This window comes from Mycobacterium sp. 852013-51886_SCH5428379, from assembly GCF_001665575.1.
Lineage (GTDB): Bacteria > Actinomycetota > Actinomycetes > Mycobacteriales > Mycobacteriaceae > Mycobacterium.
On record NZ_LZSU01000019.1, the window covers coordinates 230206 to 287755 of the forward strand.

The following is a 57550-nucleotide window of genomic DNA, read 5'->3' on the forward strand; positions in this document are numbered from 1 at the left end:
CCGCCTTCACGAAGTGATCGAGGAAGCGCTTCCTGATCTCGTGTGTCTGCACGTGTGCACGGTCCTTGTCATCTCGGGTAATAGACCGATCTACAGTACCGACTCACTCACCCAGGAAGCTCAACCGCACCTTGCGCTTCGGATTGTCCCGGTTGAGGTCGACCAACACCACGCTCTGCCAGGTGCCCAACAGCGGTTCGCCGTCGGCCACCGGCACCGTCACCGACGGCGAGATGATCGCGGGCAGCACGTGGTCCGCGCCGTGGCCCGGCGAACCGTGGCTGTGCCGGTACCGGTCGTCTCTGGGCAGGAGCCGTTCGAGCGTGCCGAGCAGATCGTCGTCGGAGCCCGCCCCCGTCTCGATGATCGCGACGCCCGCGGTGGCGTGCGGGACGAAGACGTTGCACAGACCGCTCCGGCGCGACCCGCAGAAGGACCGCACCGCATCGGTCAGGTCGACGATGCGCCGCTTCGAGGTGTCGACGTCGAGCAGATCGGTGTCCATGCAGCCAGCGTACGAAGCCGTTTGCCGGCAGCGGCCACAGGGTATTTCACCGTCCACCATCTCCAGGAGGAACCATGACCGTCACCGGCCTCATCACCGCAATCCTGATCGGCATCGTCGTCGGCGCGCTCGGCCGACTGGTGTTGCCCGGCAAGCAGCCGATCGGCATGCTCGTCACCATTCTCGTCGGCATCGTGTCGGCGCTCATCGGCACCGCCATCGCGCGGGCGATCGGTCTCCCGACGGCCACCGCCGGCATCGACTGGATGGAACTGCTCGTCCAGGTCGTCGTCGCCGCGCTCGGCGTCGCGTTGGTCTCGTCGCTCATGGGCGGACGTCGTCGCGGCACCGTGGTCGGCGGCCGCCGCCGCAGCGGTCTGATGCGCTGACCTGAACGGATCGACGACCCCGGCGGGCCCCGCGCCCGCCGGGGTCGTCGCCGTTGGCGGGCCCAGCAAGTAAGGCTAGCCTCCCTTTACCGGTCGGGGTACTGTGCTCGCGATGAACTCCCTGGCAGCAGCGCTCACCGAGGCGATGACGACGTCGCCGCGGGATCTCGTCCTACTCGATCGGGCCGGCGACTGGCGGCGCCATCCGTGGCCCGAGGTGCACGCCCGCGCACAGAACGTCGCCGAGCGGATAGCGGATATGAACGCCTCGGCCGTGGGCGTCGTCGGGGAACCGACCATCGAGATGATCTCGAGCATCATGGGCGCCTTCCTCGCCGGTCGCGGGGTCGCGGTGCTGCCCGGCCCGATCCGCGGCGCCGCAGCCGAGCAGTGGGCACACACCACCCTGTCCCGCTTCGCCGGCGCCGGCGCGGATCTGGTGCTCAGCACCGGTGCGCAGTTGGAGCTGTTGCGCACCGCGAACGACGGCACCCGAATCGTCGACTACACCGAATGCTCGCACCCCGACCGGTCAGGGCCGTTCACCCCGCCGGACCCGGGCGCGGACGTGGCGATCCTGCAGGGCACCGCCGGCTCGACCGGCACCCCGCGCACGGTGCTGATGTCGCCGGACGCGGTGCTGGCCAACCTGCGTGGGCTCAACGCGCGCACCGGCGTCGACCCGACGCGCGACGTGGGGTGCTCCTGGCTGCCGCTCTACCACGACATGGGTCTGAGCTTCCTGCTGTCGGGGGCCGTCGCGGGGGGCGAGACGTGGCAGGCGCCGACGTCGGCGTTCCAGGCGTCACCGTTCCGCTGGCTCCACTGGCTGTCGGAGAGCCGCGCGACGTTCACCGCGGCGCCGAACATGGCCTACGGGATGATCGGCAAGTACGCCCGCCGGGTCACCGACGTCGACCTGTCCCCGGTGCGCTTCGCGCTCAACGGCGGCGAGCCGGTCGACTGTGATCTCACGGGCCGGTTCGCCACCGAGATGGCCCGGTTCGGGTTCTCCGCAGGCGCGCTGTCCCCGTCCTACGGGCTGGCCGAATCCACCTGTGCCGTCACGGTTCCGGTCCCGGGCACCGGCTTGCTCGTCGACGAGACCGAGGTGGTGTCCGAGGCCGGGCGGGCAGTCCGCCGCCATGCCGTGCTGGGCCGTCCGATCGACGGGATGGAGCTGCGGATCGCACCCGGCGAGGAAACCGACATCACCGGCCGGGAGGTCGGCGAGATCGAGATTCGCGGCACGTCGATGATGTCGGGCTACCGCGGAGGGCCCGCTGTCGCGCCCGGCGAATGGTTCCCCACCGGGGACATCGGTTATCTCGTCGACGACGGACTGGTGGTCTGCGGCCGGGCCAAGGACATCATCACGGTCGCGGGCCGCAACGTGTTTCCCGCTGAGGTCGAACAGGTCGCCGCCCAGATCGCCGGCGTGCGCGAGGGCGCCGTGGTGGCAGTCGGCACCGGGGAGGGTTCCGTGCGGCCGGGCCTGGTGATCGCCGCGGAGTTCCGCGGTCGCGACGAGGACGGCGCCCGCAGCCAACTGCTGCAGCGGGTCGCGTCGCAGTGCGGGGTGGTGCCCGCCGACGTGGTCTTCGTCAAACCCGGATCGCTGCCCCGCACCTCCTCCGGCAAGTTGCGCCGTTTCGAGGTGAAGGCCGGTCTCGAGGCCGGTCAGCTCGTCTAGTGCCCGAGCGCTTCAGTGCCCAAGAGCGTTGACCACCCGGCTGAACACGCCGGGTAGCGCGGTCGCGGCGGGCGTGATCCGCGCGCGCACCGGCGCGTAGCCGCTGGCGTGCAGCAGCCCCGCGGTCAGCAGCCGGTAGCGCCGGGTCAGTTGCCGCCACCGCCGGTCGTAGTCGGCGGTGCGCCCGGTGACCACGCACTCGACGAGCAGTTCGGCCGCCCCGAACGCCAGACCGAGCCCTTCACCGGTCAACGCGTCGACATAGCCTGCCGCGTCGCCGACCAGCAGCACCCGGCCGGCCGTCCGGTGGCGCACCTTCTGGCGCAGCGGGCCCGCGGCCCGGTCGGCGCCGTGTGCGTGTCCGCCGACCCGCGCCGCCAGCTCGGGGAAGTGCGCCAGGCTGTCGGCGAACCCGCCGCGGCTGGACTTGAGGATCGCCACCCCTACGCAGTCGTCCGCCACCGGCGTCACGTACGCCTCCGCGGCGGTCGACCAGTACACCTCGACGCAGTCCGACCACGGGGCGACCGAGATGTGCCTGCGGATCCCCCAACGCCGCTGTCCGCCGGGCTGCGCGAGACCGAGCGACTTGCGGATCGGCGAGTGCAACCCGTCGGCGGCGGCCAGATAGCGGGCACGGATCCCATGCGCGGTGACCGACTGGTCGTCCTGTACCACCTCGCCGACCTCGCCGACCTCGACGCGCACCCCGGCGGCGTGTGCGGCCTCGGACAGCGCGTCGTGCAAAACGGTGCGGCGCACCCCGCGTCCGGCTCCGGAGTGGAACCGGGCCTCCACCCGGTGCGTCCCGTCCAGGTAGGCGATGCCGTGGAGATCACGGCCCGTCACCACCGCACCCAGCCGCCCGAGAGCCTGGATGGAATGCGGCATGAGTCCCTCGCCGCACGCCTTGTCGATGGTGCCGCGGCGCCGTTCGACGACCACCACCTCGAGACCGGCCCTGGCGGCGTGCACCGCCGTGGCCAGACCCGCGGGCCCGCCCCCGACGACGAGCAGATCGATCACTCCAGGCTTTCCAGTGCGGTGTTCTCCACCGAGATCCGGGTGCGCAGCAGCGCGGCGTTGAGGAGTGTGAAGAGCGCGGCGGTGATCCACGCGCCGCCTGCCAGCGGCAGCGCCACACCCTCTGCGACGACCGCGACGTAGTTGGGGTGCGGGATCAGCCGGTAGGGCCCGCGCGCCACCCGGGCCGCCCCGGGGATCACCACCACCCGGGTGTTCCACTGCCGTCCGAGTGTGGTGATGCACCACCACCGCAGCACCTGCGCGAGGACGACGGCGACCAGCGCGGGGCCGGTGACGCGGCGCGACGGCGCGCGGGGCAGCCGGGCGGCCTCGGCCAGACAGCCGGCGAGCAGACCCGTGTGCAGGGCCACCATGACCGGATAGTGCCCGGCCCCGAACTCCTTACCGCCCTGGGCTCGGCTCCACGCCAGATTTCGTTGCGAGACAACGAGTTCGGCTACCCGCTCCGCGGCGACCGCGCCGATGAGCAGGGGGTAGCGCGAGCGGCGGGTCATTGCCACCGCAGCAGAACCAGTTCGGAGCAGAAGCCCGGCCCCATGGCCATGAGCAGCCCCGGGCTGCCCGCGGGCGGCTTCTTGCGGATCGTGTCCCGCAGCACGTGCAGAACCGAGGACGACGACAGATTGCCGACCTCGGCCAGCGAGCGCCACGTCAGCTCGAGGGCGTCGTCGGGCAGCCCCAGCGTCGAGGTGATCGCCTCGATCACCTTGGGACCGCCGGGATGGCTGACCCAGGCGCCGATGTCTGCCACCGTCAGCCCGTGCGCCGTCAGGAATTTCACGACGTCGTCGCCGAGGTAGCGCTCGACGAACGCCGGCACTTCGGGGCTGAGCACGATCTCGAATCCGTGGGAGCCGATGTCCCAGCCCATGGTGCGCAACGAATCCGGGTACAGGTGGCTGACCGAGTCCAGCACGATCGGACCGGTGGCGCCGATCTGCTCGGCCCGGCGCTCGCCGACGGCCACGACCGCCGCGGCGCCGTCACCGAACAGCGAGCCGGCGACCAGCGTGGCCGGCGACGGATGGTGTTTACGGGTCAGCGAGCACAGCTCGACCGAGACCAGGACCGCCACCGCGTCGGGGGCGCCCCGCAGATGATCGTGCAGGCGGGCGATGCCGGCGGCGCCTGCGACACAACCCAAACCGAACACCGGCACGCGGCGGACGTCGGGACGCAGACCCACCCGGCCGGCGATGCGGGCGTCGAGGGACGGTACGGCCGCACCGGTGACCGTCGTGGTCATGATGAGGTCGACGTCGGCCGGGGTCAGCCCCGCCTCGTCGAGCGCTCCCATGAGCGCCTCGGCACCCAGATCGGTGGCGTGCTCGATGAACAGCCGGTTGGACTCACCGAAATCGTCGAGCCCGGCGTACTGCTCGATCGGCAGCGCGAGATAGCGGGTGTCGACCTTGGCGCTGGCGTGCAGCTTGCGCAGGAACGGCTCGGCCTCTTCGTATCCGGGCAGCTCCAGCAGCGCCCGGGACACCTCATCCTGGGTATAGCAGTGAGCCGGGAGCACACCGGTGACACCGGCGATCACACTGGTAGTTGCCATGCCGGACATCCTATTTCGCGTAAGGGCACCGCGGGGGGCTTCGTTGATCAAGATCGGCTCTCCTGTGACACGGGCACGGGCGCAACGGGTTCGGGCGGCCCACCCTCCCGCAGGCCGAGACGGTCGTGCAGCTTCACCAGCGGTCGCGGCGACCACCAGTTGTAGATTCCGGCCACCCGCATGAAGGCCGGTACGAGCACCATCCGCACCAGCGTCGCGTCGGTCAGCACGGCCAGGGTCAGGCCGAGGCCGAACATCCGCATGAAGGAGACATTTGCCGCGATCAGCGCGGCGAACGAGATCGACATGATCAGCGCGGCCGCGGTGACGACCCGGCCGGTGTGGGCCAATCCGAGGGCGACGCTCTCGGCCACGTCGGCCGGCCGGCGTTCCGAGGCGAGCCAGAATTCGCGGATCCGCGACATCAGGAACACCTCGTAGTCCATCGACAGACCGAACGCGATGCAGAACAGCAGCACCGGAACGTTGGCCACGAGCGTGCCCGTCGGAGTGGTGCCGAGGGCGCTGAAGTGGCCCTCCTGGAAGATCCACACCATCGCCCCGAATGCCGCCGTCAGTGAAAGACAGTTCAGCACAAGGGCTTTCAGCGGGAGCACGACGCTGCCGGTGAGCAGGAACAGCAGGCAGAAGGTGCTGACGGCGATCAGCCCGAGTACCAGCGGCAATTTCGAGGTGATCGCGTCGACGCTGTCCCGGTTGCTCTGCGCGATGCCCGCCAGCTCGACGGTCTTGCCGTCGGGCGGGGTGATCTGGTGCAACCGGACGAGTTGGTCCTCGGAGGCGTCGGAGAACAGCGGCGCCGACGTCGAGACCGTGAGGAAGGCGCTGCCGTCGCGTTCGCCGGTGGGCGCGGTCGGCGGACCGGCCTGCCGGCCCTCGACGAAGGTGCCGACCGGTGCGGAAACCGAGATGACGTCCGGCACCCGGGACAGCTCTCCGGCGTAGCGCGCCATCTCGTCGGCGCTGACCCCGGTGGAGTCCGGGAGGACGACCGTGACGGCGGTGGCGCTGTTGTCGACGAACTCGGTGCGCAGCTGGTCACCCACCTGGTGGGCGGAGGCGGTGGTCGGCAGTACGCGCTCGTCGGGCAGCCCCCAGCGGACACCGAGGAACGGTGCGCCGGCGAACAGCAGCAGGGCGATCACCGCCAACCCGATCGGCACGGCCCGGCGCATGACGAACTTGGTGGAGCGGTACCAGAACTGCTGTTCGACCGGTTTGGCCACGGGGTCGGGGCGGCGCAGCAACCGCCGGCCGAAGCGGCGGACGTCGAGCGCGTCGATGCGGTCGCCGAGCAGGACGATCGCGGCGGGCGTCACGATCAGGGCCGCCAGGGCAGCGAACACCACGGTGGCGACACCGGCGTATGCGAACGACTTCAGGAAGTACATCGGGAACAGCACCATGGTGATCATGGGCAGCGCGACCGTCGTCGCGGAGAACACCACGGTGCGTCCGGCGGTGACCATCATCCGGGTCAGCGCGGTGTGGCGGTCGGCCCCGTCGGCGAGTTCGTCGCGGTAGCGGCTGACCATCAGCAGGGTGTAGTCGATGGCCAGTGCCAACCCCATCGCCATGCACAGGTTGAGTGCGAAGACCGAGACGTCGGTGAAGAACGTGATGACGTGCAGCACCGCCAGGGAGCAGACGATCCCGATCAGCCCGACGGCGACGGGTACCGCGGCGGTCAGCAGGCCGCCGAACACCCACACCAGCACCAGGAAGCTGAACGGGATCGCGATCGACTCCATCACCAGGAGGTCCTGCTGGGTCTGCTTGGTGATCTGGTTGTTGACCATCGCGACACCGCCGGCGCGCACGGTGACCCCGTCGCGTTCGCTGACCTCGCCACCGATGGCGTCGGTCAGGTTCTTGGCGTTGGTGTCGGCGAGCTTCTCCCCGCCGGTGACGCCGGCGACGATGAGACCGGTCTGACCGTTCTCGCTGATCAGACCCGCTGCGGTCGGGTCCTCGACCGTCCAGGCCGAGGACACCGTGGCGACGTCCGGGGAGTTGCGCAACTCGTCGACGATCTCGGTGCCCACCCGGGTCGCCGCCGGACTCGTGATGCCGTCGGGCGAGCTGACAGTGATGAGGAGTTGCGCGTCCCCCTGGCCGAACCGGTCCGCCAGGAGGGACTGGGCGTGCGACGACTCGGCCGCGGGGTCGGCGAAGCCGCCTGCGGCCAGTTTTCCCGCCACCGGGACGCCGAACAACGCGGCTGCCACCGCCACGAACAGCGCGAAGCAGATGATCCGGCGGGGTGCGGCGATCGACAGCGCCGCCATGCGCGCTAACACGTGGGGCTCACCCGGGCCGGGCGCGTCCGCCGACGGACGTCACCTGCCGACGGGAGACGGGATGCGGTCTGCACCGCGACATCCTGCCTCAGACACGGCGCTCGCGGTGCGCTTCGTTGACGCATGCGAAAGCGGTTGTGTCCGCTGCGGCTGCATTGCTGGCCTGTCATGCGTATCCCAATGCGTTGTTCTCAGTGCGGATCCGAACGCGTAGCAGTAGTGCGTTCGCCACGCTGAACGCGATCGCGGTGACCCACGCCGAATGCACGAGCGGCAGGGCCGCCACCTCCGCAGTCACCGCAGTGTAGTTCGGGTGATGCAGCCATCGGTAGGGTCCGCGCTGAACCAGCGAAGCACCCGGGATCACGATCAGCCGCGGATTCCAGTGCCTTCCGAGGGTGGACACACACCACCAGCGAACGGCGGTGCTCGCCGCGACGACCGCCACCATCGGCCACCCCAGCCATGGGATGAACGGCCGGTGGGCACCCGCGACCTCGACCACGCAGGACGCGAGGAGAAGCGCGTGCATCGCCACCATCACCGGATAGTGGCCCTGCCCGAACTCGCGGCCGCCCTGGCCGATCGACCAGCGGGTGTTGCGGCGCGAGACGACGAGTTCCAGCAGCCGTTCGACGCCGACGGCGAGAATGAAGAGGTAGTACATGACCGGGTCCCCTCACCAGCTCAGCAGCAGCAGTTCGAAGCTGAACCCGGGACCCATTGCGAGCATGAGCCCCAGCGAACCTTCGGCGGGCGGTTCGGCGATGGTGCGGCCCAGCACGTCGAGCACCGAGGCCGACGAGATGTTGCCGTGGTCGCGCATGGAGTCCCAGCTGTGCCGTAGCGCCTGCGCGGGCATACCGACGGCGCCGTGGATGGATTCGAGCACCTTGGGGCCGCCCGGATGGCAGACCCACGACGAGATGTCGTCGACGGTGAGGCCGTGCTGGGCGAGGAAACCGTCGATCTCTTCGGCGAGGTAGTCGTCGGCCATTCTGGGGACGTCGCGGGAGAGCACCAGCCCGAACCCGCTGGAGCTGACGTTCCATCCCATGACGTCGACGGTGCCGGGGAACAACCGGCTGCGGGTGGCCAGCACCCGCGGCATGCGGGTTCCCCCGGTGGACGCCCGGTCGGCCCCGGTGGCCGCAACGGCGGCGGCGCCGTCGCCGAAGAGGCACACCCCGATGAGCGCCGGGATGGACATGTCGTCGCGCTGCAGGGTCAGCGAGCACAGCTCGACCGAGACGAGGACCGCGACATGGTCCGGGTAGCCCTGCAGATAGTCGTGCACCCGGGCCAGGCCGGCCGCCCCGGCCACGCAGCCCAACCCGAACAGCGGGATCCGTTTGACGTCGTCACGCAGCCCGATGGCGGTGCAGATCCGTGCGTCGATGGTCGGCACGGCGACACCGGTACTCGACACCGCCACGATCGCGTCCACGTCCTCGGGCCGCAGGTCCGCGGCGACCAGGGCCGAACGGACGGCGCGTGCGCCGAGCTCGGTCGCGACCTCGAGGTACGCGTCGTTGGCCTCGGTGAATCCGGACAGCCGGGGGTAGCGCTCCAGCGGCAGTGCCAGATTGCGGTGTTCGACGCCGCTGGTCCGCGCGAACCGTGCGAAACCGGGGTCGGCGAAGTCGGTGAGTTCGCGGGCGACCTGTTCCTGGGTGTAGCGGTGCGGGGTGAAAGCGGTGGCGGTTCCCGCCACCCGGGACAGGCCCTGATGTGCGCGGGAGGTGGTGTGTAGGTGAATTGCTGTATCAGTCATGAACTGCTCAACGTATTTCGCCTCGTTTTGATCCCGTATTCGTGACGCTGAACTATCCGTAAAAATCCATTTATCACCTAATTAGTGAGGTTGATAACCGCAGTTCAGTGCCTTTTCTGTCAACAAGCTTTGAACCTGATAGCAGCGACTTACGTATCGTAGGAATACGCACCGAACTGAGCGATCGATGCGAATGAACTGGACAATTTCTGAAAGTAGTCGAGCGTAAGCTCGACAGGTTGGCCACCACCCGTCCCAAACCGCCCAAATGAACAAACGGGCGGGCAAGGTGCGAGTGGATCCGGGCATTACGTCGATTTCGGCGACGCGGAGTTCCCGGCGTCAGCGACGCTTGCGGATGATCGCCCGTAACCGGTCGAGGCGCCCGGCGATCTCTCGTTCGGCGCCGCGGCCTGCAGGCCGGTAGTAGTCGACACCGACCAGCTCGTCGGGCGGGTACTGCTGCGGGACCACACCGTCGGGGTGGTCGTGGGAGTACACGTAGCCGACGGCATTGCCCATTTTGGCCGCGCCGGAGTAATGGCCGTCGCGCAGATGTGCGGGCACCAGCCCCGCCTTACCGCTGCGGACGTCGCCCATCGCGGCGCCGAGCGCGGTGGTGACCGCGTTCGACTTCGGCGCCGTCGCCAGGTGGACGGTGGCGTGCGCGAGCGTCAGCTGCGCCTCCGGCATCCCGATCAGCTGCACCGTCTGGGCCGCGGCGACCGCGAGCGGCAGCGCGGTCGGGTCCGCCATCCCGACGTCCTCGCTGGCCAGGATCATCAGCCGGCGGGCGATGAACCGCGGATCCTCCCCCGCCACCAGCATCCGCGCCAGATAGTGCAGCGCGGCGTCGACGTCGGAGCCGCGCACCGACTTGATGAAGGCGCTGACCACGTCGTAGTGCTGATCGCCGTCGCGGTCGTAGCGCACCGCCGCTTTGTCCAGGGACTGTTCGACGATCTCGACCGACACCGGCACCCCGGCGGCGGTGGCCGTCTCCGCGGCCACCTCCAGCGCGGTCAGCGCACGGCGGGCGTCGCCGGCCGACAGCGTGACCAGCACATCGACGGCCTCGTCGCTCACCTCGACCCCGCCGCCGAGACCGCGCTCGTCGGCGATCGCGCGACGGATCACGGTGGCGACGTCGTCGGGGGTCAGCGGTTGCAGCTGCAGGATCAGCGAGCGGCTCAGCAGCGGCGCAACCACCGAGAACGACGGGTTCTCCGTGGTCGCCGCGACCAACAGCACGATGCGGTTCTCCACCGCGGCGAGCAGGGCGTCCTGCTGCGTCTTGGAGAACCGGTGCACCTCGTCGATGAACAGCACGGTCTGCCGGCCGTGAAGGAGGCCTCCACGCGCACTTTCTATGACTGCGCGGACTTCCTTGACCCCGGCCGACAGCGCCGACAGCGCCTCGAACCGCCGACCCGTCGCCTGCGAGATCAAGGAGGCCAGGGTGGTCTTCCCGGTGCCGGGCGGACCGTAGAGGATGACCGACGCCGCACCCGATCCCTCGACCAGGCGCCGCAGCGGGGAGTTCGGTTTGAGCAGATGGCTCTGGCCGACCACCTCGTCGAGCTCGGCGGGCCGCATCCGCACTGCCAGCGGCGCCCCGGGCGGTGGCGCGGCGACGCCGGGCCGCACGCCGTCGTCGTCACCCGGCACGTCGAACAGGCTGTCGGACACGCTCCCTGCTTACACCGGCGCGGTGACGAAGTCGATCAGCTCCTCCACCCGCCCGATCAGCGCGGGTTCGAGGTCGGTCCAGTCCCGCACCCGCCCGCGGATCCGGCGCCAGGCGGCCGCGATGTCGGCCTGAGTGGCATGCGGCCACCCCATCGCCTCGCACACCCCGTGTTTCCAGTCGATGCCGCGCGGCACCTCGGGCCAGGCCGACACCCCCAGCCGGGCGGGCTTCACCGCCTGCCAGATGTCGATGTACGGATGCCCCACCACCAGGGCGTGCTCTCCGTAGGGGCCGCGCCGGACCGCCTCCGCGATCCGGGTCTCCTTGCTTCCGGTGACGAGATGGTCGACGAGCACACCGAGCCGCCTGCCGGGTGCGGGCCGGAACTCCTCGACGATCGCGGCCAGATCGTCGACGCCGCCGAGATGTTCGACCACCACGCCCTCGATGCGCAGATCGTCGCCCCACACCTGTTCGACGAGTTCGGCGTCATGGCGGCCCTCGACGTAGATGCGACTCGCCAGGGCGGTCCGCGCCCGGGCCTGCCGTACGGCCACCGAACCCGACGCGGTCCGCGCCGCCACGGGGGCGCGGCGCGGTGCGGTCAGGATCACCGGTTTGCCGTCGAGTAGGAAGCCGGGCCCGAGCGGGAACGCCCGCGTACGGCCGCGCCGGTCCTCCAGATCGACGGCGCCGGATTCGACACGGACGACGGCGCCGACGTAGCCGGACTGTGCGTCCTCGACCACCATGCCCAGCTCGACCGGCTGTTCGGTGGAGCGGGTGCGGGTCGGCGTATGCGGATTGCGGGCCAGGATGTCGCGGCCGTAGCGATCGGTCACCGGGTGATCCTAGAGGCCCCACCCCGCGCGAGCAGACATCGAAACGCGCTCAGGACTGCTGCTGCTGACGATTCGCGTTGAGGTCGGCGAGCTTGACCGGATCGGAGGTGATGTCGTCGATGACCGTGTGGATGAAACGCATCTTCTCCAGCACCGGCGGCGGCAGCACGAACGGGTAGAGGTCCTCGCGACCCATCGACCGGTTGACCATGTTCAGCGACCAGGACAGCGGCAACCACATGTCGATGATCGTGTCGAAGCCGCTCGGCCCGAGGTTGCGGCGTTCGAAGGTGGCGCCCGCCGGTGCGAATCCGAAAGCCGCTGCGGTGTCGAGGGTGTCGCGAATGTGCAGATAGTGAGCGAAGGTCTCCGCCCAGTCCTCCGCGGCGTGCATGGTGGCGTAGGAGGAGACGTAGTTCTTGGCCCAGCCGGTGGGCGCGCCCTCGCTGTAGTGGCGGTCCAACGCGTCCTGATAGCTCGCGTCCGGGTCGCCGAACAGCTCGACGAACTGCGCCTTGTACTCCGGCGACGGGCCGACCAGCCGGTAGTAGTAATAGTGGCCGATCTCGTGACGGAAGTGGCCGAGCAGCGTGCGGTACGGCTCCTCCATCGCGATGCGCAACTGTTCGCGGTGCACGTCGTCACCCTCGGCGAGATCCAGGGTGATGACGCCGTTGGCGTGACCGGTGAACACTTTCTCGTTCTCGCTCGACAACAGGTCGAAGGCCAGCCCGTAGTCGGGATCCTCGTCGCGGCCGACGATCGGCAGCTTGAGTTCGTGCAGTTCGGCGATCAGCCGGCGCTTGGCCCGCTCGGCAGCCGCGAACGCCGCCAGCGCCTTCTTGTCGGCGTCGTTGGGCCGGGTCCGCGTCAGCTCGCACGAGGCGCACAGCCGCGGACCGTCAGAGCCCCGCTCGACCAACCAATTGCACTCGGCCAGATGACGATTCACGCACAGCTCGTAGTGGCTCTCGTCGACCGCACCGGCGTGCCCGCTCTCGTCCGGCGGTGCGATCACCAGCAGCGCCATATCCTCGAGGGAGAACCCCAGCGCACTCTTGCAGTTCAGGCACAGCGAGTTCTCGAACGCCAGCCGCTGACCGCAGTTCGGACAGTTGAAGTCACGCATCCACACCCACCCCCTCACACGGTGCCACGTCGACCGACACCTCGATGTTGCTGCTGTGCGAATCGGTGTAGATGATGCCCCGCAGCGGCGGGACGTCGGCGTAGTCGCGGCCGAAACCCACCACCACATATCGTTCGTCGATCAACTGGTCGTTGGTCGGATCGATGGCCAGCCACTGATTCTGCGGGGTCCACACCGCGGCCCATGCGTGGGTCGCGTCGACGCCTACCATGCGTTCCTTTCCGGGGGGCGGGTCCGTGGCCAGATAGCCCGACACGTAGCTCGCGGCGAGACCGTTGGCACGCAGGCAGGCAATGGCGAGCCGCGCGAAGTCCTGACATACCCCTTCACCGGCGGCCAAAACCTCGCCGACCCGCGTCGAGACGGTGGTGGAGCCGGACCGGTAGGTGAAATCGGTGAAGATCCGCGCCGAGAGATCCCGGAGCACCTCGATCAGCGGGCGCCCCGGTTCGAAACTCGGTGCGGCGTAGGCCCGTACTGCGTCGGTGATCTCCGGCGTCTGCAGATCCAGGGTGAACTCGACGGCCAGCGCGGCGTCCGCGCCGACCGGCCGCGCGATCTCCCACGGCGCGCTCGCGGATCCGGTGCAGTAGCGCTCCGGTTCCACCGGATCGACCTCGACGAGGGATCTGCTGACCACCGCGAGCCGGCGGTGCCGCTCGGTGACGTGGAAGTACGAGCTGAGGTTGCCGTAGACGTCGCGGCTGGTCGAGCTGTCGGTGGGGGCCGGTTCGATGTCCAGTCGATGGGTCAGGCAGCGCTGCCCGACGGTGTCGCGTGGCGTCAGGAATCCGCGGCCGTAGGAGCTGGTGACGTCGCCGGAGTAGTCGTAGACCGTGCGGTGGGTGATCCCGTAGCAGCGCGTCACGGCAACACCCGCCGAACGCCGGGTCCCCACAGCGGCTGCATGTCTCCGGGCAGCGACAGATGGCTGGCGGTGATCGCCGCCGACAGCTCGCGCAGATCGCGGGTGATGCCGTCGAGCAGCTCGGTCAGGGCATCCCGGTGGCCCGCGGCGTCGACGACCTCGAGATCGTCGGGGTCGACCCGGCGCAGCCGCACCGTCAGATCCTCGACGATCCGTTCCGGCCGCGACGATCCCGACGAGCCGGGCAGGGCCCGCAGCCCGGCGCGCAGCCGGTCGAACTGGAAGACCAGCGACCGCGGATTCTGCGGGTCGAACAGCACGAGATCGGCGACGGCGGCGACACTGACGTTGCCCAGGGTGCGCCGTCGGTAGCTGATCGCGGATTCGCATGCGGCGAGCGCGGATTCGGTGATGGTCCGTTCGGCGCTCCGTGCCCGCACCCGGCCGAGTGTGGCGCCCAGCAGCGCGGTCAGCGCCTGTCCGCGTTCGATGCGCTTACCGATGTCCATCATCGTCCAGCCGACGTCCTGCACCATCGACTCGGCGGCGACCCCCGACAGGGCCAGCATGCCCGCCAGTGTCAGGCTGTGCGCCGATGCGAGGTAGGCCTCCCCCTCGGCCTGCGAATCCGGGGGTGCGGCCGAGGAGTCCAGCACCCCACGCTCCACCGCCGTCAGCACCATCCAGGTGTCGTTGGACATCTGGTCGCGCACCGAGCGGGCCGCGAAACCCAACCGCTCGACAGCCTGGGCCAGCGATCCGGGCCGATGCCGGTCGGCGGTCAGCGCCCACAGCGTCGTCGGTGCGGTGGCGATCATCTCGGCGTGGTCGCCGTCGGCCCCGGTGTCGGTGCCGGTGATCTGACCGATTGCGGTGAGCAGTACCGGAACACATTCGCTCTCGGGCGAATCCTGGTGGTAGCGGAACTCGTGGAAACGCTGCCGCGTGACGGTCAGCAGCCGGGCCATGTGTTCGGCGCGCTCGGCGTAGCGCCCCATCCAGAACAGGTCCGACAGCACGCGCGGGGAACTGACGACGCGGGTGGGGGTACCGGTGACGGTGATGGAGGCGGGTTCGGACGGCGTGCGCTCGGCCTGCGCCCGCGCCGGGGGTCGCACCCAGACATCCTTGGCGGCAACGCTTTCCAGGCGGGTGGCGCCGTGACCGGAGGCCAGCAGGTATCCGAGCCCGCCCGCCATGGGCGCGTACCCGCCGGGCTGGGCGACGGTGAACAACCGCATGCCCACCCCGGCCGCGGACAGCCCGCGGCGCCGCAGATTGGTCGGCGCCGAGGAGAACTGCGGGAGCTCCTGGCCGACCCACTCCCACGGGGTGGCCTCGATGCGCGCGGTCAGTTCTGCGCGCGCCTTCGCCGTCAGCAGCGGTCCCACGATCGGCTCCGCGCCGGTGACCGATCGGATCACCAGCGACGACAGGTGGGTGAGCAGATGCGAACGCTCCAGGTCGATTCCGGCCCAGTACAGCGGCGCGGTCGGCAACGTCGGCGTCTCGTCGAGCAGCAGCCTGGACAACTCCGGCAGGAACCGCGTCACGCCGGGGCTCTCCAGGATCCCGCTGCCCAGGGTGTTGACCACCGTGACCGTGCCGCGGCGCAGTGCCTCGACCAGGCCGACCACCCCGAGGCGCGAATCGGCGCGCAGATCCAACGGGTCGGCGTAGGCGGCGTCGACGCGGCGCAACACCACGTCGACACGTTTGAGCGTGCCCAGCGAGCGCATCCACAGCCTGCCGTCGCGCACCACGAGGTCTTCGCTCTCGACCAGCGGGAAGCCCAGCACACTGGCCAGGTAGGCCTGGTCGAACGCGGTCTCGGACATGGTGCCCGGGCTCAACACCACGACGACGGGTTCGTCGGCCGCCTCGGGGGCGGCTTCGAGCAGCGCCAGCCGCAGGGCCTGGGCCCACGGCGTGACGGGCCGGGGACCGATCCGTTCGTAGAGGTCGGGGACGGCGTGGGCGACCACCCGCCGGTCGGCCAGCGCGTAGCCGGCACCGGACGGCGCCTGCGTCCAGTCGGCGTTGACGCGGAATCCGCCGTCGGCGCCGCGGCTGACGTCGCAGCCGTGCATGAACAGCTGCCGTCGCCCCGGCACCGCGATCCCCCGCGCCGCGCGCACGTATCCGGGGTGGGCGAACAGCAGTTGCGGCGGCAGCACCCCGCTGGTGATCGAGCGGCGGTCGCCGTAGAGATCGGCCAGTACGGCGTCGAGGATGCGTGACCGTTGGACGACACCGGTCTCGAGCACGTCCCAGTCGGCCGGTGAGAGCAGCAGCGGCAGTCCGTCGAGTCGCCAGGAGACGGGGCCTTCCTCGCCGTCGGGCCGGATGTAGGTGATGCCGTCGTTGTCGACCAGACCGCGCACGGTGTCGCGCAGTCGGTTCAGGCCGGCGCGGCCGCGCTCGCCGACGCCCTCGGCGAGTTCCTGCCAGACCGGGCGGACGTCGCCCGCGGCGTCGACGAACTCGTCATAGAGGGTCGGGGTTCCGCCGCGCGGATCGAAGAGCGCCTGCTGCGCGCGGGCGCTGCGGTACCCGGCGAGCACATCATCGAGCTCCGGGGAGCCCATCGCGCGGAGAACCATCACAGCGAGACGGTACGCACCCGGTCAGAGGTGCGCATGCGGTCCGGCAGTGGTGTCGCCCTCATCCGGCCAGGCGCCGGGTCCACAGCACGAGCGCTCCGGCGACGACCACCGCGACGATGTTGAGGACCAGTTGCAGGGCGGACTGCGCGGCGATGTCCCAGTCGCCGACCGTCGCGGCGACGACCGCGTAACCGGCCGCCGGCACGGTGGTCACCGAGATGAACACTCCTACCAGCGCCGCCGATTTCGCCGACACCAGCGACAGCATGCCGGCCGCGCCGGCGAGCAACGCGACGACGAGTGAGAGTGGGCCGACCCGGAAGATGAAGTCGACCTCTTCGAGGTGCCGGGTGCTGGCCAGCTCGATCCACCCGAGCGCCTCCCCGGCGAGCACCGCGACCGCGGTGATCGCCATCGCGATCGGAAAGCCGATCACCAGCGCCAGCCCGGCACGGCGTGCGAGGTAGGCACGTTTGCGCACCAGCGCGACCGCCAGCGCGGCGAGCGGGCCGAATTCGGGCCCGACCACCATGCCGCCGACGACCGTCACCGGAGAGTCGGTGGCCACCCCGATTGCGGCGATCAGGCACGCCAGCGTGAGGAAGGCGACGAAGGTGACGTTGAGCGTGGACTCCTCGCGGGTGCGGGCGGCCAGTTCGTCCCACACCACGGCATCGGCCGGATCACCCTCGGCCTCGTTCTCGGCGCGGTAGGCGCGCGCGGAGAGCACGGTGTCGACGAGGTCGAGCGTGATGGCCCCGCGCTCCTTGACGCCGATCTTCTTCAGCGCGTCGATGACCTCGTTGGCCGACTCCCTGGCCAACTCCGCGGTGATCTCGTCGCCGCGCGGGTCGAGGGCGGCATCGCGATGAAACACCAGGTGGGTCACGCCGGGGTTGCCGGTCAGCAACTCGAGTACGGCCTCACGGAGCCCGGGTGGCGCGATGACCCGAAGATGCAGCACCGGCCGAGAGTAGCGTCACCGGACCAGCCGTACGCCCAGTTCGGCGACCGGTACCTCGTGGCCCGCCGCGCAGCGGATCTCGACGCTCGCCTGCTCGCCACAGCCCTGATGGGTCAGCCGCAGCCGGGTGTCGTCGATGTGCCTGCGGCCCCATTCGAACAGCGCCCACACCACGGGCATGAAGTCGCGGCCCGCGTCGGTCAGCACGTACTCGTCGCGGCTGCGCTGCCCGGGTTCGCGGTACGGCCGTCGTTCCAGCAACCCGGCGTCGACCAGATCGGTCAGCCGCGCCGCGGCCGCGGCCTTGGTGACCCCGACCCGCCGCCAGAAGTCGTCGAACCGGGTGGTGCCGTAGAACGCCTCGCGCATCAGCAGCATCGTGGTCTTGGTGCCGAGTAACGTCATCGTCTTCTCGATCGGACAGTGTCCGACCGCCGACCAGGCGTCGCGGTCGGCCAGCGGACCCTGGAGCACGGCCACGGAATCTCCCTCACATCTGGGTTGTTTCAACTATACCCAGGTGATATACACCTGGGTACACAAGACAATACTCAGAGGAGAGTTGGCCATGTCCGGATACTCAGGTCGCGACGCCGTGATCGTCGGCGCCGTCCGCACCCCGATCGGCAAGGGCAAGCCCGGCGGTGCGCTGCACGGCGTCCTGCCGGCGGATCTGCTCGCCCACAGCCTCAGGGAGCTGGTCGCGCGCACCGGCATCGATCCGGCCGAGATCGACGACGTCATCGCCGGCGCGGTGACCCAGGTCGGCGACCAGGCCGTCAACATCGCCCGCAACGCGCTGCTGGGCGCCGGTTTTCCGGAGTCGGTGCCCGGCACCACGGTCGACCGCCAGTGCGGCAGCAGCCAGCAGGCCATCAGTTTCGCCGCCCAGGGGGTGGTGTCCGGCGCCTACGACATCGTGGTGGCCGCCGGCGTGGAGTCGATGAGCCGCGTGCCGATGGGCACCTCGGTGCTGCCGGGCAGCAACCCGTTCGGTGACGGCTTCGCACAGCGCTATCCCGAGGGGCTTGTGCCGCAAGGCATCTCAGCGGAGCTCATCGCAGCCAAGTGGGGGCTGTCGCGCGGGCAGCTCGACGAGTTCTCCGCTGGCAGCCACGAGAAGGCCGCCGCCGCGACCAAGGAGGGCCGTTTCGACGCCGAACTGGCGCCGATCGCCGGACTCACCACTGACGAGATCATCCGGCCCGGCACCACGGTCGAGACGCTGGCGGGGCTCAAACCGGCGTTCTACAACCCCGCCTACGAGGAGCGTTTTCCGCAGATCGGCTGGGAGATCACCGCGGGCAACAGTTCGCCGCTGTCCGACGGCAGCGCCGCGGTGCTGATCACCACCACCGAGGCCGCCAAGCGGCTCGGGTTGCGTCCGCTGGCCCGCATCCACACCGCGACCGCGGTCGGCTCGGATCCGCTGTACATGCTCACCGGCGTCATCCCGGCCACCGAGAAGGTACTGACCAGAGCCGGCCTCGCGCTGTCGGACATCGACCTGTTCGAGGTCAACGAGGCGTTCGCACCCGTCGTCCTGTCGTGGGCGCACGACACGGGTGCCGATCTGGCCAAGACCAACGTCAACGGCGGCGCCATCGCAATCGGTCACCCGCTCGGCGCGAGCGGCGTGCGGATCATGACCACGCTGGTCAACGCGCTCGAACAGCGCGACGGCCGCTACGGCCTGCATACGATGTGCGAAGCGGGCGGCATGGCCAACGCCACAATCATCGAACGCCTCTGAAATCTGCGCGAAACAGCGTTCCCGGTCCTCAGGACGGCGTCTTCGCAGACTGGAATGCTGTTTCGCGCAGGGGGACGTGCGGCTATGCGCGGGTGAGCTCGAACAGCGGAATCACCCGGTCGGTCCTGGCCTGATAGTCGGCCAACATGGGCGCCACTTCGATGATCTTCGGGTAGGTCGCGTCGCGTTCGTCAGCCGGCAGCTCGCGGACGTCGACGTCGTAGGCGTCCGTGCCCACCTCGATGTAGGCCTTGGGGTGGGCACGCAGGTTGTGCACCCACGCCGGATCCTTCGGCGCCCCGGCGTACGAGCCCACGATCAGCATCCTGCCGTCGACGGTCATGTAGGCCAACGGTGAGACTCGCTTCTTGCCGCTCTTGGCGCCGGTCGTGTGCAGCAGCAGCAGCGTGGCGCCCTCGAAGGGACCGCCCACCTTGCCGCCGTTGGCGCGGAACTCTTCGACGATCGCGGTGTTGAAATCGTTGAGGGCGCCGATGTCGACGGGATTGTTTGCAGATTCGGTCATGTGACCTCCAACTTCTTCGGCTCGGAATCCAACCTCGTCTGCCGCCACCAGGCGATGACGAAGACGACCATTGCCCCGGCCAGGGCGATGAGGACCCAGAGGATCACCGCCAGATCGATCCACGCCCCCGGCGGCGGGGCACCGGGCAGGATCGTCCGCAACGGGACGACCGCGAACAGCATCGCCGCGAACCAGGTGATGAACGGCGGCTGGAACTTTCGACGGTTCAGCAACATCTCGATCGCCACGAACAGCGCGGTGGCCGGCAGGGTGAGCAGGACAAGCAGGATGCCGATGTCCATGGCGTGCGCGCCGCGGGTGCGCTGAAGGGTGAACTGCACGGTCTGCACCGGCCCCCAGGGCGCGGAGATCTCCCCCATCCGGGCCTCGATGTGCCAGCCGTTGACGCTCCCGCCCACGACGACCGGGGCGGGGAGTGCGAGCCGGCCGTCACCCTCCGCGACGGACGCCTCCACCCCGATGACGTCGGTCGTGTACGAATCCACGGGCCAGTCGTCGGGATCCCCGACCGCCACCAGGCTGGTGGTCGACTCGTTGCCGGCGAGGTCGTCGTGCACGTAGATGAGCCGCCCGGATTCCGTCCACGAGCTGAGCCGGACGACGGGATCGCGCACCGCCTCCGGGCCGTTGGCCAGGATCGCGGTACCCGGACGCAGCAGTACGTCGACGGTGAGGCGGTTCTCCGAAACATCGACCTGGCGCAACCGGATGACGACGGCCGACTGGTCGTCGACGGAGGCCTCCGCGAATTCGAAGGCCTGTGGTGGCTGCTCCAGAAGGCGGTACCCGACCAGCGATGCCACGTAGACCGCCAGGATCGCCACCACGGTGGTCAGGACGGTGGCGTTGGGCGGGCGGAACCGGCGGGGCCCGGGCACGCGCGGATCGTATCCCGGCCCCCCGGTCAGAAAGTGCTTATGCGCCGCCCTTGGCGGGTTTGGCGTCGATGCCCGACTCGCGACGCTGCTGCACCGTGATGGGCGACGGCGCACCGGTCAGCGGATCGACCCCGCCGCCGGACTTCGGGAACGCGATCACCTCGCGGATCGAGTCGACACCGGCCAGCAGCGCGGTGATGCGGTCCCAGCCGAACGCGATACCACCATGCGGCGGCGCGCCGAAAGTGAACGCGTCCAACAGGAATCCGAACTTGTCCTGCGCCTCGTCGTGATCGATGCCCATCATCGCGAACACCCGCTCCTGGACGTCGCGGCGATGGATACGGATCGATCCGCCACCGATCTCGTTGCCGTTGCAGACGATGTCGTACGCATCGGCGAGCGCACTGCCCGGATCAGTGTCGAACGTCTGCTCCGACTGCGGCTGCGGAGCGGTGAACGCGTGGTGCACGGCCGTCCACGCCCCGGATCCGACGGCCACGTCACCGGCCGCGGTGGCCTCCTCCGCCATCTCGAACAGCGGCCAGTCCACCACCCACGTGAAGGCCCACGCATCGGGGTCGATCAGGTCCAGCCGTTTGGCGATCTCGCCGCGTGCCGCACCCAGCAACGCGCGGGAGGACTTGACCGGTCCGGCCGCGAAGAAGATGCAGTCGCCGGGGGCGGCGCCGACATGGGCGGCCAGCCCCTCGCGCTCGGCGTCGGTGAGGTTCTTGGCGACCGGCCCGCCGAGGGTGCCGTCTTCGCCGACGAGGACGTAGGCCAGCCCCTTCGCACCGCGCTGTTTGGCCCACTCCTGCCAGCCGTCGAGGGTGCGCCGGGGCTGCGAGGCGCCTCCGGGCATCACCACCGCGCCGACATAGGGCGCCTGGAAGACGCGGAAGGTGGTGTCGGCGAAGAACTCTTTGCACTCCACCAGCTCGAGCCCGAACCGCAGATCCGGTTTGTCCGTCCCGAACCGGCGCATCGCCTCGTCGTAGGAGATGCGCGGCAACGGTGTGGGCAGGTCGTGGCCGATCGTGGCCCACACGGCGCGCAGGACCTGTTCGGACACCGCGATGACGTCCTCGGCCGAGACGAAGCTCATCTCCATGTCGAGCTGGGTGAACTCCGGCTGCCGATCGGCGCGGAAATCCTCGTCGCGGTAGCAGCGCGCGATCTGGTAGTAGCGCTCCATACCGGCCACCATCAGCAGTTGCTTGAACAGCTGCGGGCTCTGCGGCAGTGCGTAGAACGAACCGGGCTGCAACCGTGCAGGGACCAGGAAGTCGCGCGCACCCTCGGGCGTGGACCGGGTCATGGTCGGGGTCTCGATCTCCACGAAGTCGTGACCGGCCAGCACCTCGCGGGCGGCGGCGTTGACCCTCGAGCGCAGCCGCAGGGCCTTGCCCGGGCCTTCGCGGCGCAGGTCGAGGTAGCGGTAGCGCAGCCGCGCCTCCTCGCCGGGCTCCTCGTCGAGCTGGAACGGCAGCGGGGCGCTCTCCCCCAGCACCGTCAGCGTGGTGGCGTTGACCTCGATGCCACCGGTCGGGATGTCGGCGTTCTCGTTGCCCTCGGGACGGACCTCGACGATGCCCTCGACGGCGACGCAGTACTCGGCGCGCAACCGGTGGGCCGCCTCGAGCACGGCGCCTTCGCGGAACACCACCTGCGACACACCGGATGCGTCGCGCAGGTCGATGAAGATGACGCCGCCGTGGTCGCGGCGCCGGGCCACCCAGCCCGCCAGCGTCACCTTCTGACCGGCGTCGGTTGGCCGCAGCGATCCGGCGGGGTGACTGCGCAGCACGAACAACTCCTGACGACGGGAGAAAACGGAACCGCCACAGTCTAGAGGGATGGTCGGGTGGACACTTCCGGCTACTGTGTATGGCCATGCACGCCTGCGAACGCGTCGGCCTGGACTTCGTCGACTCTGCGCCGTTCCGATTCGTCAGCACGGTCGATCTCGCGATCACTCCCGAGCAGGTCTTCGAGGTGCTCGCCGACGCCGAATCGTGGCCGCACTGGGCGAGCGTCATCACCAAGGTCACCTGGACCAGCCCCGAACCGCGCGGCGTGGGCACCACCCGAACTGTGCAGATGCGCGGCGGCATCGTCGGCCACGAGGAGTACCTGGCGTGGGAACCGTTCCGGCGCATGGCTTTCCGGTTCAACGAGGCGTCCACGGGCAGCATCGCGGCGTTCGCCGAGGACTACCGCGTCGTCGAGACACCGGGCGGCTGCCATCTGACCTGGGTGATGGCGATGAAGCCCGACGGGGCGGCGGCCCGGCTGGGCATGTCGCTGGGCCGGCCGGTGATGGCCTGGCTGTTCCAGCGGTTCCTGCACAACCTGCGCCGTTACACCGACGAGCGCTATCGGGACACGCCCGAATCGTAGTGTGGGAGGGTGAACACCGGCGCTGAGTCGGGCGCCTCACCGAGTCCGGACGGAGCCTGCGATGACCTTCAACGAAGGTATGCGGATCGACACCAGCACCACGTCGAGCAGCGGAGGCGGACGCGGGGGTGGCCGCGGCATCGCGGTCGGCGGCGGCATCGGCGGGCTGCTGATCGTGGTGGTGGCGCTGTTCCTCGGCGTCGACCCCGGCACGGTGCTGCCCCAGCAGGAGCAGCTGGGCACCGAGGGCGTCGAGACGCCCGGATTCGACCTGAGCCAGTGCCGGACCGGAGCCGACGCCAACCAGTTCGTACAGTGCCGGGTGGTCGCCACGGGCAATTCGCTCGATGCGGTGTGGGCGCAGCTCGATCCGGGCTACACCAGGCCGCGGGTGGAGATCTTCCAGGGACGGGTGGACACCGCGTGTGGACCGGCCACCAGCGCGGTGGGTCCGTTCTACTGCCCCGGTGACCAGACCGCCTATTTCGACACCGACTTCTTCGACGTGCTGACGACCCAGTTCGGCTCCAGTGGTGGGCCGTTCGCACAGGAGTATGTGGTGGCCCACGAGTTCGGCCACCACGTGCAACAGCTGCAGGGCTCGCTCGCGCGCGCGCAGCAGGATCCAGAGGGGCCCACCGGCGGCGGCGTGCGTACCGAGTTGCAGGCGGACTGCTACGCGGGCGTGTGGGCGCACTACGCATCGGTGACGGTCCAGGAGAGCACCGGCGTGCCGTTCCTGGAACCGTTGACAGACAAGGACATCGCCGACGCGCTGTCCGCGGCGGCGGCCGTGGGCGACGACCGGATCCAGGAGGCTGCCACCGGCCGGGTCAATCCCGAGTCGTGGACCCACGGCTCCTCCGAACAGCGGCAGAAGTGGTTCACCGTCGGCTACCAGACCGGCGATCCGCAGAAATGCGATACATTCGCCACCAATGACCTCGGCTAGACATCCAACGGCCGTCGACGCCGTCGCGGAACGCTATCTCGACACCCTGGCCGCGCTCGATCCCTGTGCGGCAACAGAACTGGGCATCAGCGGCGGTGACCGCAACTACGACGAGGAGATCACCGACTACTGCCCCGACGCCGTCGCCGAACGCGCCGAGGCCGCCAGGGCCGCGCTGCGGGAACTCGACGCCGTGGTGGCCGTCGACGAGGCCGACGCGGTCACCGCGGCGGCCATGCGCGAACGTCTCGGTGTGCTGCTCGACATCCACGACGCGGGCCTGGACGTCGGCGAGCTCAACGTGATCGCCTCGCCGCTGCAGACCATGCGCGACGTGTTCGACCTGATGGCCACCGACACCGACGACGACTGGGCGGTGATCAGCCGCCGCCTGGCGAAACTGCCGCAGCGGGTACCCGGTTACGCCGAGGCGCTGTGCGCCGCGGCGGACGGCCCGCATCCACCGGCCATCCGTCAGGTGCGCCGCGGTATCGACCAGGCCGACCAGATCGCGCGACTGTTCGTCGACATGGTGGCCGGGGCTGCCCCGGACCGACCGGCGCTGCAGGCCGACCTGGACCGGCACGCCGCCGCGGCCGGCGACGCCTACCGCGAGTTGAGCCGAGTGCTGGCCGACGAGCTGGCTCCGCGGGCGCGGGAACGCGACGCCGTCGGCCGGGACGCCTACCGGCTGATGTCGCGATCGTTCCTCGGCACCGAGATCGACCTGGACGAAACCTACGCGTGGGGCCTCGAGCAGCTCGATTCGATTGTCGCCGAACAGGAGACGGTCGCTGACCGGCTCTACCCCGGGGTGTCGGTCGCCGAGACCGTCAGCCGTCTGGACGACGAACCGCGCTACCAGGTCCATGGCACCGATGCGTTGCAACAGTGGATGCAGGACCTGTCCGACCGCGCGGTCGACGCGCTGGCGGGCACCCACTTCGACATCGACCCCGCCCTGCGCAATCTCGAGTGCCGGATCGCCCCGACGCAGACCGGCGGCATCTACTACACCGGCCCGTCCGAGGATCTGACGCGGCCGGGCCGGATGTGGTGGTCGGTGCCGCCCGGTAAGGACGTCTTCCACACCTGGCAGGAGACCACCACCGTCTTCCACGAGGGTGTGCCCGGCCACCATCTGCAGATCGGACGTGCGGTGGTGCTCGCCGGCGAGCTGAACCGCTGGCGTCGGCTGGGCTGCTGGGTGTCCGGGCATGGTGAGGGCTGGGCGCTCTACGCCGAACGGCTGATGGCCGAACTGGGCTGGCTCGACGACGACGGCGCCCGTATGGGCATGCTCGACGCGCAGCGGTTCCGGGCCGCGCGGGTGGCCATCGACATCGGCGTGCACTGCGAACTCACCGCTCCCGACGGTGGCCGGTGGGACGTGACCAGGGCGTGGGACTTCCTCGCGCAGCATTCGGCGCAGTCGGACAAGCACCGCAGCTTCGAACTCGACCGCTACCTCGGCTGGCCCGGTCAGGCGCCGTCATACGCCGTCGGGCAACGGATCTGGCAGCAACTGCGTGAGTCCATGCTGGCAGAGAGCATGCCCCTCAAAGACTTCCATCGCCGCGCCCTGGACCTGGGCGGCCTCCCCCTCGATGTGCTGCGGTCGGCGCTGCTCGGCGAGTTCACATGACCGGCGACGCGATCGAACCCGACACCAAGGACTGGACCTGGGTGCTGGACCGGCCCTGCCCGGAGTGCGGTTTCGACGCGACCGCCGTGGCGTCGGCCGAGGTCGGCGACCACCTCCGCTGCGACGCCGACGAGTGGCTCCGGCGCCTCGGCGCTCCCGGCGCCGCAACGCGCCGGAACCCGGCGGCCTGGTCCGTCCTCGAATACGGCTGCCACGTCCGCGATGTCCACCGGATCTTCAACCAGCGGGTCCGATCGATGCTCACCCAGCACGAACCGCTGTTCGCCAACTGGGACCAGGACCGCACCGCCGTCGAGGACGACTACGCGTCCCAGGACCCCGCCGTGGTGGCCGGCGAACTGTTCGACGCCGCGATCACCGTGGCCGACACCTATGCCGCCGTGCCCGACGACGGATGGTCGCGCCGCGGATTACGCAGCAATGGAAGCGAATTCACAATCGCCTCGATATCGCTGTACCACCTGCACGACATCGTGCACCATGCGTGGGACGTCGATGAGCATTGAGGAGCTGACCACATGACGGACGAGAACCTGCCCCTCGCCGGCCGGGTGGCCTACGTGACGGGCGCGGCGCGCGGTCAGGGACGGTCGCACTGCGTACGCCTGGCGCGCGCTGGTGCCGACATCGTCGCGATCGACGCCTGCGCGCCGGTCAGTGACGCCAACGGTTATCCGCCCGCCGACCCATCCGATCTGGCCGAAACGGTCGCCCTGGTCGAGGGCGAGGGGCGCAAGATCGTCGCCGCACCCGTCGACGTCCGCGACGCCGACGGTCAGATGCGGGTGGTCGCCGACGCCGTCGCCCAGTTCGGGCGCCTCGACATCGTCGTCGCGAACGCTGGAGTCCTCAACTGGGGCCGGCTGTGGGAGATTTCGCCCCAGCAGTGGCAGGACACCCTCGACACCAACCTCACCGGCGTCTGGAACACGATCCGCGCGGTCGTTCCCCCGATGATCGCCGCGGGCAACGGCGGCTCCATCATCACCATCAGCTCCGCAGCGGGCATCAAGGCGGTTCCCGGCTGTGGACACTACTGCGCCAGCAAGTTCGGCGTCGTCGGGCTGACCAACTCGCTCGCGGTGGAACTCGGCGAGTTCGGCATCCGCGTCAACTCGGTGCACCCGTACGGCACCGACACCCCGATGGGTAACGACACGTCGATGTATCAGATCTTCGCCGATCACCAGACCTACATCCACAGCTTCTCGCCCGGCGCGCTGCCGACCGATTCGCTGGCCGCGCCCGAACTGGTGTCCGACATCGTGGTGTGGTTGGCCGGCGACGCGTCGTCCCTGGTCACCGCGGCCCAGATCCCCGCCGACAAGGGCTATCTCAAGATCTAACTGCGCCCTCGATCGCTCAGAGTCGCGACTGCTCCTTGATCGACGTGTCGGTGGTGCGCAGCGGGCGGATCAGACCGTCCTGGGCGAACGAGGCGATGAGTTCACCCTCCTCGGTGTGCACGGTCCCGCGCACGTAGGACATTCCCGCACCGACCTGCGTGCTCTCGTGGCCGTAGAGCAGCCAGCCGTTCCAGGCAACGGGCTCGTGAAAGCTCACGGTGACCGTCATCGGCGCCGTCGACACCGTCAGGTGCGCCTGCGCTGTGCCGATCCCCTCGTGCGCCCGCATCGTGGTCGAAATGCCGAGGTGGCCGGTGAAATACGCGATGAGCGCCTTCGCGAGGTCGTCGCGCTGCGGGATCGGGTCGTAGTGCAACCACGCGTACAACTCGGGCGGGCCCACCTCGTCGGGGCTGTTGACGTCGGCCACGTCGACCACCCGCACCTGCCGCCCGGTCATCGGCATGCCGCCGTCGTAGGCGTCGGCGGGCGCGGCCACGTCGGCCCGCGGCAGGTGATGGCGGATGACGTCGCCCGACGGTACGTCGGTGAACACCGTCACCGTGATGCACCGCTTGCCGTTCTGCGATGCCGTCACCACCGCGGTGGCCGTCGACCGGCCCTCGCTGACGACGTCGATGTCGAGTTCCACCGGCGGGCCCACCGTCACCACCCGGGCGAACACCGCGTGCACGGACCGCACCGACTTGCCCTCGAACCGCTTGGCCGCAGCAACGATGGCCTGGGCCACGACCTGCGTGCCCTCGACCACCTGGCGCTCGTCGGCGCCGGCAATACCGGTGTCGGCGGTGAATTGGTTCTCGCCTGCGGGTTGGGCGTCGAACAGGTCAAGCAGCGTCTGGACCGTCCACGGCGTCTGCTGTGAAGTGTGGCCTGCATCCGTCGTCATCTTCACGCCTCTTTCGTCGGGGGTTCCGTCACTTAGAGTTAGGTACCCAGAGAAGGTACTAGCCTTCTGCCAAAGCGGTAACGTCATTCTCATCACGAGGCGAGAGGCGTCTTATGGCGAAGGGCAGCGCGCGGGCTCCCGGCAGTCCGACGATCCCCACCGCCGACACCGGAGAGACCAGGCCGCAGCGCTTCATGCGGTCCGCACTGGAGATCCTCGGCGAGACCGGACGCTCGGACTTCACGGTCCTCGAGGTGGTCGAACGGTCCAAGACGTCGCTACGCAGCTTCTACCAGCACTTCTCGACCAAAGACGAACTCCTGCTCGCCTTGATCGACCGGATCATGTCGGAGTCGGCACTGCGCTGGCGCGCGGCCACCGACGACCAGCCGAGCCGGGAAGCGCTGCGGACGCTCATCGATCGCCTGTGCGTCCCCGCGGGCTCCGGCACGCAGGACCGGGTCAACCGGGGTCTGACGTCGTACAACGACCGTCTCGCCGAGACGCTGCCACGGGACTACGCCAGGGTGCTCGCCCCGCTGCATGCTCTGATCAGCGACATCATCCGTCGCGGCATCAGCGAACAGGCGTTCCGCGATGACATCGACGCGGACGCGACCGCAGCGATGATCATGCATACCGCGTTGGGTGCGATGCGGATGCGCGTGCTGGGCGCGGAACTCGCCGGCGTCCCGGTCGAGGGTGAGCACATCTACGCATTCTGCCTGCGCAGCATCGAGTGGTAATGTCATTACCGCTTCACGCGAACCCGACTTCCAGGAGGCGGATATGCCGTCACGCGAGCTGTCCTATCCCGTTTTCGATGCGGACAACCACTTCTACGAGCCGCAAGAGGCGCTGACGCAGTTCCTGCCGGAGCACCGCAAGGGCATCATCGACTACATCGACGTCCGCGGCCGGACCAAGATCGTCGTGCGCAACACGATCAGCGACTACATCCCCAACCCCACCTTCGAGGTGGTCGCGCGGCCGGGCGCGCAGGAGGAGTACTTCCGGCACGGCAGCGGCGGCAAGAGTTTCCGGGAGATCATGGGCAAACCGATGAAGGCGATCCCGGCCTTCCGGAACCCGCAGGCCCGCCTCGAGGTGCTCGACAGCCTCGGCCTGGACTACACGATCATGTTCCCGACCCTGGCCAGCCTCGTCGAAGAGCGGCTCAAGGACGACCCCGACGCGATCCTCGACATCATCCACGCCCTCAACCAGTGGATGTACGAGACGTGGCAGTTCAACTACGAAGACCGGATCTTCTCCACGCCGGTCATCAACCTCAGCGTGGTCGACCGGGCGCTCGAGGAGCTGCAGTGGTGCCTGGAGCGGGGCGCCAAGACCGTCCTGGTGCGACCCGCCCCGGTGCCCGGCTACCGCGGCACCCGGTCGATGGGGCTGCCGGAGTTCGACCCGTTCTGGGACGCCTGCGTCAAGGCCGGCATCCCGGTGTGCATGCACGCCTCCGACAGTGGCTACGCGCAGTACCTCAACGACTGGGAGCCGGCCGACGAGTTCCTGCCGTTCAAGCCGACCTCCTTCCGGATGGTCGCGATGGGCAAGCGACCCATCGAGGACACCATGGCCGCCCTGGTGTGCCACGGCGCACTGACCCGCAACCCGGATCTGCGCATCCTGTCGATCGAGAACGGCGCCTCCTGGGTGCCGTACCTGTTCTACCAGTTCAAGGACGTCTACTCGAAGATGCCGCAGGAGTTCCCGGAGGACCCGATCCAGGCGTTCCGGCGCGGCGTGTACGTGGCACCGTTCTGGGAGGACGACTTCAAGCAGATGGCCGATCTGCTCGGCATCGACCGGGTGATCTTCGGGTCGGACTGGCCGCACCCAGAGGGGCTCGCCGATCCGATCAACCTCGTCGGCGACCTGGAGCAGATGGGCCTCGACGATAGCGGCATCCGAAAGATCATGGGCGGCAATCTCGTCGACCTGTTCAAGGTGCCCAACAAGAAGGTCTACAAGCCCGACGTACCCGCACTCGTCCTGACCTGACCACCCCTCCGCCGACGGCTGAACGGATCTCATGACCGACGTGGCAAGCCCAGAACAGATGCTCTTCGCCTCCACGGCGCAGGCCTTCCTCGAGAAGGAGGCCTCGCTGGGCAAGGTGCGAGAGTTGCACGCCGAAGGCGCCGAGTTCGATCCCGGATGGTGGCAACGTGCCGCCGAGCTGGGGTGGGCCAGCCTGCTGGTGCCCGAGGAACTCGGCGGCGGCAGCGTATCCGGCAACGGGGTGCAGGATCTGGCGCTGGTCGCCGAGCAGATCGGGCACACCGTCGCGCCCGGCCCGCTGCATCCGGTCAGCACCGTCCTCGCCGGACTCGTCGACGCCTGCAGGGATGACGCTCAGGCACAGCGCCACGGCGAGTTGATCGAGGCGCTGGTGTCCGGGGAGACCGTCGCCTCCTGGGCGGTTTACGAACCCGGCCGCCAGTGGGATCCGTTACAGGCCAATGTGACCGCGACGCCGGTCGACGGCGGTTACCGCATCGACGGCATCAAGGACCGAGTGGAGGCGGGTGCCCGCAGCGCGGTGCTGCTGGTGACCGCCCGCGACGGCGACGACCTGCGGCAGTTCCTGGTGCCCACCGATGCCGCCGGCGTGACGATCACCGAACAGCGCTCGGTCGACCTGGTCAAGCGGTACGCCCGGGTGGAGTTCGACGGCGTGACCGTCGACGAGTCCGCGGCGGTGGGCTCCGCGGCCGAGACCGCGACGCTGATCGACCTCCAGAGCCAGATCGCCCAGGTGCTGCAGTGCGCCGAGGTGCTCGGCATCTTGCAGACCGTCGTCGACTTCACCGTCCAGTGGGCCTTCGACCGGCATTCGTTCGGCCGACCGCTCGCGTCCTACCAGGCGCTCAAGCACCGGTTCGCCGACCTGAAGATCCATCTCGAGGCCTGCCGGGCCGCCACCCGGGCCGCGGTCCGGGCTGTCGCCGACCGCTCCCCCGACGCCGCCTTCTCCGTCAGCGTCGCGAAATCCTATGTCGGCGAACATGCGTCGTCGATGATCCAGGACGCCGTGCAGCTGCACGGCGGCATCGGCGTGACGTGGGAACACGACCTGCACCTGTATCTGCGGCGGGCCACGCTGTACCGGTCGCTGTTCGGCACCCCCGAAGACCACAACCTGCGTGTGTATGCGCTGCACGACGAACTGGAGTCTGCGTCATGACCGAGGCCACCACCACCGAGCAATCCCCGGTGACGGCGCCGGAGAGCGTCGAGGAGTTCCGTGCCAGGGCGCAGGCCTGGCTGGCCGAGAACATGCCGCGCATCGACCCCGCAAACCCGCCGGACGCCGACCGCGGCGAGGAGGGCCCGTGGCTGCGTGCCCGCGAACTCCAGAAGAAGCTGCACGCAGGCGGATTCGCCGGCATCTGCTTCCCGAGGGAGTACGGCGGCCTCGGCTATCCGATTGCCTACCAGCGGGCGTTCGACGCGGTGTCCAAGGAATACGAGCTGCCGATCATCCTGAACACTCCGACGTTCACGATCTGCGGGGCCACCATCCTCGACACCGGGTCCGAAGAGCAGAAGCGCAAACACATCTCGGCCGTCATCCGCGGTGAGCAGATCCTGGTGCAGTTGCTGTCCGAACCCAGCGGCGGCTCCGATCTGGCCGGTGTCATCACCCGCGCCGACCGGCAGGGCGACAAATGGGTGATCAACGGCGCCAAGACGTGGAGCACCAGCGCGTTCGCCGCGGACTACGGGCTGCTGCTCGCGCGCACCGACTGGAACGTGCCCAAACACGAAGGGCTGACGATGTTCCTGGTGCCGCTGGACGCACCGGGCATCACGATGCGGCGCATCAAACAGGTCGACGGCGGCAACGAGTTCTGCGAGGAGTTCTTCGACAATCTCGAACTCGGCGATGACGCCGTGGTGGGCGAGGTGAACAAGGGCTGGGAAGTCGCGTCCCGGCAGCTCTACCACGAACGCCGTGCGGTGGGTGGTGGCTCCGAATTCGCCAGCGGTATAGGCCCGGAGGGCGTCACCGACCAGCCGGTGGACTACCGGGAGTTGCTCGCCGAGACCGGCCAGTCCGACAGCGAACGGGCGCGGGAGATGGCGGGTCGGGCGCTGGTGCAGCGCGCGGTGCAGGAGCAGCTGATCGACCACGTGTACCACGGGGTTCTCGACGGCTCGCTGCCCCAGGCCGCCGGCTCCATCATCCGAATCACCCACGCCGAATCCATCCAGTTCGAAATCGACACGGCGCTCGCGCTTCTGGGTGCAGCGGGTGTCGTCGACGGCGGCGATCAGCTGATCCGCTACGGCGACCGTTATCTGACTCGACAGACCGCGTCGCTGGGCGGCGGCACCACTGAGATCGCCCGCAACATCATCGGCGAACGGGTGCTCGGCTTCCCGCGCGAGGCCGCCGCCGACCGCGGGGTGCCGTTCAAGGACGTCAAGCGCAACAAGAACTGAGGGGTCAGAACAGGGTCGGCTGAACGGTGGCCGCAGCCACCGGCACCGCGACGGGTGGCGGCGCAGCGCGCCGGTCCCGACCCAGCCCGTGCTTGGTCAGCAGCGGTGCGGCACGGCGCGAGAGCTTTTCCCGGTAGTCGGCGGGTAGGTATGCGCTGCGCCGGTACAGCGCCTGGTAGTCGGCGACCAGTTCCGGACGAGCGCGCGACAGCCAGGACATGAACCAGCCGCGAGTGGCGCCCCGCAGGTGCAGGCCGAACACCGTCGCCGTGTTCGCGCCCGCGGCGGCGATCCGGCCGAGCAGATCGTCGAGGTGGTCGACGGAGTCGGTCAACCCCGGCAGCACCGGCGCCACCATCACGTGGCAGTCCAGTCCGGCCTCCCGAATAGCGGTGATCAGCGACAGCCGGGCCTGCGGCGACGGCGTCCCGGGTTCGAGGTCGTGCTGCAGGTCGGCATCGCCGACCGCCAGGGACACCGCGACGCTGACCGATACCCGCCGTGCGGCCTCCGACAGCTGGGGCAGGTCCCGGCGCAGCAGGGTGCCTTTGGTCAGGATGGACATCGGGGTTCCTGAATCCGATAGAGCGGCAATGATTCCCGGCATCAGCGCATAGCGGCCCTCGGCCCGCTGATAGGGGTCGGTGTTGGTGCCGAGAGCCACGGTGTCGCACCGCCACGACGGTCTGCGGAGTTCGCGCCGAAGGACGTCGGCGACGTTGGTCTTCACCACGACCTGGGTGTCGAAGTCGGTGCCGACGTCGAGGTCGAGGTACTCGTGGGTGGGCCGGGCGAAGCAGTACCGGCAGGCGTGCGAGCAACCGCGGTAGCCGTTCACGGTGTACTGGAACGGCAGCATGGCGGCGTTGGGCACCTTGTTGAGAGCCGATTTGCACAGCACCTCGTGGAACGTCATGCCCTCGAAGTGTGGGGTGCGCACACTGCGCACGAACCCGATCCGCTGCAGGCCAGGCAAAGATCCGTCGTCGACTTCCACAGCTTGTCCGGCCCACCGCATACCCTCTATTCGAACTGACGTTCGACACGCTGTCAAGCGTCCGCCGGGCGCCAGATTCCCCGGATCATGGTCACCTCTGTTAGGCTGGCCGCAGAATGCTTTTCTGCATTCGCAGGTAAATGGAAAGAAATCAGCAATATGGCACAGGGAACTGTGAAATGGTTCAACAGCGAAAAGGGCTTCGGCTTCATCGCTCCCGACGGCGGCTCTGAGGACGTTTTCGTCCACTACTCCGAGATTCAGAGCAGCGGCTTCCGCTCTCTCGAAGAGAATCAGCGCGTCGAGTTCGAGATCGGCCAGGGCTCCAAGGGCCCGCAGGCCACCGCGGTCACCGCGATCTGACAGACTTGAAAAATGTGGGCCGCCGGATTATCCGGCGGCCCACATTTTTGCGTTATGGCGTTCTCGCTCAGCGCTTCTCGGACTGGTCGGCGTCGGAGAACTCCGGCGTCTGGACCGGGGCCGACGAATGCGGCGCCGCACCGGTTTCGGTGATCGGGTGCGAGAACAGTGAATTCTCATTCATGAGGGGATCTCCTAACGGAGAATCTCGGAGGTCCGGCCGCTCGGCGGCCGCGGAACACCGTGCACAACACGGCTCTGCTCGAGCGTACTCCCCTCTCCGGTCCGGCTGATGGGGTACCGGGGCACACCGGGCCTACCACGGCCGCAGTGAACACTGCACACCGCTGCCGCCCTGCTGCGAGACGACGACCTGACCGTCCACGGCGATCTCGCAATGGAACTCCGGATTCACCCGCAACCCACCGCTGGCACTGACGAACGCCCACTGGGTCGGGTCGGCCAGGGTCGTCTCGAAGGTCCAAGGCGTAGCCGGCCCGACCGACAGCCGTGCTGCGGGCATGTACTGCGGCGAATTCGCTTCGGCCTGAGTCGGCGGGTCGGCGCTGATGTAGTAGATGTTCGCCATCAGATCGCTGGTGGTGGTGATCGTGTACCGCACCGTGTGCGCCTCCGGATCGGCGACCGCCGTGGCCGGGCTGAGCGCCACCGCGGCCAGCGCCGTCAGCACCGCCGCCACGGCCCTGCTCGTCGATGTTCCCATGACCTTGTCATCGGCGCTGCGCCCCGCCGCGTTACCCGTTGAGCTACGGGTTAACTCGGCCGTCACACACAGACACTTCAAAGAAACACGGGCGCTCTAACGTCCCGAATCGACACACGACGGTGTCTCACCCTCCTGCGCGTGAGCCGATGTCGATCGGCGTGATCGCGCGATCGGACACGACGAGAGGCTCTCCATGCGACCACCCCGGCGCTTCGCGCTCAAGAAGTCGGCCCTGGCCACAACCGGCCTCGTCCTGACCGCAGGTCTGGTTCTGTCGGGCTGCGGCAGCAAGGCCAGCGACACCGAAGGCGCCGCCGCGCAGTCCTGCGTGGACACCTCGGGTCCGACGATCAAGGTGGGCTCGCTGAACTCGCTGTCGGGCACGATGGCGATCTCCGAGGTCACCGTCCGCGACTCCATCAAGCTCGCGGTCGACGAGATCAACGGCGCAGGCGGCGTGCTGGGCAAGCAGATTCAGCTCATCGGCGAGGACGGCGCATCGGAGCCGACGGTGTTCGCGGAGAAGGCCGAGAAGCTGATCAGCAGCGACTGCGTGGCCGCGGTGTTCGGCGGCTGGACGTCGTCGAGTCGCAAGGCCATGCTGCCGGTCTTCGAGAGCGCGAACTCGCTGCTGTACTACCCGGTGCAGTACGAGGGCCTCGAGGCGTCGAAGAACATCTTCTACACGGGCGCCACCACCTACCAGCAGATCGTGCCGGCCCTGGACTACCTCAAGGAGCGCGGCGTGAAATCGCTGTACCTGGTGGGTAGCGACTACGTGTTCCCCCAGACGGCCAACCGCATCATCAAGGCCTACGCCGAGGCCAACGGCATCGAGATCAAGGGTGAGGACTACACGCCCCTGGGCTCGACCGACTTCTCCACCATCGTCAACAAGGTGCGCAGCGCCGACGCCGACGCCGTATTCAACACTCTCAACGGCGATTCCAACGTCGCGTTCTTCCGCGAGTACAAGAACGTCGGCCTGACCCCGCAGGACATGCCGGTGGTGTCGGTGTCGATCGCCGAGGAAGAGGTCGGCGGTATCGGTGTCCAGAACATCACCGGCCAGCTGACGGCCTGGAACTACTACCAGACCATCGACACCCCGGTGAACAACGCGTTCGTCGCGGCGTACAAGAAGGCCTACGGCGCCAACAAGCCCACCTCGGACCCGATGGAAGCCGCCTACGTGTCGGTCTACCTGTGGAAGAACACCGTTGAGAAGGCGAAGTCGTTCGACGTCAAGGCGATTCAGGACAACGCGGGCGGCGTCACGTTCGACGCACCCGAAGGCCTGGTGACCATCGACGGCGAGAACCACCACATCACCAAGACCGCCCGCATCGGCGAGATCCGTCCCGACGGCCTCATCTACACGATCTGGGAGTCCCCCGGCCCGATCGAGCCGGATCCGTACCTGAAGTCGTACCCGTGGGCCGCCGGTCTGTCGAGCTGAGTTTTCCTCGATGGATGTCCTGATCGGGCAGCTGGCAACAGGATTGAGCCTCGGCTCGATCCTGTTGCTGGCCGCGCTCGGACTCTCCCTGACGTTCGGTCAGATGGGGGTCATCAACATGGCCCACGGTGAGTTCATCATGGCGGGCTGCTACACCGCCTACGTCATTCAGCAGGTCGTCTCGAACGCCGGTGCCTCGCTGCTGATCTCGTTGGTGGTCGGCTTCGTCGTCGGCGGAGCGATGGGCGCGCTGCTGGAGGTGACGCTGATCCAGCGGATGTATCACCGCCCGCTGGACACCCTGCTGGTCACCTTCGGGGTGGGGCTCGTCCTGCAGCAGATCGCCCGCGACATCTTCGGGGCGCCCGCGGTGAACGTCGTCGCACCGGCATGGCTGTCCGGCGGTGTCGACATTTTCGGCGCCGTCGTGCCGAAGACCCGCATCTTCATCCTGGTGCTGGCCGTGGCATGTGTGGCGGTACTGGCCACGGTGCTCAAGACCAGCCCGATGGGTAGGCGCATCCGGGCGGTGGTGCAGAACCGCGACCTGGCCGAGACGAGCGGTATCTCCTCGCGCAGAACCGATATCACCACGTTCTTCATCGGTTCCGGCCTGGCCGCGGTGGCCGGGGTGGCGCTGACATTGATCGGCTCGACCAGCCCCACCACCGGTCAGAGCTTCCTCATCGACGCGTTCCTGGTGGTTGTCGTCGGCGGACTCGGTCAGATCAAGGGCACGGTGATCGCCGCGCTCGCACTGGGCTTCCTCAACTCGTTCATCGAATACAACACCACCGCATCGCTGGCCAAGGTCATCGTGTTCGTGATCATCGTGATCTTCCTGCAGGCCCGGCCGCAGGGGCTGTTCACCGTTCGGACAAGGAGTCTCGTATGAGGACGTCGCTCGGGCGGTGGCGAGGACTGGGCCGGGCGCGTACTTGGATGGGCTTCGCCGTCGCGGCGCTGGTGCTGTTCGCGCTCGCCCCCGCCATCCTGTCGGACTTCCGGCTCGGTCTGCTCGGGAAGTTCCTGTGCTTCGCGATTGTGGCCGTCGGGATCGGCCTGGCCTGGGGCCGGGGCGGCATGCTGGTGCTGGGCCAGGGCGTCTTCTTCGGCCTCGGCGGTTACATGATGGGGATGCATCTGAAGATCGCCGACGCGCATCTGCGCGGCGACGACGTACCCGACTTCATGCAGATCGCCGGTGTGCGTGAACTGCCCGCGTACTGGGCGCCGTTCGCCTCCCCCGCCTTCACCGTCCTGGCGATCCTGCTGATCCCCACCGGTATCGCCGCGGTGTTGGGCTTCGGAGTGTTCAAACGCCGCGTCAAGGGCGCCTACTTCGCGATCCTGTCCCAAGCGCTCGCGGCGGCGCTGGCCATTCTGCTCGTCGGCCAGACCAGCCTCGGCGGCAGCAACGGATTGACCAACTTCCGCACGTTCTTCGGGTTCGCGCTCAACGATCCGGTCAACAAGCGAATGCTGTACTTCATCGCCGCCGGCGTGCTGCTGGTCGTGGTGGCCGTGGTGCGCCAACTCATGCAGAGCCGCTACGGCGAACTGCTGGTGGCGGTGCGCGACGGCGAGGAGCGCGTCCGGTTCCTCGGCTACGACCCCGCCAACATCAAGGTCGTCGCGTACACCGTCGCCGCGCTGTTCGCCGGAATCGCCGGGGCGCTGTTCGCGCCGATCGTCGGCTTCATGGCGCCGTCGCAGGTCGGCATCCTGCCCTCGATCGCATTCCTCATCGGTGTCGCGATCGGTGGCCGAACCACGCTGCTGGGTCCGGTGCTCGGCGCCATCGGCGTCGCCTGGGCGCAGACGGTGTTCTCCGAACGCTTCCCCTCGGAGTGGATCTACGCCCAGGGTCTGTTGTTCATCGTCGTCGTCGGGTTCTTCCCCGCCGGCTTCGCCGGAATCGCCATGCTCGTCAAACGCACCCGGAGAACCAAATCCAAACCGCCGGAACCGGAATCGCTGGCGGCCCCGGATTCCGAACCGGACGCGGAGAAGGTGGGGGCGGCACGATGACGACACCATCGACACTCGGGCCGGTGGCCGGCGGCAACGCCGGGATGGGCGCACAGTATCTGGAGGTGCGCGGCCTCACCGTCGACTTCGACGGGTTCAAGGCCGTCAGCAACGTCGATCTCACCCTGTTCCAGGGCGACCTGCGGTTCCTGATCGGCCCGAACGGCGCGGGCAAGACCACGGTCATCGATGCGGTGACGGGACTGGTCAACGCCTCCGGATCGGTGAACAAGTCCGGCGTCGAACTGCTCGGCAAGAAGGTGCACCAGATCGCCAAACTCGGTGTGGGACGGACGTTCCAGACCGCCAGCGTCTTCGAACAGCTCACCGTCCTGCAGAATCTCGACATCGCGGCAGGCGCACACCGGTCGCCGTGGAGTCTGCTGCGCCGCCGCCACGGTGTGCTGCCGGCCATCGAGGAGGCACTCGAGACGATCGGGCTGACCGGGCTGGCGGACAAACCCGCCGGTGTGTTGGCCCACGGCCAGAAGCAGTGGCTGGAGATCGGGATGCTGCTGGTGCAGAACGCCGACGTGCTGCTGCTCGACGAACCGGTGGCCGGGATGAGCACCGAGGAGCGCGAGGAGACCGGAAACCTGTTGCGGCGCATCGGTGGCGAACGCACCGTCGTGGTGGTCGAGCACGACATGGACTTCATGCGGGCCTTCGCCACCTCGGTGACGGTGCTCGCTCGCGGACAGGTGATCGCCGAGGGCTCGGTGGCCGAGGTCCAGGCCAACCCACGCGTGCAGGAGGTCTACCTCGGCACCGCCGCGGCGGGCGCCGACGGTTTACAGGAGGGTTCGTAAATGCTGCAGCTCGTCGACGTCCGCACCGGCTACGGCCGTTCGGAGGTGATCTACGGCGCGAGTATCGAGGTACCCGCAGACGGAGTGGCCGCGGTGATGGGCCACAACGGCGCGGGTAAGACCACGCTGTTGCGCGCCGCAGTCGGACTGCTGAAGTGCTCGGGCGGCAAGGTGCTCTTCGGCGGGGAGGACATCACCCGGCTGCGCCCCAGCGCGCGGGTCGCGCGGGGGCTCGCCTACGTCCCGCAGGGCCAGCAGTCATTCGGGCAGTTGACCACGGCCGAGAACCTGCAGGTGGTGGCCGACGGGCGCAAGAACGGCAAGGCGCTGATCGACGAGCAGCTCGACCTGTTTCCGGCGCTGAAGGAGCTGCTCACCCGTCGCGCGGGTCTGCTGTCCGGTGGTCAGCGCCAGCAGCTGGCGATCGCCCGCGCGTTGATCACCAGCCCGAAATGTCTGATTCTCGACGAGCCGACCGAAGGCATTCAGCCGTCGGTGGTCGCCGAGATCGAGGGCGCCATCACCGCGCTCACCGCGCGCGGGGATCTGGGCGTGCTGCTGGTCGAACAGCACATCGGTTTCGCGCTGGAGTCGTCGCAGCGGTACTACATCCTCGAGGCCGGCCAGGTGACCCACAGCGGTACCGGCGGCTCGGCGTCGGAGGAGGATGTGCGCGCCGCCATGGCCATCTAGCTGCACAAGCGGGCATGCTGAGCGGTGTGAGCACACCGCTGGAACCCATCGTGATCGCCGAGAACGGCGCCTTCGTGGTGGCCGAGATCGGACCGCGGGTGCTGCTCATCGACCGTGGACGCGTCCCCACCGAGGTGGGTGTGCTGCTGTTGGCGATGTCCACGCTGATCTTCGGTGGGTTCGGCGTCGTCTCGGTCATTCCGTCGTTCGGGGGTGACTGGATCAGCCGCTCGACGCTGATCGGATTCGGCTTCCTGCTGGTCGGAATCGCCTCATTCCGGGCCCTGCTCCGGGCCACCGCCGCGCTGAACCGCTCGCGGGCCACGCCGCTGAGCGGAGTGCGTCCCGTGGCCGTTTTCGACCGGAACGCCGGGGCCTACCTCGACGGCAACGGCGAAATGATCGCGCACCTTTCCGAAATCCGCTTCAGCAGAGCGGGGTTCGGATCCCGTCAACTGGTAGTGACCACACCGCACGGCGACCGCGTGCTCGTGACCGGGAGCGTCGGCAATCTGGATCAGGTGCTGACCCACACCGTCGCTACACACCGTCCGGACGCGCGGTGAACACCCAGGCCGTCAGCCAGACCGAGGCGATCGCGACGAGCAGGGCGCCGGGGATGTGCAGATCCAGCGTCGCCCCGTCGCCGAGTTGGGCCTGGATGAACGTGTACATCAGCAGAAGGGCTGCCACGATCGCGGTCCACCAGTGCCTGCGCCGCGCGTAGACGAAGCCGCCCAGACTGACCAGCAGACCCGCCGTCACGACGTGCAGCGCGATCGCCGCGTAGCCGTGGATGTCCTCGGCCCTGCCCTCCTGCACGAGGACGCCGGCGGTGCCGAAGGACACCACGACGACGAACACGGTCGCGACCGCGAAGAACCGCGCCGCGAGCAGGAACGGAGCAGATGACGGGCCGGCCATTGCCCGAGGGTAGCGAGCCCAGGTGGAGCCGGGGCGCATAATTCGGGCATGAACCCGGTGCGCTCATGAAGGCCGTCGTCTGTCAGCACGGCACCCTCTCGATCGAGGAACTGCCCGATCCCCGGCCCGAGCGCGGGCAGCTTCTGCTCGAGGTGCGACGCTGCGGCATCTGCGGATCCGATCTGCACGCCAAGGACCACGCCGACGAGCTGACCGGGCTGATGGACGAGGTGGGCTATCCGGACTTCATGCGCTCCGACACCCCGGTGGTGCTGGGCCACGAATTCTGCGGTGAGGTCGCCGAACGCGGTAAGGGTGTCGGCGGCGAGTTCAAGGCGGGCACACCGGTGGTGTCGTTCCCGCTGATGCGGGCCCGCGGCGGGGTCCACCTGACCGGGCTGTCGCCGCTGGCGCCGGGCGCCTACGCCGAGCGGGTGCTCGCCGAGGCGGCGATGAGCTTCGCCATCCCCAACGGCCTGGACCTCGACACCGCTGCGCTCACCGAACCGATGGCCGTCGCGCTGCACGCCGTGCGCCGCAGCGACCTCGGCAAACGGGACACCGCCGTCGTGATCGGTTGCGGGCCGGTCGGTCTCGCGGTGATCTGTCACCTCCGCGCGCTGGGCGTCCAGAAGATCGTCGCCAGCGATTTCTCCGCCACGCGGCGCGATCTGGCGACTCGCTGCGGGGCACACGTGGTCGTGGACCCCGCTGTCGACTCGCCGTACGCGGGTCTGACCGGCTCGATCACCGAGGCGCCCGCCCTCTACGAACTCGGCATGGGGTCGATGGAGAAGCTGCGCCGGCTGCCCGGCTGGCAGCACCTCTACCGGGTGGCCGACGCGCTGGGCGCCGCGGGACCCAAGCGGCCGGTCATTTTCGAATGCGTCGGCGTCCCCGGGATGATCGACGGGGTCGTCGGCGCAGCCCCGCTGGCCTCGCGGGTGGTGGTCGTCGGCGTCTGCATGGGTGAGGACCGGCTGCGTCCCGCGATGGCGATCAGCAAGGAGATCGACATGCGCTTCGTCTTCGGTTACACGCCACTGGAATTCCGCGACACCCTGCACATGCTCGCCGACCGGAAGCTCGACGCTTCGGCGCTCGTCACGGGGACCGTCGGTCTGGCCGGGGTGGCCACCGCCTTCGAGGAACTGGCGACCGCCGAGGCGCACGCGAAGGTGCTCATCGACCCGACCTCGGACGCCGTCTCCCCCTGACGCCGACGGAGTGTGCACCCCGCTCGCCCTAGCTCTGACGCGAAACCACCTCGGCGACAACCGCATCCGCGGCCCCACTGCTGTCCAGGTCGACCTGTTCGCCGTTCGAGAGATCCTTCAGCTTCACGCCGGCGGAGTCGACGATCAGCGCGAACGCCGCGCCGGTCCGGTCCGCGGCCCGCAGCGCGGCCTTGAGGCTGCGATCGCCGTACGCCACGTCGGTGCGCACACCGGCGCGGCGCAACTCGGCGGCCAGCACGCTGGTCCGCACCTTCGCGTCCTGCTCGGCCGGGATGGCGTAGACGTCGCAGGTCGACGTCGCGCCGACGGTCTTACCCTCGGCCTGCAGCGCCAGCAGCGTGCGGTCCACCCCCAACCCGAACCCGACGCCTGAGACGTCCTGCCCGCCGAGTCGGCCCATCAGGCCGTCGTAGCGGCCGCCGCCGCCGATGCCGGACTGTGCACCGAGGCCGTCGTGGACGAACTCGAAGGTCGTCTTGGTGTAGTAGTCCAGCCCGCGCACCATCCGCGGATTGATCACGTACGGCACCCCCAGTGCCCGCAGGTGAGCCTGCACCGCCTCGAAATGGGCTGCGGCACTGGCAGACAGGTGGTCGAGCATCAGTGGCGCACCGGCAGTCATCTCGCGGACGTGGGGCCGCTTGTCGTCGAGCACCCGCAGCGGGTTGATGGTGGCCCGGGTCCGCGTCTCTTCGTCCAGATCCAACTCGAACAGAAATTCCTGCAACAGCTCCCGGTACTGCGGACGACAGGTGTCGTCACCGAGCGAGGTGATCTCCAGCCGGAAGCCGTCGAGTCCGAGTGCCCGGAAGCCGCCGTCGGCCACGGCGATCACCTCGGCGTCCAGCGCCGGATCGTCCACCCCGATGGCCTCGACCCCCACCTGTTGGAGCTGGCGGTACCGCCCGGCCTGCGGACGTTCGTAGCGGAAGAACGGCCCCGAGTAACAGAGCTTGACCGGCAGCGCGCCCCGGTCGAGCCGGTGCTGGATCACCGCGCGGATCACCCCGGCGGTGCCCTCTGGGCGCAGCGTCACCGACCGGTCGCCACGGTCGGCGAAGGTGTACATCTCCTTGGACACCACGTCGGTGGACTCCCCCACGCCGCGGGCGTAGAGGCCGGTGTCCTCGAAGATCGGGAGCTCCACGTCGCCGTACCCGGCACGGCGCGCCGCGGTCAGCAGACCGTCGCGCACGGCGACGAACGCCGCCGAATCGGGCGGCAGGTAGTCCGGGACGCCCTTGGGCGCCTGGAACGGCTGGGTCATCGTGTCAGCCCCTCGAGGAACGGGTTCGCGCGGCGCTCGTCGCCGATGGTCGACCGCGGCCCGTGCCCGGGCAGGACGACGGTGTCGTCGTCGAGGACGAGCAGCTTGTCGACGATGGAGCCCAGCAGATCGCGGCCGCTGCCGCCGGGCAGATCCGTGCGCCCGACGGACTGTTTGAACAGGGTGTCGCCGGTCAGCGCGACCTCCGAGGCGTCCCCGCCGAGCCGGAACACCACCGAGCCCTTCGTGTGGCCAGGAGTGTGGTCGACGGTGACCACCATGCCGCCGAGGTCGAGCTTGTCGCCGTCGCGGTCGAGTTCGACGAGCTGGCGGGGCTCCCGGAACAGGGTGCCGAGCAGGACCTGGCCCACTCGCGGGCCGAATCCCTTGATCGGGTCGGTGAGCATGAAGCGGTCCTCGGGGTGGATGAACGCCGGGCAGCCGTAGGTGTCGGCAACCTTCTGCGCCGACCAGATGTGGTCGATGTGGCCGTGGGTGAGCAGCACCGCGGCCGGGGTGAGCCGGTGTTCGTCCAGGACCCGACGCAGGGGTCCCATCGCCCGCTGGCCGGGGTCGACGACGATGGCATCCGACCCCGGGCGCTGGGCCAGCACGTAGCAGTTGCACGCCAACATGCCCGCCGGGAATCCGGTGATCAACACGGAGGCAAGTTTCCCACGCCTGCGCGGCGTCGCTGCGCCGTGCCCGCTCGTGCGGGTCGTTCACGAGATCCTCAGCTGACTTTGGCACACTCGTTGCCGACACAGGGCGCGGACCTCCGACCGCGTACGCGAGAAGGGACAGCGGCGTTGCCGACGAACGAACAACGGCGTCAAGCGGCCAAGCGCAAGCTCGAGCAGCAGCTCGAACGCCGAGAGCAGCAGGCCAAGAAGCGCAAGATCCTGACGATTGCCGGTTCTGCCGCGGCCGCGGTCGCGGTGGTCGCCGCCGTCGTGGTCGTCGTCGTGCTCAACAAGGACGACTCGGGCACCGGCGGTACGGCGTCGGCCGCAACCACCACGACACCCACCCCGGTCGAGGGCTCCCTGACCCCGCCGGAGCCGACCGCGGGCAGCACCGCGTTGCCGCCGTTCGTCGCGCCCGCCGGACTCGGCGCGAACTGCCAGTACCCGGCGGCAGGTCCTGCCAGCAAGCCGGTCAAACCGCCACGCACCGGTCAGGTGCCCACCGAGCCGGGCGAGGTCAGCGTCAGCATGAGCACCGATCAGGGCAACCTCGGCCTGCTGCTCGACAACGCCAAGGCGCCGTGCACGGTGAACAGCTTCGCCAGCCTGGCCCAGCAGGGGTTCTTCAACGACACCACCTGCCACCGGCTGACCACCAGCCCGAGCCTGTCGGTGCTGCAGTGCGGCGATCCCACCGGTGAGGGCACCGGCGGACCCGGCTACGAGTTCGCCAACGAGTACCCGACGAACCAGTTCCAGCCCGACGACCCGGCGCTGCAGCAGCCCGTCGTGTACCCGCGCGGCACGTTGGCCATGGCCAACGCCGGACGCGACACCAACGGCAGCCAGTTCTTCCTCGTCTACCAGGATTCGCAGCTGCCCCCGGGCTACACCGTGTTCGGCCGCATCGACGACACCGGTCTGGCGACCCTCGACAAGATCGCTCAGGCAGGCGTCGGCGGTGGTGGCGAGGACGGTCCGCCGGCCACGCCGGTCAAGGTGAAATCGGTACTGCTGGACTGACCGCCACCTCGTGACCTATCCGCCGAACCCGTACCCGGGCTACCAGGAGTATCCGGAGCAGCCGGGCGGCTATCCGCCGGGATATCCGGGTGGGTATCCGATCCCGCCGCCGCCACCGCCCAGGTCCACCAACGCGCTCGCGATCGCCTCGCTGGTGTGCGCGTTCGTGTTCGCACCGCTGGGCATCCTGTTCGGCCACCTGTCGCTGCGACAGATCCGGCGCAGCGGTGAAGAGGGTCGCGGGCTGGCGATCGCCGGGCTCATCGTGGGCTACGTGATGACGGTGGTGGCGATCGTCGTGATCGTCGCCAGCATCCTGTTCATCATGGCCGTCGTCGACGAGGTCGAGAACGACCGGCTGCGCCGCAGCGGCCCGACCATCACCGCGGCGCCCCAGACCACGCTGGAACTGCCGCCGTTCCGGCCGACTCCGACCCTCGGGGCGAACTGCCAGTACCCGCCCGCCGGCGCGCCTCCGCCCAAGGCGGTCGCGCCGCCGCGCAGCGGACGAGTACCGACCCAGCCCGACCGGGTCAGCGTCAGCATCTCCACGACCGCGGGCAACCTCGGGTTGACGCTGAAGAACGGCGTCTCCCCGTGCACGGTCAACAACTTCGTCAGCCTCGCTCAGCAGGGCTTCTTCGACGGAACGACGTGTCACCGGCTGACCGCTGCGGACGATATGAAGCTGCTGCAGTGCGGTGACCCGACCGGCAGCGGCAACGGCGGGCCCGGCTACCGCTTCGCCGACGAGTACCCGACCAACCAGTACCGGCTGGCCGACCCGCAGCTGCGCGGCAAGACCGTCTATCCGCGCGGCACGGTCGCGATGGCCAACACCGGCCCCGACAGCAATGGCAGCCAGTTCTACCTGGTCTACGAGGACACCGAGCTACCGCCCCGCTACACGGTGTTCGGCGAGATCGACGCCACGGGCCTCAAGACACTGGACCGGATCGCCGCGGCCGGGGTGGCCGGCGGCGCAGACGACGGGAAACCGGCGACGGCGGTGACGATCACCTCCGCGCGGCTGGACTGATCGTCAGGCCGGTCAGGCCGCGGAAGTGACGCGGTAGACGTCGTAGACGCCCTCGACGTTGCGGACCACCCGCAGCAGGTACCCGAGGTGCTTCGGATCACCCATCTCGAAGGTGAACCGGCTGATCGCCACCCGGTCGTTGGACGTGGTCACCGACGCCGACAGGATGTTGACCTTCTCGTCGGCGAGCACCCGGGTGACGTCGGAGAGCAGCCGGTGCCGGTCGAGCGCCTCGACCTGGATGGCGACCAGGAACACCGACGACGGGGACGGCGCCCACTCGACGTCGATGATCCGCTCAGCCTGCTGCTGCAGCGATTCGGCGTTGGTGCAGTCGGTGCGGTGCACGCTGACGCCGCCCCCGCGGGTCACGAAGCCCATGATCTGGTCACCGGGCACCGGCGTACAACACTTGGCCAGCTTTGTCAGGACGCCGGGCGCGCCCGGCACCGCCACGCCGGTGTCGTCGGTGCTGCGCTGACGCACCGGCATCGTCGCCGGCGTCGACCGCTCGGCGAGTTCGTCCTCGGCGGCCTCGTCGCCACCGAACTGAGCGAGCAACCGTTGCACGACATGCCGCGCGGACACGTGCCCCTCGCCCACCGCGGTGTAGAGCGCCGAGACGTCGGCGTAACGCAGCTCCCGCGCCAACGCGGCCATCGACTCGGCGTTCATCAAGCGCTGCAACGGAAGTCCGCCGCGGCGCACCTCGCGGCCGATGGCGTCCTTACCGGCCTCGAGCGCCTCCTCGCGGCGTTCCTTGGCGAACCACTGACGGATCTTGGCCTTGGCCCGCGGGGACACCACGAAGCTCTGCCAGTCGCGCGACGGTCCCGCGTTGGGCGCCTTCGAGGTGAAGATCTCGACGACCTCACCGTTGTCGAGTTTGCGTTCCAGCGCGACGAGCCGGCCGTTGACCCGGGCGCCGATGCAACGGTGCCCCACCTCGGTGTGCACCGCGTAGGCGAAGTCGACCGGAGTGGAGCCGGCGGGCAGTGTGATCACGTCACCCTTCGGGGTGAACACGAAGATCTCCTGCACCGCGAGGTCGTATCGCAGCGACTCCAGGAACTCCCCGGGGTCGGCGGCCTCCCGCTGCCAGTCGAGCAGCTGGCGCATCCAGGCCATGTCGTCGATCTCGGCGGCGGCGTTGCCGGCCGGAACTCCGTTGCGGCCCTTCACCTCTTTGTAGCGCCAGTGCGCGGCGATGCCGTACTCGGCGGTGCGGTGCATGTCGCGGGTGCGGATCTGCACCTCGAGCGGTTTACCCTCCGGCCCGACGACGGTCGTGTGCAGCGACTGATACACCCCGTAGCGGGGCTGGGCGATGTAATCCTTGAACCGGCCCGCCATCGGCTGCCACAGCGAGTGCACGACGCCGACCGCGGCGTAGCAGTCGCGGATCTCGTCGCAGAGGATCCGCACGCCGACCAGATCGTGGATGTCGTCGAAGTCGCGGCCCTTGACGATCATCTTCTGATAGATCGACCAGTAGTGCTTCGGCCTGCCCTCGACGGTGGCGTTGATCTTCGACTTGGTCAGCGTGTTGGTGATCTCGGCGCGCACCTTGGCCAGGTACGTGTCGCGCGACGGCGCCCGGTCGGCGACCAGTCGCACGATCTCGTCGTACTTCTTGGGGTGCAGGATCGCGAACGCCAGATCCTCGAGCTCCCACTTGACGGTCGCCATTCCCAGCCGATGGGCAAGGGGCGCAATGACTTCCAGCGTCTCACGGGCCTTGCGGGCCTGCTTCTCCGGCGGCAGGAACCGCATGGTGCGCATGTTGTGCAGCCGGTCGGCCACCTTGATCACCAGCACCCGGGGGTCGCGGGCCATCGCGATGATCATCTTGCGGATCGTCTCGCCCTCGGCGGCGGTGCCCAGCACCACCTTGTCGAGTTTGGTGACGCCGTCGACGAGATGTCCGACCTCACTGCCGAACTCGGCGGTCAGCGCCTCGAGCGTGTAGCCGGTGTCCTCCACGGTGTCGTGCAGCAGCGCGGCCACCAGCGTCGTGGTGTCCATCCCCAGCTCGGCCAGGATGTTGGCCACGGCCAGCGGATGGGTGATGTACGGATCACCGGAGCGGCGCAGTTGGTCGGCGTGACGGCGGTCGGCGACCTCATAGGCCCGCTGCAGCAGCGTCAGATCGGCCTTCGGGTAGATCTCGCGGTGCACCGCCACCAGCGGTTCGAGCACGGGGTTGACCGTGCTGCGCTGCGAGGTCATCCGTCGGGCCAGCCGCGCCCGCACCCGCCGTGACGCACTCGAGGTGCTCTTCGGCGGATCCGGCGGTGGTTCGGGGATGTCGATAACGGGCAGCGGCGCGGTCGCGGGCGAGTTCGAGCTCTCGTCGGTCCTGCTCGTCGAGTCCGCCATCAGCCCACCTCCCAGCGATTTCCGTATTACCGCGGCCTGTCACCGCAGACTTCGAGGATAGACCTCACACGGTGTAGAGGCTGCTGACCTCCAACGGTGCCACCACATCGCGGCCCCCGAGCGCGGTGAGCTCCAGCACGACCGCGGCGTTGCGGACGGTGGCGCCCCCGCTGGTCAGCAACCGGTCGACCGCGGCGACGGTACCGCCGGTGGCCAGTACGTCGTCGACGATCACGATCGTGCGTCCGGCGATGTCGGTGCCGTCGGCCGGGATCTCCAGCGTTGCGCTGCCGTACTCGAGGTCATAGGTCTGGCTGTGCACCGGGGGCGGGAGCTTCCCGCCCTTCCGCACGGCCAGCACACCGGTGCCCAGCCGCAGCGCCACCGCCGCGCCCAGCAGGAATCCGCGCGCATCGATGCCGGCGATGAGGTCGGCGCCCTCGGCCGACGCGGCCAGCGCATCGGTCACTGCCGCCAGTCCCCTGGCGTCGGCCAGCAACGGGGTGAGGTCCTTGAACGCGACCCCCGGCTCGGGGAAGTCGGGCACCTCCCGCATCAGCGAGTCGATGAGATCAGAGATCTCAGAATCTCTACCCATGTCGCTTCGCTCCTGCCCACCGGCTCACTGCGACAGCCTCCACCGGTCCATGTTCCAGCCGGCGCCCCACCGCGTCGGATTGCCGCTGACGGCGAACATCTTCGACGACGTCAGCAGCGTGCGCTGCTGACGGTACAGCGGCAGCGTCGGCATGTCCGCCCAGAGGATCGGCGCCCCCTCGGCCAGCAGACGCGCCAGCTCCTTGGGGTCCGAAGCCACTGCCAGCGCGGCGATGATGCCGTCGATGCGCCCGTTGGAGTAACCGCTGAGGTTGTCGCCGTTACCGGTGTGCAGCGCGTAGGCGTCCATCGCGGACGAGCCGGTCGAGCCGCTGCCCGCCGCGCCGCCCGTGCTCGCGAGCAGCACGTCGATCTCGTTGTTGCGCAGCGAGTTCGGGCCGACGGCCTGACCCGCCGCGTCCTGCACCGTGATTCCGGCCGGTTCGCACGCCTTGGCGATGGCGCCGACCGTGGCGGCCAACCGGGCGTTCGGGCTCTGGTAGCCGATCCGCACTGTCATCGGCCGGTTTTCCAGAGCCTCCCGGGCCGCGACCGGGTTGGCGACCGCGAACTGCGCGGTCTCCGGCGTCGCCTCGGCCACACCGAAGGCGTCCTCGTTGGCGGGGTTGAGCCGCGAGTTCGAGATCGGCACCTCGGCGTTGCGGGCGATCACATCGCGCGGGGTGCACAGCGCGAGCGCGCGCCGGGCGGGCGGGGCGGCCAGCGGTCCGCGCGGAGCGAAGATCAGCTGCTCGATCCCGGCGGAGGGGTTGTCACTGCGGACGTAGTTCTCGGGCAGGTTCAGCGTGCCCGACGACCCGGTCGCGATGTCGACCACGTCGAACGCGCCCTCGTTGACGCGCTCCTGGATGTCGGGACCCAGCGGCCACACCGTCACCCGGTCGGTGACCGCGGGCGCGCCCCACCACTTGTCGTTGGCCCTCAGCACGACCGCGCCGTCGCCGGTGACCGAGTCCAGCTTGTAGGGACCCGACGAGGGGAACTTCGCCAGCTCGTCGCCGCTCAGCCCGGGCCGCAGGTCCCAGATGGTGTTCCACGCCTGCGCGATCCGCTCCACCACTGGCTGGTCGCCGGTTTGCAGCGCGGCGGTCACGTTGACGCCGAGCGCGTCGGCCAGCACGTGCGAGGGCATCAGCGACGTCGCCGCGAACAACTGGCCGAAGTCGTCGATGCTGCGGTCCTGGGCGAAGGAGACCCGGGCACGCTTCTGGCCCGGCTGGCAGTCGACACGCGCGATATCGGCGTAGCCGGCCCGGCTGGCCGCGTCGAACTGCGGGTACCGACCGGACTGCGCCGCCCAGGCGAGCACCATGTCGTCGCAGGTGATGGGTTTGCCGTCGGAGTAGACGGCCTTGTCGTTGATCGTGTAGTCGAGGATCAGCGGCGCGCGGCCCACCACCGCGATCGACCCGAAGTCGAGGTCGCCGACGATCTGGCCGTCGGGGCCGTGGTAGTTGAAGCCGGTGAGCGTGCGCGCGAACGCCTGGGCCGCGCCGGAGGCGGCGCCGGCGACGGTGTTCGGGTTGTAGGTGATCAGCGCACCGTCCACGGCGTAGTCGACGGCATCGGCGGGGCCGGTCGAACACGACGACAACCCCAGCGCGCCGACCAGCGATACGACCATGGCCGCGACCGCGGCGCGCCGGGTCCGGGCTGCCATACGGGCTACCGGCCCCGGGAGGTGCGCTTACCCGAGGGCCGGCCGGTCTTGCCGGCGGGCCGGGCACCCGGTGCCGGCTTGTCGCCGACCGGAGTGGTGGCCGCCACCGGCTCCGCGGCGTCGTCTCCCTCGTCGGTGTCGCCGAGCTCGCCGTCCGCCGCCGACGCCGTCACGCCACCGCTGTTGGCCGCGACGTGCTTGCGCCGGTTGGCCACGCGCCTGCTGTGGTCCTGGACGAGCTTGGTGCGTTCGCGCAGCGACACCAGCAGCGGCGTGGCGAAGAAGATCGACGAGTAGGTGCCGACGACGACGCCGACCAGCTGGACCAGTGCCAGATCCATCAGCGTGCCCACCCCGAGCAGCCACACCGCGATCACCATGAGCGCAATGATGGGCAGCACCGAGATGAGGCTGGTGTTGATCGACCGCATGAAGGTCTGGTTGATCGCGAGGTTGGCCTGTTCGGCGAAGGTGCGCCGGGTGGTGTGCTCGAAGCCCTGCGTGTTCTCCTCGACCTTGTCGAACACGATGACGGTGTCGTAGAGCGAGAAGCCGAGGATGGTGAGCAGCCCGATCACGGTGGCCGGGGTGACCTCGAATCCGACGATCGAATAGATGCCCGCGGTGACGACGAGGTCGAAGATCACGGTGGTCATCGCCGAGACGGCCATCCACAACTCGTAGCGCACACCGATGTAGAGCGCCGCGAGCACGAGGAACACCGCGAGCGCGATCAGCGCCTTGTTGGTGATCTGACCGCCCCACGTCTCGGACACCGCCGAGTCGCTGATCGTCTGCTTACTGGGCTGACCGTCGGAACCGGTCGGCTGGAACGTATCGAACAGTGCCGTCCGCAGCTCCTCGATCTGGGCGTTGTCGAGCGCCTCCGACCGGATCTGCACCGTGGCCGCGTCGCCGCTGCCGACGGTGACCACCGACTCCGGTGCACTGCCGATGGTGTCGTTGAACACCGTCTCGACCTGCGTCGTGGTGGCCGCGCCGTTGGCGCCGGCGACGGGCATCGACACCTTGGTGCCGCCCTCGAAGTCGATCCCGAAGGTGAACCCGCGCAGCAACATGCTGGCCAGGCAGATCAGCACGATGGCCCCGCTGACCGCGTACCAGAGCTTGCGGCGCCCGATGACCTCGAAGGCGCCGGTGCCGGTGTAGAGGCGGACGAAGAAGCCGTGCTGGGGCGCGGTGGTGGACGTGCTGTCGAGCGGCGGTGCCTCCACCGCGCCGGAGCTTCGCTTGTTGACGGCCATCGACTATCCCCGTCCCGTGGTCGCGTGAGTGGCGGCGCGTCGTTCGCGGGCGATCTGCTGCACCGCGCCGAGGCCGTTGTAGGCGGGCTTGGCCAGCAGCGTCGACTTCGACGCCAGGTACACCAGCGGCCAGGTCACCAGGAACACGACGACGACGTCGAGGATGGTGGTCAGACCGAGGGTGAACGCGAAGCCCTTGACCTGGCCGACGGCCAGGAAGTACAGCACCGCGGCGGCCAGGAAGCTGACCGCGTTACCCGAGACGATGGTCTTACGCGCTCTGGCCCAACCGCGTGGCACCGCGGATCGGAACGATCGTCCCTCGCGTATCTCGTCCTTGATGCGTTCGAAGAACACCACGAACGAGTCGGCGGTGGTGCCGATGCCGATGATCAGACCGGCGATACCGGCCAGGTCCAGGGTGTAGTTGATCCAGCGTCCGAGCAGCACCAGGATCCCGAACACCATGGCACCGGCGAGGACCAGGGACAGTGCGGTCAGCACGCCGAGCATGCGGTAGTACAGCAGCGAGTAGAGCAACACCGCGACCAGTCCCACCGCACCGGCGATCAGACCGGCGCGCAGCGACTGCAGTCCGAGGGTGGCCGACACCGTCTCGGCCTCGGAGGACTCGAACGACAGCGGCAGCGAGCCGTACTTGAGCACGTTGGCCAGTTCGTTCGCGGACTGCTGGGTGAAGCGGCCGGTGATCTGGGTGCGTCCACCGGGGATCGCCTCCTGGATCTCCGGAGCGCTGACCACCTTGGAGTCGAGGACGAACGCGGTCTGGGTGCCGACGTTGGCCGCGGTGAAGTCCGCCCAGACGCGGGCGGCGTCACCCTTGAATTCCAGGTCGACGACGTATTCGCCACGCTGCTGCTGCAGACCGGAGGTGGCGTTCTGGATCTGTTCGCCGCTGATGATCGACTTGTCGAGCAGGTACACGGTCTGCCCGTCGGTCGAGCAGGTCACCAGCGGCAGGTTCGGATCGTCGTTGCCGGCGAGCACATCGTCCTCGCCGCAGCGGCTGGCCTGGAACTGCAGCGCCAGGATCTGCACCGACTGGTCTTCGCTCTGGCGCAGTTGCTTCTCGTCGGCGATGCGCTCGGCCAGCGCCGCCCGCTCACCGGAACCGGGGGTCTCCGGGAGTTCCGGGGTCGGCGACGGGGTCGGGCTGGGTGGCGCGGGCGGCGTCGGCGGGGCCGGCGGAGCGGGCTGCTGCGGATACGGACGCGGCTGCGGGGCCGGCTGCCCCGGTTCCGGGACCATGCCCTCCTCACCCGGGAGCGGCACACCGGGGGGCGCACCGCCGGGTGGGGTCTGTCCGGGCGCACCGCCGGGCGGTGCCTGCCCGGGCGGGGCCTGCTGGTTGAGGGCGGCGGCCTGGAAGCCCTGGATCACCGGGCGGATGTAGAGGCGTGCCGTCTGACCGAGATTGCGGGCTTCGCTGCTGTCGTTGCCCGGCACGGTGATCACGAGGTTCTGGCCGTCGATGACCACCTCGGACCCCGACACACCGAGCCCGTCGACGCGGGCGCTGATGATCTGCTGCGCCTGATCGAGCGCTTCACGGGTGGGCGCGGAGCCGTCCGGCGTGCGCGCGGTGAGCGTCACGCGGGTGCCACCCTGCAGGTCGATGCCGAGCTTCGGCTGGGCCTGCTTGTCCCCGGTCAGGAAGACCAGGAGGTAGGTGCCTACCAGCAGGACCAGGAAGAGCGACAGATAACGGGCAGGATGTACCGGCGCCGAAGACGATGCCACGTTGCTTGGGTCCCCTCGGAGTCAGGTCGATAGCACCGCAAAGGGTACGGGGCGGTGCTGAGTGTGTAGCTGTCAGTCCTTCTTGAGCCGGTCGGGGTCGCTGACGGCATCGGTGGAGGCGGGGCTGTCGAACAGCTCGACCGCGGTGTCCTCATCGTCCTCGAACTCGTCGGCGGGCTCGATCTTGTCGCGGACGGCCAGCTTCATCCAGGTGGTCACGACGCCGGGGGCGATCTCCAGGTCGACGTAGTCGTCGGTGATCCCGGTGATGGTGCCCCGCAGGCCGGAGGTGGTGTGGATGCTGTCGCCGATCTGAAGCGAATTGTGCAGGTCGATCGTCGCCTGCATCGCCTTCCGCTGGCGGCGCGAGGCGAAAAACATGAAGGCGCCCATGATGATGAGCAGCGGGAGGAAAACAACGAGATCCATAACAGCAAGCGTCTTTCGTGTCGGGTTTTCGGTGCGGTACGGCGCCAGGAATTCCCTCAGAAACGGCACCTCGCCGGTGACCAGTGTGCCATTGTCACCGCCTCGGCCCTACCACCCGCTCGTCGGCTGAGCGATCCTGACCACCTCCGCCCGGACGCCACACCGCCAGATGCCGCGGAAACCGCACGATCGAGACACGTTTGGTGCGAATTCGGTGGCACTCAGGCCACCACGACGGCTGTTTCCCCCGCACATCGGGCCTTCCGGCGACTAGGCTCGACCCGACCCAGCCGCGCCGCATCGTCCGCAGGAGCCTTGACGTGAGCACCCTCGAGCAGACCCGCCATCTCGCGACCGCGATTCCCGGTCCGAAATCGCAGGACCTCATCGATCGCAAGGCCGCCGCCGTGTCGCGCGGAGTCGGAACGACCATGCCCGTCTACGCCGCGCGGGCCGGTGGCGGCATCGTCGAGGACGTCGACGGCAACCGGCTCATCGACCTGGGTTCGGGCATCGCGGTCACCACCGTCGGCAACGCCGCGCCCCGGGTGGTCGAGGCGGTCGCCGCGCAGGCCGGGCACTTCACCCACACCTGCTTCATGGTCACGCCGTACGAGGGCTACGTCGCCGTCGCCGAGGCGCTCAACCGGCTCACCCCGGGCGGCGGTGAGAAACGGTCGGCGCTGTTCAACTCCGGATCGGAGGCCGTGGAGAACGCCGTCAAGATCGCCCGCTCCTACACCGGGAAGCAGGCGGTGGTGTCGTTCGACCACGCCTACCACGGCCGGACGAATCTGACGATGGCCCTGACGGCCAAGGTCATGCCCTACAAACACGGGTTCGGGCCGTTCGCCCCGGAGATCTACCGCGCTCCCCTGTCCTATCCCTTCCGCGACGCCGAGTTCGGCGGCAAAGAGTTGGCCACCGACGGCGAACTGGCCGCCCGCCGCGCGATCACCGTCATCGACAAGCAGGTCGGCGCCGACAACCTCGCAGCGGTGATCATCGAACCGATCCAGGGCGAAGGCGGGTTCATCGTGCCGGCCGACGGCTTCCTGCCCACCCTGCTGGAGTGGTGCCGGGCCAACGGCGTCGTGTTCATCGCCGACGAGGTGCAGACCGGCTTCGCCCGTACCGGGCGGATGTTCGCGTGTGAACACGAAGGCATCGAGCCGGATCTGATCGTCACCGCCAAGGGCATCGCCGGCGGCATGCCCCTCTCGGCGGTCACCGGCCGCGCCGAGATCATGGATTCCCCGCACGTCTCCGGTCTCGGCGGCACCTACGGCGGCAACCCGGTCGCCTGCGCGGCGGCGCTGGCCACCATCGAGACCATCGAGTCCGAGGGCATGGTCGAGCGGGCCGCCCAGATCGAGACGCTGATGAAAGAGCGTCTCGGCCGGATGCAGGCCGAGGACGACAGGATCGGCGACGTCCGCGGCCGCGGCGCGATGATCGCCGTCGAACTCGTGAAGTCCGGCACCCTCGAACCCGACGCCGAGCTGACGAAGGCGCTCTGCGCAGGCGCTCACGCCGCCGGCGTGATCGTGCTCTCCTGCGGCACCTACGGCAACGTGCTGCGGTTCCTGCCCCCGCTTGCCATCAGCGACGACCTGCTCACCGAGGGACTCGACGTCCTCGAGGACCTCCTGCGCGACCTGTAACTGACAAGGAGCACTTCATGACAACGGTCAAGAACTTCATCGGCGGCGAACTGGTCGACTCGGTCTCCGGGGCCACGATGCCGCTGGTCGACCCGAGCACCGGCGAGGAGTACGGCACGGCGCCGGTCTCCAACGAACAGGACATCGACAACGCCTACAGCGCAGCGTCGAAGGCGTTCAAAGATTGGAAGCGCACCACGCCCGGACACCGGCAGAAGGCGCTGCTCGACTTCGCCGACGAGGTGGAGAAGGCGGCCGACGCACTGGTCGCCGCCGAGGGCCGTAACACCGGCAAGCCGAACCACGTGACCGCGGCCGAGGAGATCCCGCCGATGGTCGACCAGATCCGGTTCTTCGCGGGCGCCGCCCGCGTGCTGGAGGGCAAGTCCGCCGGTGAGTACATGGAGAACCACACCTCGTGGATCCGGCGCGAACCGGTCGGCGTGATCGGCCAGGTCGCGCCGTGGAATTACCCGATGATGATGGCGATCTGGAAGATCTGTCCGGCGATCGCGGCGGGCAATACCGTCGTCATCAAGCCCAGCGACACCACCCCGGTGACCACGGTGATGCTGGCCGAGCTGGCCGCCAAGCATCTGCCGCCGGGCGTGCTGAACGTGGTGACCGGCGACCGGGTGACCGGGGCGAATCTGGTGTCGCATCCGACCCCGGAGATGGTGGCGATCACCGGATCGGTGGCCGCAGGTAAGGCGGTCGCGGTCAGTGCCGGCGGCAATCTCAAGCGCACCCACCTCGAACTCGGTGGCAAGGCGCCGGTGATCGTGTTCGACGACGCCGACATCGCCGCCGCCGCGGAGGGTATCGCCACCGCCGGCTACTTCAACGCCGGACAGGACTGCACCGCCGCGACGCGGGTGCTGGCACCGGCCCGGATCGCCGGTGAGCTGACCGACGCGCTCGCCGAACAGGCCAGGGCGGCGACGACGACGTTCGGCAAGCCGGCCGACGACGAGGACGCCTGGGTGCCGCCGGTCAACAACGTCAACCAGTTCGAGCGCGTCATGAGCTTCTTCGACGACGTGCCGTCCCACGCCACGGTGGCCACCGGCGGAAACCGGCAGGGCGACAAGGGTTTCTACGTCGAGCCGACGGTAGTGGGTGGACTGTTGCAGGACGACCGGCTGATCCAGCAGGAGATCTTCGGCCCGGTCATCACCGTGCAGAGCTTCTCCGACGAGGACGAAGCCATCGCCTGGGCCAACGGCGTCGAATACGGTCTGGCGTCGTCGGTGTGGACCAAGGACGTTTCCCGGGCGCTGCGGGTCTCGGCGGCTCTGGACTTCGGCTGCGTGTGGATCAACACCCACATCCCGCTGGTCGCCGAGATGCCCCACGGCGGTTTCAAATCCTCCGGCCACGGTAAGGATCTGTCGATGTACGGCCTCGAGGACTACACCCGCATCAAGCACGTGATGGCCTACATCGGCTAGGTGTCTATTCGCGAAATAGCATTCCCGGTCGTCACGCACGCGCGTTGACGACCGGGAATGCTATTTCGCGGGCACGAGCGCCTCGGGCTAGACGCGCTCTTCGAGGTCGAGCACCGGCGTCGGGCGGGTGAAGCCGCGGGTGACCCCGAGCAGCCAGACGAATCCGACTGCGAGCCAGATCATCCCGATCACCAGCGTCATCCCGGACAGACTGGTCCACAGCCACACCGTCAGCAGGAAACCGATGGCCGGTGCGACGAGGTTGAGCGCGATGTTGCGGCGATCCTTCAGGTCGACGAAGTAGTGCTTGATCACCGACAGGTTGACCACCGAGAACGCCACCAGCGCACCGAAACTGACCAGTGAGGCCAGCATGGCCAGGTCGATGACGATGGCCAGCAGCGAGATGACGCCGACCACGAGGATCGCGTACACCGGGGTGCTGAACCGCACCGAGACGTGTCCGAACACCTTGCGCGGCAGGATGCCGTCGCGGCCCATCGCGAACAGGATGCGCGCGACGGAGGCCTGCGAGGTCAGCGCAGAACCGGTCGCCCCGGCGACGTAGGCGGCGGTGAAGAGCGCGTTGAGGAAGGCGCCGCCCGCGGCGACCATGACGTCGAGCGAGCCGGAGTCGACGTCTTCGAACTCGTTGGACGGGAACACCATCTGCGCCACATAGGACAGCACGATGAAGATGACGCCCGACACGATCGTCGCGATCATGATCGCCTTCGG

At 68.8% G+C, this 57550-nt stretch carries 55 protein-coding genes (2 of these 55 running past the window's edge); 24 read left to right on the forward strand and 31 right to left on the reverse strand.

The annotated features are described in order from the left end of the window. Positions 1-52, reverse strand: partial view of an alanine--tRNA ligase gene (alaS, locus tag A5757_RS08470; protein ID WP_066831327.1) — the beginning only. It extends 2642 nt beyond the left edge of the window; only the first 52 of its 2694 coding nucleotides appear in the window; the start codon lies at positions 50-52; its stop codon lies off the left edge, out of view. 51 nt (positions 53-103) lie between these two features. Then, positions 104-493, reverse strand: a complete 390-nt coding sequence (locus tag A5757_RS08475) for a secondary thiamine-phosphate synthase enzyme YjbQ (protein WP_197497300.1) — start codon at positions 491-493, stop codon at positions 104-106. 86 nt (positions 494-579) lie between these two features. Between A5757_RS08475 and A5757_RS08480 the strand changes: the two genes are divergently transcribed. After that, positions 580-894 carry a GlsB/YeaQ/YmgE family stress response membrane protein gene (locus A5757_RS08480; protein ID WP_066831332.1) on the forward strand — a complete coding sequence of 105 codons (315 nt, stop codon included), beginning with the start codon at positions 580-582 and terminating at the stop codon, positions 892-894. A gap of 112 nt (positions 895-1006) precedes the next feature. Next, entirely contained in the window at positions 1007-2587 is a 1581-nt protein-coding gene (gene mbtM, locus A5757_RS08485; protein ID WP_066831335.1) for a long-chain-fatty acid--ACP ligase MbtM, read from the forward strand. 12 nt (positions 2588-2599) lie between these two features. On the opposite strand, the gene A5757_RS08490 is transcribed toward mbtM, so the two are convergent. The 13 genes from A5757_RS08490 to A5757_RS08550 all read right to left on the reverse strand — a co-directional run bounded on the left by A5757_RS08490 (position 2600) and on the right by A5757_RS08550 (position 17887). Continuing rightward, the gene (locus A5757_RS08490) at positions 2600-3613 is read right to left on the reverse strand and encodes an NAD(P)/FAD-dependent oxidoreductase (protein WP_066831338.1); all 1014 of its coding nucleotides are present in this window, start codon (positions 3611-3613) and stop codon (positions 2600-2602) included. Further along, positions 3610-4128, reverse strand: a complete 519-nt coding sequence (locus A5757_RS08495) for an isoprenylcysteine carboxyl methyltransferase family protein (protein ID WP_066831341.1) — start codon at positions 4126-4128, stop codon at positions 3610-3612. The genes A5757_RS08490 and A5757_RS08495 overlap by 4 nt, the downstream gene beginning before the upstream one ends. Further along, positions 4125-5192, reverse strand: coding sequence for a type III polyketide synthase (locus tag A5757_RS08500; RefSeq protein ID WP_066832287.1), 1068 nt, complete (start codon positions 5190-5192; stop codon positions 4125-4127). The genes A5757_RS08495 and A5757_RS08500 overlap by 4 nt, the downstream gene beginning before the upstream one ends. Before the next feature lie 47 nt (positions 5193-5239). Then, complete coding sequence (locus A5757_RS08505; protein WP_066831344.1) at positions 5240-7513, reverse strand: MMPL family transporter; 2274 nt, start codon at positions 7511-7513, stop codon at positions 5240-5242. Positions 7514-7679: 166 nt separating this feature from the next. Beyond that, on the reverse strand, positions 7680-8180 hold the full coding sequence (locus A5757_RS08510; protein ID WP_066831347.1) for an isoprenylcysteine carboxyl methyltransferase family protein: 501 nt from the start codon (positions 8178-8180) through the stop codon (positions 7680-7682). A gap of 12 nt (positions 8181-8192) precedes the next feature. Further along, complete coding sequence (locus A5757_RS08515; RefSeq protein WP_082929371.1) at positions 8193-9287, reverse strand: type III polyketide synthase; 1095 nt, start codon at positions 9285-9287, stop codon at positions 8193-8195. A 342-nt stretch (positions 9288-9629) separates the two neighbouring features. After that, on the reverse strand, positions 9630-10976 hold the full coding sequence (locus A5757_RS08520; protein WP_066831349.1) for a replication-associated recombination protein A: 1347 nt from the start codon (positions 10974-10976) through the stop codon (positions 9630-9632). 9 nt (positions 10977-10985) lie between these two features. Then, positions 10986-11819 (reverse strand): DUF3097 domain-containing protein, encoded by an 834-nt coding sequence (locus tag A5757_RS08525; RefSeq protein WP_066831351.1) that lies wholly within the window; start codon positions 11817-11819, stop codon positions 10986-10988. A gap of 49 nt (positions 11820-11868) precedes the next feature. Further along, a complete protein-coding gene (locus A5757_RS08530) occupies positions 11869-12948 on the reverse strand; it encodes a putative zinc-binding metallopeptidase (RefSeq protein WP_066831353.1) in 1080 nt (359 codons plus the stop codon). Further along, a complete protein-coding gene (locus tag A5757_RS08535) occupies positions 12941-13837 on the reverse strand; it encodes a transglutaminase family protein (RefSeq protein WP_231983919.1) in 897 nt (298 codons plus the stop codon). Before A5757_RS08535 ends, A5757_RS08530 begins: the two co-directional genes overlap by 8 nt. Further along, a complete protein-coding gene (locus A5757_RS08540) occupies positions 13834-16440 on the reverse strand; it encodes a circularly permuted type 2 ATP-grasp protein (RefSeq protein WP_066831358.1) in 2607 nt (868 codons plus the stop codon). The genes A5757_RS08535 and A5757_RS08540 overlap by 4 nt, the downstream gene beginning before the upstream one ends. A 61-nt stretch (positions 16441-16501) precedes the next feature. Beyond that, positions 16502-17407, reverse strand: a complete 906-nt coding sequence (locus A5757_RS08545) for a DUF389 domain-containing protein (protein ID WP_066831360.1) — start codon at positions 17405-17407, stop codon at positions 16502-16504. 15 nt (positions 17408-17422) lie between these two features. Next, the gene (locus A5757_RS08550; RefSeq protein WP_066831362.1) at positions 17423-17887 is read right to left on the reverse strand and encodes a helix-turn-helix domain-containing protein; all 465 of its coding nucleotides are present in this window, start codon (positions 17885-17887) and stop codon (positions 17423-17425) included. An 88-nt stretch (positions 17888-17975) separates the two neighbouring features. On the opposite strand from A5757_RS08550, the gene A5757_RS08555 reads away from it, so the two are divergent. Beyond that, positions 17976-19160 carry an acetyl-CoA C-acyltransferase gene (locus A5757_RS08555; protein ID WP_066831364.1) on the forward strand — a complete coding sequence of 395 codons (1185 nt, stop codon included), beginning with the start codon at positions 17976-17978 and terminating at the stop codon, positions 19158-19160. Between the two features lie 82 nt (positions 19161-19242). Here A5757_RS08555 and A5757_RS08560 read toward each other — a convergent pair whose 3' ends face one another. Genes A5757_RS08560 through aspS form a run of 3 tightly spaced genes read right to left on the reverse strand, consistent with a single transcriptional unit; the run spans position 19243 to position 22401 of the window. After that, a complete protein-coding gene (locus tag A5757_RS08560) occupies positions 19243-19686 on the reverse strand; it encodes a nitroreductase family deazaflavin-dependent oxidoreductase (protein ID WP_066831366.1) in 444 nt (147 codons plus the stop codon). Beyond that, a complete protein-coding gene (locus A5757_RS08565; protein WP_066831368.1) occupies positions 19683-20585 on the reverse strand; it encodes a DUF4436 family protein in 903 nt (300 codons plus the stop codon). The genes A5757_RS08560 and A5757_RS08565 overlap by 4 nt, the downstream gene beginning before the upstream one ends. A gap of 37 nt (positions 20586-20622) precedes the next feature. Then, on the reverse strand, positions 20623-22401 hold the full coding sequence (gene aspS, locus A5757_RS08570; protein WP_197497293.1) for an aspartate--tRNA ligase: 1779 nt from the start codon (positions 22399-22401) through the stop codon (positions 20623-20625). A gap of 74 nt (positions 22402-22475) precedes the next feature. On the opposite strand from aspS, the gene A5757_RS08575 reads away from it, so the two are divergent. From A5757_RS08575 to A5757_RS08595, 5 genes are all read left to right on the forward strand, one after another. Then, complete coding sequence (locus A5757_RS08575) at positions 22476-22988, forward strand: SRPBCC family protein (protein WP_066831370.1); 513 nt, start codon at positions 22476-22478, stop codon at positions 22986-22988. A 61-nt stretch (positions 22989-23049) separates the two neighbouring features. Then, positions 23050-23940, forward strand: a complete 891-nt coding sequence (locus A5757_RS08580) for a neutral zinc metallopeptidase (protein WP_066831374.1) — start codon at positions 23050-23052, stop codon at positions 23938-23940. After that, on the forward strand, positions 23927-25585 hold the full coding sequence (locus A5757_RS08585) for a DUF885 domain-containing protein (protein WP_066831379.1): 1659 nt from the start codon (positions 23927-23929) through the stop codon (positions 25583-25585). Before A5757_RS08580 ends, A5757_RS08585 begins: the two co-directional genes overlap by 14 nt. Continuing rightward, positions 25582-26112, forward strand: a complete 531-nt coding sequence (locus A5757_RS08590) for a DinB family protein (protein WP_066831382.1) — start codon at positions 25582-25584, stop codon at positions 26110-26112. Before A5757_RS08585 ends, A5757_RS08590 begins: the two co-directional genes overlap by 4 nt. A gap of 12 nt (positions 26113-26124) precedes the next feature. Beyond that, complete coding sequence (locus tag A5757_RS08595) at positions 26125-26952, forward strand: mycofactocin-coupled SDR family oxidoreductase (protein ID WP_066831383.1); 828 nt, start codon at positions 26125-26127, stop codon at positions 26950-26952. A 16-nt stretch (positions 26953-26968) separates the two neighbouring features. Here the strand turns inward: A5757_RS08595 and A5757_RS08600 are convergent, their stop codons facing one another. Next, positions 26969-27862 carry an acyl-CoA thioesterase II gene (locus A5757_RS08600; protein ID WP_066832296.1) on the reverse strand — a complete coding sequence of 298 codons (894 nt, stop codon included), beginning with the start codon at positions 27860-27862 and terminating at the stop codon, positions 26969-26971. A gap of 113 nt (positions 27863-27975) precedes the next feature. On the opposite strand from A5757_RS08600, the gene A5757_RS08605 reads away from it, so the two are divergent. From A5757_RS08605 to A5757_RS08620, 4 genes are read left to right on the forward strand one after another with little or no spacing between them, the layout of a single operon-like run. Further along, the gene (locus tag A5757_RS08605) at positions 27976-28608 is read left to right on the forward strand and encodes a TetR/AcrR family transcriptional regulator (RefSeq protein ID WP_066831386.1); all 633 of its coding nucleotides are present in this window, start codon (positions 27976-27978) and stop codon (positions 28606-28608) included. 43 nt (positions 28609-28651) lie between these two features. Continuing rightward, a complete protein-coding gene (locus A5757_RS08610; RefSeq protein WP_066831389.1) occupies positions 28652-29881 on the forward strand; it encodes an amidohydrolase family protein in 1230 nt (409 codons plus the stop codon). A gap of 31 nt (positions 29882-29912) precedes the next feature. Beyond that, positions 29913-31067 (forward strand): acyl-CoA dehydrogenase family protein, encoded by a 1155-nt coding sequence (locus A5757_RS08615; protein ID WP_066831391.1) that lies wholly within the window; start codon positions 29913-29915, stop codon positions 31065-31067. Continuing rightward, positions 31064-32329: an acyl-CoA dehydrogenase family protein gene (locus A5757_RS08620; RefSeq protein WP_066831393.1), complete on the forward strand. Its 1266-nt coding sequence runs from the start codon at positions 31064-31066 to the stop codon at positions 32327-32329. The genes A5757_RS08615 and A5757_RS08620 overlap by 4 nt, the downstream gene beginning before the upstream one ends. Before the next feature lie 4 nt (positions 32330-32333). Here A5757_RS08620 and A5757_RS08625 read toward each other — a convergent pair whose 3' ends face one another. Next, positions 32334-33347, reverse strand: coding sequence for an Rv2578c family radical SAM protein (locus A5757_RS08625; protein ID WP_066831396.1), 1014 nt, complete (start codon positions 33345-33347; stop codon positions 32334-32336). 138 nt (positions 33348-33485) lie between these two features. Here A5757_RS08625 and A5757_RS08630 point away from each other — a divergent pair, with 138 nt between their 5' ends. Next, complete coding sequence (locus tag A5757_RS08630; protein WP_066831399.1) at positions 33486-33689, forward strand: cold-shock protein; 204 nt, start codon at positions 33486-33488, stop codon at positions 33687-33689. Positions 33690-34005: 316 nt separating this feature from the next. Here A5757_RS08630 and A5757_RS08635 read toward each other — a convergent pair whose 3' ends face one another. Next, positions 34006-34413, reverse strand: a complete 408-nt coding sequence (locus A5757_RS08635; protein ID WP_066831403.1) for a hypothetical protein — start codon at positions 34411-34413, stop codon at positions 34006-34008. Positions 34414-34609: 196 nt separating this feature from the next. Between A5757_RS08635 and urtA the strand changes: the two genes are divergently transcribed. The 6 genes from urtA to A5757_RS08665 are packed head-to-tail and all read left to right on the forward strand — an operon-like array spanning position 34610 to position 39974. Beyond that, positions 34610-35875, forward strand: a complete 1266-nt coding sequence (urtA, locus tag A5757_RS08640) for an urea ABC transporter substrate-binding protein (protein ID WP_066831405.1) — start codon at positions 34610-34612, stop codon at positions 35873-35875. A 10-nt stretch (positions 35876-35885) separates the two neighbouring features. Beyond that, complete coding sequence (urtB, locus tag A5757_RS08645) at positions 35886-36770, forward strand: urea ABC transporter permease subunit UrtB (protein WP_066831407.1); 885 nt, start codon at positions 35886-35888, stop codon at positions 36768-36770. Further along, complete coding sequence (gene urtC, locus A5757_RS08650; RefSeq protein ID WP_066831410.1) at positions 36767-37906, forward strand: urea ABC transporter permease subunit UrtC; 1140 nt, start codon at positions 36767-36769, stop codon at positions 37904-37906. The genes urtB and urtC overlap by 4 nt, the downstream gene beginning before the upstream one ends. Beyond that, positions 37903-38715, forward strand: a complete 813-nt coding sequence (urtD, locus tag A5757_RS08655) for an urea ABC transporter ATP-binding protein UrtD (protein ID WP_066831413.1) — start codon at positions 37903-37905, stop codon at positions 38713-38715. Before urtC ends, urtD begins: the two co-directional genes overlap by 4 nt. Further along, the gene (urtE, locus tag A5757_RS08660) at positions 38716-39408 is read left to right on the forward strand and encodes an urea ABC transporter ATP-binding subunit UrtE (RefSeq protein ID WP_066831415.1); all 693 of its coding nucleotides are present in this window, start codon (positions 38716-38718) and stop codon (positions 39406-39408) included. It begins immediately after the preceding gene. A gap of 26 nt (positions 39409-39434) precedes the next feature. Continuing rightward, complete coding sequence (locus tag A5757_RS08665; RefSeq protein WP_156618248.1) at positions 39435-39974, forward strand: hypothetical protein; 540 nt, start codon at positions 39435-39437, stop codon at positions 39972-39974. Here A5757_RS08665 and A5757_RS08670 read toward each other — a convergent pair. After that, positions 39949-40332: a hypothetical protein gene (locus tag A5757_RS08670; RefSeq protein ID WP_197497294.1), complete on the reverse strand. Its 384-nt coding sequence runs from the start codon at positions 40330-40332 to the stop codon at positions 39949-39951. The two genes, A5757_RS08665 and A5757_RS08670, sit on opposite strands and share 26 nt — an antisense overlap. A 65-nt stretch (positions 40333-40397) precedes the next feature. Between A5757_RS08670 and A5757_RS08675 the strand changes: the two genes are divergently transcribed. Then, positions 40398-41549 (forward strand): zinc-binding dehydrogenase, encoded by a 1152-nt coding sequence (locus A5757_RS08675; RefSeq protein WP_066831427.1) that lies wholly within the window; start codon positions 40398-40400, stop codon positions 41547-41549. Positions 41550-41577: 28 nt separating this feature from the next. Here A5757_RS08675 and hisS read toward each other — a convergent pair whose 3' ends face one another. Continuing rightward, on the reverse strand, positions 41578-42837 hold the full coding sequence (gene hisS, locus A5757_RS08680; protein ID WP_066831430.1) for a histidine--tRNA ligase: 1260 nt from the start codon (positions 42835-42837) through the stop codon (positions 41578-41580). Continuing rightward, positions 42834-43499 carry an MBL fold metallo-hydrolase gene (locus A5757_RS08685; RefSeq protein ID WP_066831433.1) on the reverse strand — a complete coding sequence of 222 codons (666 nt, stop codon included), beginning with the start codon at positions 43497-43499 and terminating at the stop codon, positions 42834-42836. Before A5757_RS08685 ends, hisS begins: the two co-directional genes overlap by 4 nt. 147 nt (positions 43500-43646) lie before the next feature. On the opposite strand from A5757_RS08685, the gene A5757_RS08690 reads away from it, so the two are divergent. Further along, complete coding sequence (locus A5757_RS08690) at positions 43647-44546, forward strand: peptidylprolyl isomerase (RefSeq protein WP_066831437.1); 900 nt, start codon at positions 43647-43649, stop codon at positions 44544-44546. A gap of 10 nt (positions 44547-44556) precedes the next feature. Further along, the gene (locus A5757_RS08695) at positions 44557-45585 is read left to right on the forward strand and encodes a peptidylprolyl isomerase (RefSeq protein WP_082929372.1); all 1029 of its coding nucleotides are present in this window, start codon (positions 44557-44559) and stop codon (positions 45583-45585) included. A 12-nt stretch (positions 45586-45597) separates the two neighbouring features. On the opposite strand, the gene A5757_RS08700 is transcribed toward A5757_RS08695, so the two are convergent. The 6 genes from A5757_RS08700 to yajC all read right to left on the reverse strand — a co-directional run bounded on the left by A5757_RS08700 (position 45598) and on the right by yajC (position 53697). After that, complete coding sequence (locus A5757_RS08700; protein ID WP_066831440.1) at positions 45598-47964, reverse strand: bifunctional (p)ppGpp synthetase/guanosine-3',5'-bis(diphosphate) 3'-pyrophosphohydrolase; 2367 nt, start codon at positions 47962-47964, stop codon at positions 45598-45600. 64 nt (positions 47965-48028) lie between these two features. After that, a complete protein-coding gene (locus tag A5757_RS08705; protein WP_066831444.1) occupies positions 48029-48562 on the reverse strand; it encodes an adenine phosphoribosyltransferase in 534 nt (177 codons plus the stop codon). Positions 48563-48586: 24 nt separating this feature from the next. Continuing rightward, complete coding sequence (locus A5757_RS08710) at positions 48587-50242, reverse strand: ABC transporter substrate-binding protein (protein ID WP_066831447.1); 1656 nt, start codon at positions 50240-50242, stop codon at positions 48587-48589. A 5-nt stretch (positions 50243-50247) separates the two neighbouring features. Further along, positions 50248-51507 carry a protein translocase subunit SecF gene (secF, locus tag A5757_RS08715; protein WP_066831450.1) on the reverse strand — a complete coding sequence of 420 codons (1260 nt, stop codon included), beginning with the start codon at positions 51505-51507 and terminating at the stop codon, positions 50248-50250. A gap of 3 nt (positions 51508-51510) precedes the next feature. Beyond that, on the reverse strand, positions 51511-53268 hold the full coding sequence (gene secD / locus A5757_RS08720; protein ID WP_066831453.1) for a protein translocase subunit SecD: 1758 nt from the start codon (positions 53266-53268) through the stop codon (positions 51511-51513). A gap of 72 nt (positions 53269-53340) precedes the next feature. Beyond that, the gene (gene yajC, locus A5757_RS08725; protein ID WP_066831456.1) at positions 53341-53697 is read right to left on the reverse strand and encodes a preprotein translocase subunit YajC; all 357 of its coding nucleotides are present in this window, start codon (positions 53695-53697) and stop codon (positions 53341-53343) included. Positions 53698-54017: 320 nt separating this feature from the next. On the opposite strand from yajC, the gene gabT reads away from it, so the two are divergent. Both gabT and A5757_RS08735 read left to right on the forward strand, forming a co-directional pair. Next, positions 54018-55361 (forward strand): 4-aminobutyrate--2-oxoglutarate transaminase, encoded by a 1344-nt coding sequence (gene gabT, locus A5757_RS08730; RefSeq protein WP_066831459.1) that lies wholly within the window; start codon positions 54018-54020, stop codon positions 55359-55361. 17 nt (positions 55362-55378) lie between these two features. Then, positions 55379-56812: a gamma-aminobutyraldehyde dehydrogenase gene (locus tag A5757_RS08735; protein ID WP_066831462.1), complete on the forward strand. Its 1434-nt coding sequence runs from the start codon at positions 55379-55381 to the stop codon at positions 56810-56812. Positions 56813-56899: 87 nt separating this feature from the next. Here A5757_RS08735 and A5757_RS08740 read toward each other — a convergent pair whose 3' ends face one another. Then, positions 56900-57550, reverse strand: the end of a protein-coding gene (locus A5757_RS08740) for an APC family permease (protein WP_066831465.1). Its footprint extends 699 nt past the window's final position; 651 of the gene's 1350 nt are visible here — the last part of the coding sequence; its start codon lies off the right edge, out of view; the stop codon is at positions 56900-56902.

Coding starts and splice junctions, on each gene's coding strand:
- A5757_RS08480 (WP_066831332.1), top strand. CDS start 580: ATGACCGTCACCGGCCTCATCACCGCAATCCTGATCGGCATCGTCGTC.
- mbtM (WP_066831335.1), top strand. CDS start 1,007: ATGAACTCCCTGGCAGCAGCGCTCACCGAGGCGATGACGACGTCGCCG.
- A5757_RS08495 (WP_066831341.1), bottom strand. CDS start 4,128: ATGACCCGCCGCTCGCGCTACCCCCTGCTCATCGGCGCGGTCGCCGCG.
- A5757_RS08500 (WP_066832287.1), bottom strand. CDS start 5,192: ATGGCAACTACCAGTGTGATCGCCGGTGTCACCGGTGTGCTCCCGGCT.
- A5757_RS08510 (WP_066831347.1), bottom strand. CDS start 8,180: ATGTACTACCTCTTCATTCTCGCCGTCGGCGTCGAACGGCTGCTGGAA.
- A5757_RS08515 (WP_082929371.1), bottom strand. CDS start 9,287: ATGACTGATACAGCAATTCACCTACACACCACCTCCCGCGCACATCAG.
- A5757_RS08530 (WP_066831353.1), bottom strand. CDS start 12,948: ATGCGTGACTTCAACTGTCCGAACTGCGGTCAGCGGCTGGCGTTCGAG.
- A5757_RS08540 (WP_066831358.1), bottom strand. CDS start 16,440: ATGGTTCTCCGCGCGATGGGCTCCCCGGAGCTCGATGATGTGCTCGCC.
- A5757_RS08555 (WP_066831364.1), top strand. CDS start 17,976: ATGTCCGGATACTCAGGTCGCGACGCCGTGATCGTCGGCGCCGTCCGC.
- A5757_RS08560 (WP_066831366.1), bottom strand. CDS start 19,686: ATGACCGAATCTGCAAACAATCCCGTCGACATCGGCGCCCTCAACGAT.
- A5757_RS08575 (WP_066831370.1), top strand. CDS start 22,476: ATGGCCATGCACGCCTGCGAACGCGTCGGCCTGGACTTCGTCGACTCT.
- A5757_RS08580 (WP_066831374.1), top strand. CDS start 23,050: ATGACCTTCAACGAAGGTATGCGGATCGACACCAGCACCACGTCGAGC.
- A5757_RS08585 (WP_066831379.1), top strand. CDS start 23,927: ATGACCTCGGCTAGACATCCAACGGCCGTCGACGCCGTCGCGGAACGC.
- A5757_RS08590 (WP_066831382.1), top strand. CDS start 25,582: ATGACCGGCGACGCGATCGAACCCGACACCAAGGACTGGACCTGGGTG.
- A5757_RS08595 (WP_066831383.1), top strand. CDS start 26,125: ATGACGGACGAGAACCTGCCCCTCGCCGGCCGGGTGGCCTACGTGACG.
- A5757_RS08600 (WP_066832296.1), bottom strand. CDS start 27,862: ATGACGACGGATGCAGGCCACACTTCACAGCAGACGCCGTGGACGGTC.
- A5757_RS08605 (WP_066831386.1), top strand. CDS start 27,976: ATGGCGAAGGGCAGCGCGCGGGCTCCCGGCAGTCCGACGATCCCCACC.
- A5757_RS08610 (WP_066831389.1), top strand. CDS start 28,652: ATGCCGTCACGCGAGCTGTCCTATCCCGTTTTCGATGCGGACAACCAC.
- A5757_RS08615 (WP_066831391.1), top strand. CDS start 29,913: ATGACCGACGTGGCAAGCCCAGAACAGATGCTCTTCGCCTCCACGGCG.
- A5757_RS08620 (WP_066831393.1), top strand. CDS start 31,064: ATGACCGAGGCCACCACCACCGAGCAATCCCCGGTGACGGCGCCGGAG.
- A5757_RS08625 (WP_066831396.1), bottom strand. CDS start 33,347: ATGCGGTGGGCCGGACAAGCTGTGGAAGTCGACGACGGATCTTTGCCT.
- A5757_RS08630 (WP_066831399.1), top strand. CDS start 33,486: ATGGCACAGGGAACTGTGAAATGGTTCAACAGCGAAAAGGGCTTCGGC.
- A5757_RS08635 (WP_066831403.1), bottom strand. CDS start 34,413: ATGGGAACATCGACGAGCAGGGCCGTGGCGGCGGTGCTGACGGCGCTG.
- urtA (WP_066831405.1), top strand. CDS start 34,610: ATGCGACCACCCCGGCGCTTCGCGCTCAAGAAGTCGGCCCTGGCCACA.
- urtB (WP_066831407.1), top strand. CDS start 35,886: ATGGATGTCCTGATCGGGCAGCTGGCAACAGGATTGAGCCTCGGCTCG.
- urtC (WP_066831410.1), top strand. CDS start 36,767: ATGAGGACGTCGCTCGGGCGGTGGCGAGGACTGGGCCGGGCGCGTACT.
- urtD (WP_066831413.1), top strand. CDS start 37,903: ATGACGACACCATCGACACTCGGGCCGGTGGCCGGCGGCAACGCCGGG.
- urtE (WP_066831415.1), top strand. CDS start 38,716: ATGCTGCAGCTCGTCGACGTCCGCACCGGCTACGGCCGTTCGGAGGTG.
- A5757_RS08670 (WP_197497294.1), bottom strand. CDS start 40,332: ATGGCCGGCCCGTCATCTGCTCCGTTCCTGCTCGCGGCGCGGTTCTTC.
- A5757_RS08675 (WP_066831427.1), top strand. CDS start 40,398: ATGAAGGCCGTCGTCTGTCAGCACGGCACCCTCTCGATCGAGGAACTG.
- hisS (WP_066831430.1), bottom strand. CDS start 42,837: ATGACCCAGCCGTTCCAGGCGCCCAAGGGCGTCCCGGACTACCTGCCG.
- A5757_RS08700 (WP_066831440.1), bottom strand. CDS start 47,964: ATGGCGGACTCGACGAGCAGGACCGACGAGAGCTCGAACTCGCCCGCG.
- A5757_RS08705 (WP_066831444.1), bottom strand. CDS start 48,562: ATGGGTAGAGATTCTGAGATCTCTGATCTCATCGACTCGCTGATGCGG.
- A5757_RS08710 (WP_066831447.1), bottom strand. CDS start 50,242: ATGGCAGCCCGGACCCGGCGCGCCGCGGTCGCGGCCATGGTCGTATCG.
- secF (WP_066831450.1), bottom strand. CDS start 51,507: ATGGCCGTCAACAAGCGAAGCTCCGGCGCGGTGGAGGCACCGCCGCTC.
- yajC (WP_066831456.1), bottom strand. CDS start 53,697: ATGGATCTCGTTGTTTTCCTCCCGCTGCTCATCATCATGGGCGCCTTC.
- A5757_RS08735 (WP_066831462.1), top strand. CDS start 55,379: ATGACAACGGTCAAGAACTTCATCGGCGGCGAACTGGTCGACTCGGTC.